General features: G+C 62.3%; 58 protein-coding genes and 1 pseudogene (1 of these 59 running past the window's edge). 27 read left to right on the forward strand and 32 right to left on the reverse strand.

Annotated features, from left to right (window positions below; translation table 11 throughout):
* The 5 genes and pseudogenes from NKJ67_RS08705 to NKJ67_RS08725 form a co-directional block, all read left to right on the forward strand.
* A partial coding sequence (locus NKJ67_RS08705; protein WP_352581088.1) for a cation diffusion facilitator family transporter occupies positions 1 to 995 on the forward strand: 995 nt, incomplete at its 5' end.
* 24 nt (positions 996 to 1019) lie between these two features.
* Positions 1020 to 1454, forward strand: a complete 435-nt coding sequence (locus NKJ67_RS08710; RefSeq protein WP_127292005.1) for a YqaA family protein — start codon at positions 1020 to 1022, stop codon at positions 1452 to 1454.
* 93 nt (positions 1455 to 1547) lie between these two features.
* A complete protein-coding gene (locus NKJ67_RS08715; protein WP_502895378.1) occupies positions 1548 to 2192 on the forward strand; it encodes a DUF1007 family protein in 645 nt (214 codons plus the stop codon).
* A gap of 21 nt (positions 2193 to 2213) precedes the next feature.
* The gene (locus NKJ67_RS08720) at positions 2214 to 2927 is read left to right on the forward strand and encodes a HoxN/HupN/NixA family nickel/cobalt transporter (RefSeq protein ID WP_352581241.1); all 714 of its coding nucleotides are present in this window, start codon (positions 2214 to 2216) and stop codon (positions 2925 to 2927) included.
* 129 nt (positions 2928 to 3056) lie between these two features.
* A pseudogene (locus NKJ67_RS08725) lies at positions 3057 to 3792 on the forward strand (CNNM domain-containing protein); the annotation flags it as partial.
* Between the two features lie 942 nt (positions 3793 to 4734).
* Here NKJ67_RS08725 and NKJ67_RS08735 read toward each other — a convergent pair.
* From NKJ67_RS08735 to NKJ67_RS08765, 7 genes are all read right to left on the reverse strand, one after another.
* Complete coding sequence (locus tag NKJ67_RS08735) at positions 4735 to 6111, reverse strand: MmgE/PrpD family protein (protein ID WP_352581089.1); 1377 nt, start codon at positions 6109 to 6111, stop codon at positions 4735 to 4737.
* A gap of 25 nt (positions 6112 to 6136) precedes the next feature.
* Positions 6137 to 6949: an HpcH/HpaI aldolase/citrate lyase family protein gene (locus NKJ67_RS08740; protein WP_352581090.1), complete on the reverse strand. Its 813-nt coding sequence runs from the start codon at positions 6947 to 6949 to the stop codon at positions 6137 to 6139.
* A complete protein-coding gene (locus NKJ67_RS08745; RefSeq protein WP_352581091.1) occupies positions 6943 to 7785 on the reverse strand; it encodes an HTD2 family dehydratase in 843 nt (280 codons plus the stop codon). Before NKJ67_RS08745 ends, NKJ67_RS08740 begins: the two co-directional genes overlap by 7 nt.
* Positions 7786 to 7795: 10 nt before the next feature.
* On the reverse strand, positions 7796 to 8926 hold the full coding sequence (locus tag NKJ67_RS08750) for a CaiB/BaiF CoA transferase family protein (RefSeq protein WP_127380226.1): 1131 nt from the start codon (positions 8924 to 8926) through the stop codon (positions 7796 to 7798).
* Positions 8919 to 9659, reverse strand: a complete 741-nt coding sequence (locus NKJ67_RS08755; RefSeq protein ID WP_127318279.1) for an NAD(P)H-dependent oxidoreductase — start codon at positions 9657 to 9659, stop codon at positions 8919 to 8921. Before NKJ67_RS08755 ends, NKJ67_RS08750 begins: the two co-directional genes overlap by 8 nt.
* A gap of 9 nt (positions 9660 to 9668) precedes the next feature.
* Positions 9669 to 10817 carry an acyl-CoA dehydrogenase family protein gene (locus tag NKJ67_RS08760; protein WP_127267892.1) on the reverse strand — a complete coding sequence of 383 codons (1149 nt, stop codon included), beginning with the start codon at positions 10815 to 10817 and terminating at the stop codon, positions 9669 to 9671.
* 105 nt (positions 10818 to 10922) lie between these two features.
* Complete coding sequence (locus tag NKJ67_RS08765) at positions 10923 to 11858, reverse strand: LysR family transcriptional regulator (protein ID WP_127267891.1); 936 nt, start codon at positions 11856 to 11858, stop codon at positions 10923 to 10925.
* A 161-nt stretch (positions 11859 to 12019) separates the two neighbouring features.
* On the opposite strand from NKJ67_RS08765, the gene NKJ67_RS08770 reads away from it, so the two are divergent.
* The 5 genes from NKJ67_RS08770 to NKJ67_RS08790 all read left to right on the forward strand — a co-directional run bounded on the left by NKJ67_RS08770 (position 12020) and on the right by NKJ67_RS08790 (position 15940).
* Positions 12020 to 12532, forward strand: a complete 513-nt coding sequence (locus NKJ67_RS08770) for a thiamine pyrophosphate-binding protein (RefSeq protein ID WP_164748823.1) — start codon at positions 12020 to 12022, stop codon at positions 12530 to 12532.
* Positions 12533 to 12537: 5 nt separating this feature from the next.
* Positions 12538 to 13125, forward strand: coding sequence for a thiamine pyrophosphate-dependent enzyme (locus NKJ67_RS08775; protein ID WP_352581242.1), 588 nt, complete (start codon positions 12538 to 12540; stop codon positions 13123 to 13125).
* Positions 13126 to 13133: 8 nt separating this feature from the next.
* Entirely contained in the window at positions 13134 to 14612 is a 1479-nt protein-coding gene (locus NKJ67_RS08780; protein ID WP_352581092.1) for an aldehyde dehydrogenase, read from the forward strand.
* 94 nt (positions 14613 to 14706) lie between these two features.
* Positions 14707 to 15486, forward strand: coding sequence for an SDR family NAD(P)-dependent oxidoreductase (locus NKJ67_RS08785; RefSeq protein WP_352581093.1), 780 nt, complete (start codon positions 14707 to 14709; stop codon positions 15484 to 15486).
* Between the two features lie 4 nt (positions 15487 to 15490).
* Complete coding sequence (locus NKJ67_RS08790) at positions 15491 to 15940, forward strand: VOC family protein (RefSeq protein WP_352581094.1); 450 nt, start codon at positions 15491 to 15493, stop codon at positions 15938 to 15940.
* 46 nt (positions 15941 to 15986) lie between these two features.
* Here the strand turns inward: NKJ67_RS08790 and NKJ67_RS08795 are convergent, their stop codons facing one another.
* Positions 15987 to 16640, reverse strand: coding sequence for a GntR family transcriptional regulator (locus NKJ67_RS08795; RefSeq protein WP_023809526.1), 654 nt, complete (start codon positions 16638 to 16640; stop codon positions 15987 to 15989).
* 106 nt (positions 16641 to 16746) lie between these two features.
* Positions 16747 to 17925 carry an NAD(P)/FAD-dependent oxidoreductase gene (locus NKJ67_RS08800; protein WP_352581095.1) on the reverse strand — a complete coding sequence of 393 codons (1179 nt, stop codon included), beginning with the start codon at positions 17923 to 17925 and terminating at the stop codon, positions 16747 to 16749.
* Positions 17926 to 18129: 204 nt separating this feature from the next.
* On the opposite strand from NKJ67_RS08800, the gene NKJ67_RS08805 reads away from it, so the two are divergent.
* Genes NKJ67_RS08805 through NKJ67_RS08825 form a run of 5 tightly spaced genes read left to right on the forward strand, consistent with a single transcriptional unit; the run spans position 18130 to position 22369 of the window.
* A complete protein-coding gene (locus NKJ67_RS08805) occupies positions 18130 to 19332 on the forward strand; it encodes a pyridoxal phosphate-dependent aminotransferase (protein WP_352581096.1) in 1203 nt (400 codons plus the stop codon).
* 8 nt (positions 19333 to 19340) lie between these two features.
* Positions 19341 to 19796 (forward strand): acetyl-CoA carboxylase biotin carboxyl carrier protein, encoded by a 456-nt coding sequence (locus tag NKJ67_RS08810; protein WP_352581097.1) that lies wholly within the window; start codon positions 19341 to 19343, stop codon positions 19794 to 19796.
* Positions 19797 to 19801: 5 nt separating this feature from the next.
* Positions 19802 to 21175 (forward strand): acetyl-CoA carboxylase biotin carboxylase subunit, encoded by a 1374-nt coding sequence (gene accC, locus NKJ67_RS08815; protein ID WP_352581098.1) that lies wholly within the window; start codon positions 19802 to 19804, stop codon positions 21173 to 21175.
* Positions 21165 to 21557 carry an acetyl-CoA carboxylase biotin carboxyl carrier protein gene (locus NKJ67_RS08820; protein WP_352581099.1) on the forward strand — a complete coding sequence of 131 codons (393 nt, stop codon included), beginning with the start codon at positions 21165 to 21167 and terminating at the stop codon, positions 21555 to 21557. The genes accC and NKJ67_RS08820 overlap by 11 nt, the downstream gene beginning before the upstream one ends.
* Positions 21558 to 21595: 38 nt before the next feature.
* Positions 21596 to 22369, forward strand: a complete 774-nt coding sequence (locus NKJ67_RS08825) for a LamB/YcsF family protein (RefSeq protein WP_352581100.1) — start codon at positions 21596 to 21598, stop codon at positions 22367 to 22369.
* Positions 22370 to 22386: 17 nt separating this feature from the next.
* On the opposite strand, the gene NKJ67_RS08830 is transcribed toward NKJ67_RS08825, so the two are convergent.
* From NKJ67_RS08830 to NKJ67_RS08855, 6 genes are read right to left on the reverse strand one after another with little or no spacing between them, the layout of a single operon-like run.
* Entirely contained in the window at positions 22387 to 23412 is a 1026-nt protein-coding gene (locus NKJ67_RS08830; RefSeq protein ID WP_352581102.1) for a proline racemase family protein, read from the reverse strand.
* Positions 23413 to 23464: 52 nt separating this feature from the next.
* Entirely contained in the window at positions 23465 to 24496 is a 1032-nt protein-coding gene (locus tag NKJ67_RS08835) for an Ldh family oxidoreductase (protein ID WP_352581243.1), read from the reverse strand.
* A 38-nt stretch (positions 24497 to 24534) separates the two neighbouring features.
* Positions 24535 to 25698: an epoxide hydrolase family protein gene (locus NKJ67_RS08840; protein WP_352581104.1), complete on the reverse strand. Its 1164-nt coding sequence runs from the start codon at positions 25696 to 25698 to the stop codon at positions 24535 to 24537.
* Positions 25695 to 26675: a 5-oxoprolinase subunit C family protein gene (locus NKJ67_RS08845; protein WP_352581106.1), complete on the reverse strand. Its 981-nt coding sequence runs from the start codon at positions 26673 to 26675 to the stop codon at positions 25695 to 25697. Before NKJ67_RS08845 ends, NKJ67_RS08840 begins: the two co-directional genes overlap by 4 nt.
* Positions 26672 to 27334, reverse strand: coding sequence for a 5-oxoprolinase subunit PxpB (gene pxpB, locus NKJ67_RS08850; protein WP_352581108.1), 663 nt, complete (start codon positions 27332 to 27334; stop codon positions 26672 to 26674). Before pxpB ends, NKJ67_RS08845 begins: the two co-directional genes overlap by 4 nt.
* 6 nt (positions 27335 to 27340) lie before the next feature.
* Positions 27341 to 28117, reverse strand: a complete 777-nt coding sequence (locus NKJ67_RS08855; RefSeq protein ID WP_352581110.1) for an SDR family NAD(P)-dependent oxidoreductase — start codon at positions 28115 to 28117, stop codon at positions 27341 to 27343.
* Between the two features lie 237 nt (positions 28118 to 28354).
* Between NKJ67_RS08855 and NKJ67_RS08860 the strand changes: the two genes are divergently transcribed.
* The 8 genes from NKJ67_RS08860 to NKJ67_RS08895 all read left to right on the forward strand — a co-directional run bounded on the left by NKJ67_RS08860 (position 28355) and on the right by NKJ67_RS08895 (position 35112).
* Entirely contained in the window at positions 28355 to 28990 is a 636-nt protein-coding gene (locus NKJ67_RS08860) for an RraA family protein (protein ID WP_352581112.1), read from the forward strand.
* Positions 28991 to 29138: 148 nt separating this feature from the next.
* Entirely contained in the window at positions 29139 to 30245 is a 1107-nt protein-coding gene (locus NKJ67_RS08865) for a branched-chain amino acid ABC transporter substrate-binding protein (RefSeq protein WP_245270300.1), read from the forward strand.
* Between the two features lie 118 nt (positions 30246 to 30363).
* Positions 30364 to 31275: a branched-chain amino acid ABC transporter permease gene (locus NKJ67_RS08870; RefSeq protein WP_023809510.1), complete on the forward strand. Its 912-nt coding sequence runs from the start codon at positions 30364 to 30366 to the stop codon at positions 31273 to 31275.
* On the forward strand, positions 31275 to 32234 hold the full coding sequence (locus NKJ67_RS08875) for a branched-chain amino acid ABC transporter permease (protein WP_352581113.1): 960 nt from the start codon (positions 31275 to 31277) through the stop codon (positions 32232 to 32234). The genes NKJ67_RS08870 and NKJ67_RS08875 overlap by 1 nt, the downstream gene beginning before the upstream one ends.
* A gap of 2 nt (positions 32235 to 32236) precedes the next feature.
* Positions 32237 to 33001, forward strand: a complete 765-nt coding sequence (locus NKJ67_RS08880; RefSeq protein ID WP_027036527.1) for an ABC transporter ATP-binding protein — start codon at positions 32237 to 32239, stop codon at positions 32999 to 33001.
* On the forward strand, positions 33001 to 33729 hold the full coding sequence (locus NKJ67_RS08885; RefSeq protein ID WP_027036526.1) for an ABC transporter ATP-binding protein: 729 nt from the start codon (positions 33001 to 33003) through the stop codon (positions 33727 to 33729). Before NKJ67_RS08880 ends, NKJ67_RS08885 begins: the two co-directional genes overlap by 1 nt.
* Before the next feature lie 396 nt (positions 33730 to 34125).
* The gene (locus NKJ67_RS08890; protein WP_127326428.1) at positions 34126 to 34329 is read left to right on the forward strand and encodes a CsbD family protein; all 204 of its coding nucleotides are present in this window, start codon (positions 34126 to 34128) and stop codon (positions 34327 to 34329) included.
* A gap of 357 nt (positions 34330 to 34686) precedes the next feature.
* Positions 34687 to 35112, forward strand: coding sequence for a c-type cytochrome (locus NKJ67_RS08895; protein ID WP_352581114.1), 426 nt, complete (start codon positions 34687 to 34689; stop codon positions 35110 to 35112).
* Here NKJ67_RS08895 and NKJ67_RS08900 read toward each other — a convergent pair.
* The 8 genes from NKJ67_RS08900 to NKJ67_RS08935 form a co-directional block, all read right to left on the reverse strand.
* Positions 35084 to 36538, reverse strand: coding sequence for a c-type cytochrome (locus NKJ67_RS08900; RefSeq protein ID WP_352581115.1), 1455 nt, complete (start codon positions 36536 to 36538; stop codon positions 35084 to 35086). The genes NKJ67_RS08895 and NKJ67_RS08900 overlap by 29 nt on opposite strands.
* Before the next feature lie 17 nt (positions 36539 to 36555).
* Entirely contained in the window at positions 36556 to 36897 is a 342-nt protein-coding gene (locus tag NKJ67_RS08905; RefSeq protein ID WP_127266688.1) for a hypothetical protein, read from the reverse strand.
* A gap of 1 nt (position 36898) precedes the next feature.
* Positions 36899 to 37501, reverse strand: coding sequence for a cytochrome c oxidase subunit 3 (locus NKJ67_RS08910; protein ID WP_128288175.1), 603 nt, complete (start codon positions 37499 to 37501; stop codon positions 36899 to 36901).
* Positions 37498 to 39438, reverse strand: coding sequence for a cytochrome c oxidase subunit I (gene ctaD / locus NKJ67_RS08915; RefSeq protein ID WP_352581116.1), 1941 nt, complete (start codon positions 39436 to 39438; stop codon positions 37498 to 37500). Before ctaD ends, NKJ67_RS08910 begins: the two co-directional genes overlap by 4 nt.
* Positions 39435 to 40511, reverse strand: a complete 1077-nt coding sequence (gene coxB, locus NKJ67_RS08920; protein WP_352581117.1) for a cytochrome c oxidase subunit II — start codon at positions 40509 to 40511, stop codon at positions 39435 to 39437. Before coxB ends, ctaD begins: the two co-directional genes overlap by 4 nt.
* A 151-nt stretch (positions 40512 to 40662) precedes the next feature.
* On the reverse strand, positions 40663 to 41571 hold the full coding sequence (locus NKJ67_RS08925) for a cytochrome c oxidase assembly protein (RefSeq protein ID WP_352581118.1): 909 nt from the start codon (positions 41569 to 41571) through the stop codon (positions 40663 to 40665).
* Between the two features lie 67 nt (positions 41572 to 41638).
* Entirely contained in the window at positions 41639 to 43393 is a 1755-nt protein-coding gene (locus NKJ67_RS08930; RefSeq protein ID WP_352581119.1) for a thiamine pyrophosphate-dependent enzyme, read from the reverse strand.
* A gap of 106 nt (positions 43394 to 43499) precedes the next feature.
* Positions 43500 to 44510 (reverse strand): ATP-dependent DNA ligase, encoded by a 1011-nt coding sequence (locus NKJ67_RS08935; RefSeq protein ID WP_352581120.1) that lies wholly within the window; start codon positions 44508 to 44510, stop codon positions 43500 to 43502.
* Positions 44511 to 44734: 224 nt separating this feature from the next.
* On the opposite strand from NKJ67_RS08935, the gene NKJ67_RS08940 reads away from it, so the two are divergent.
* From NKJ67_RS08940 to NKJ67_RS08950, 3 genes are all read left to right on the forward strand, one after another.
* Positions 44735 to 45325, forward strand: a complete 591-nt coding sequence (locus NKJ67_RS08940) for a LysE family translocator (protein ID WP_128303877.1) — start codon at positions 44735 to 44737, stop codon at positions 45323 to 45325.
* 161 nt (positions 45326 to 45486) lie between these two features.
* Entirely contained in the window at positions 45487 to 46938 is a 1452-nt protein-coding gene (locus tag NKJ67_RS08945; RefSeq protein ID WP_352581121.1) for an Nramp family divalent metal transporter, read from the forward strand.
* A gap of 87 nt (positions 46939 to 47025) precedes the next feature.
* Positions 47026 to 47520: a hypothetical protein gene (locus NKJ67_RS08950; protein ID WP_023809493.1), complete on the forward strand. Its 495-nt coding sequence runs from the start codon at positions 47026 to 47028 to the stop codon at positions 47518 to 47520.
* Between the two features lie 72 nt (positions 47521 to 47592).
* On the opposite strand, the gene katE is transcribed toward NKJ67_RS08950, so the two are convergent.
* Positions 47593 to 49704, reverse strand: a complete 2112-nt coding sequence (gene katE / locus NKJ67_RS08955) for a catalase (protein ID WP_352581122.1) — start codon at positions 49702 to 49704, stop codon at positions 47593 to 47595.
* 291 nt (positions 49705 to 49995) lie between these two features.
* On the opposite strand from katE, the gene NKJ67_RS08960 reads away from it, so the two are divergent.
* Positions 49996 to 50559, forward strand: coding sequence for a sigma-70 family RNA polymerase sigma factor (locus NKJ67_RS08960; protein ID WP_023809491.1), 564 nt, complete (start codon positions 49996 to 49998; stop codon positions 50557 to 50559).
* Here NKJ67_RS08960 and NKJ67_RS08965 read toward each other — a convergent pair whose 3' ends face one another.
* The 8 genes from NKJ67_RS08965 to NKJ67_RS09000 form a co-directional block, all read right to left on the reverse strand.
* Complete coding sequence (locus NKJ67_RS08965) at positions 50560 to 50736, reverse strand: hypothetical protein (RefSeq protein WP_023809490.1); 177 nt, start codon at positions 50734 to 50736, stop codon at positions 50560 to 50562.
* Between the two features lie 161 nt (positions 50737 to 50897).
* Positions 50898 to 51224: a hypothetical protein gene (locus tag NKJ67_RS08970; RefSeq protein WP_352581123.1), complete on the reverse strand. Its 327-nt coding sequence runs from the start codon at positions 51222 to 51224 to the stop codon at positions 50898 to 50900.
* Entirely contained in the window at positions 51196 to 52110 is a 915-nt protein-coding gene (locus tag NKJ67_RS08975) for a class I SAM-dependent methyltransferase (RefSeq protein WP_352581124.1), read from the reverse strand. Before NKJ67_RS08975 ends, NKJ67_RS08970 begins: the two co-directional genes overlap by 29 nt.
* A 3-nt stretch (positions 52111 to 52113) precedes the next feature.
* Positions 52114 to 53100 carry a GNAT family N-acetyltransferase gene (locus NKJ67_RS08980; RefSeq protein WP_031212592.1) on the reverse strand — a complete coding sequence of 329 codons (987 nt, stop codon included), beginning with the start codon at positions 53098 to 53100 and terminating at the stop codon, positions 52114 to 52116.
* Entirely contained in the window at positions 53097 to 54245 is a 1149-nt protein-coding gene (locus tag NKJ67_RS08985; protein ID WP_032908815.1) for a glycosyltransferase family 4 protein, read from the reverse strand. The genes NKJ67_RS08980 and NKJ67_RS08985 overlap by 4 nt, the downstream gene beginning before the upstream one ends.
* Positions 54246 to 54251: 6 nt before the next feature.
* Positions 54252 to 55184 carry a glycoside hydrolase 5 family protein gene (locus NKJ67_RS08990; RefSeq protein ID WP_023809485.1) on the reverse strand — a complete coding sequence of 311 codons (933 nt, stop codon included), beginning with the start codon at positions 55182 to 55184 and terminating at the stop codon, positions 54252 to 54254.
* Positions 55177 to 55938 carry a TIGR04290 family methyltransferase gene (locus tag NKJ67_RS08995; RefSeq protein ID WP_352581125.1) on the reverse strand — a complete coding sequence of 254 codons (762 nt, stop codon included), beginning with the start codon at positions 55936 to 55938 and terminating at the stop codon, positions 55177 to 55179. The genes NKJ67_RS08990 and NKJ67_RS08995 overlap by 8 nt, the downstream gene beginning before the upstream one ends.
* A gap of 2 nt (positions 55939 to 55940) precedes the next feature.
* A protein-coding gene (locus NKJ67_RS09000; protein ID WP_352581126.1) for a sugar phosphate nucleotidyltransferase crosses the window boundary here: on the reverse strand, positions 55941 to 55961 show its end. Its footprint extends 783 nt past the window's final position; 21 of the gene's 804 nt are visible here — the last part of the coding sequence; the start codon falls outside the window, past its right edge; the stop codon is at positions 55941 to 55943.

The raw sequence follows: 55961 nt of genomic DNA on the forward strand, positions 1-55961 counted from the left end.
GCCTGGGCCGGGTCGAGGATCTGGCCGGGATCGTCATCGTTCTGATCATCCTCTTCAGCGCCCTCGTCGCCGGCTATGAGGCGATCGACCGGTTGATCAATCCGAAGCCCATCACATTTCTTGGCTGGGTCGCCATCGCCGGCATCATAGGCTTCATCGGCAACGAGGCCGTCGCCGTGTTTCGTATCCGTGTCGGCCGCGAGATCAACAGCGCGGCACTGATCGCCGACGGCTATCATGCCCGCACCGACGGCTTTACCAGTCTGGCGGTCGTGCTTGGCGCCATTGGCGTGTGGCTGGGCTTTCCGCTTGCCGATCCGATCATCGGACTGTTGATCACGCTGGCGATCTTCGCCATCGTATGGCAGTCGTCGAAAGCCGTGTTGACCCGCATGCTCGACGGCGTCGAGCCTGGCATCGTCGATGAAATCCATCATGCCGCCAAGCATGTATCCGGCATCGAGCGTGTCCAAAGCGTGCAGGCGCGCTGGATCGGCCACCGCCTGCATGCCGACGTGGCCATCAGTGTTCCGGAGATGGCGACGGCCAACGACGTGCTGGGTGTAACTGAAGCCCTCAAAGAGGAGCTGTTCGCCCACTTGCCGGCGTTGGCCGAAGCCAACGTTCGCTTGGTGAGCCCGGCCGTCACTGGCGCGGAAACCTCTCATGCTCACCATCATGCGCCGGAGCCCTTCAAGGTCGCCTGTGATCTGGCTGAAGGGACATTGGAAATCGTCGATACACCGGCTGGCGAGCGGATGCGTCTGACGATCGACCGGCATGCCGACGATTTGACGGCGACGGTGATCATCGACCGGCCAGAGGGGCCGGAGACGTTGCACCTCGATCCTGTCGCCGACAATCATCATCGCCTTGAGAGCACAGTCACCCCTGCCGAGCCGCATGAATTCGAGGCAAGACTGGTCCTGAAGGCCAAGGATCGCGAACAGGTGCTACCGTTCAAGATGGTCGAACCCGAAGGTCACCATCATTAGGTCGACAGACAGATACGCTGTTCAATGACCGATCTCGCAGCCTACGCTGGTCTTTTCCTGGCAGCCTTCATCGCCGCGACGATCTTGCCGATGCAATCGGAAGCGGTGCTGATCGGGCTCTTGCTTGCGGATTATTCGCCCTGGTTGCTAGTCGGAGTCGCGAGCGTCGGCAACGTGCTTGGGTCGGTGATTAACTGGTTGCTCGGCCGAGGCATTGAGCGCTTTCGGGACCGGCGGTGGTTTCCGGCGAACCAAACGCAACTAAACCGCGCACAAGTGTGGTATCGCCGTTACGGGAAGTGGTCGCTTCTGCTGAGTTGGCTGCCAATTGTCGGTGATCCGCTGACCGTCGTCGCGGGCGTCCTGCGCGAGCCTTTTCGGGTTTTCCTCTTGCTGGTCACTGCGGCCAAGGTCGGCCGTTATCTTGTTCTTGCCGCCATGACGCTGAGCGTGATTTGATCTTGAGGGCCCACCTTAACCGCATGTCCCATTTCGGCCTGCTTGCAATGCCAGACGTGCTGCCTGACCGGAAACGATGAAGTGCGAGTGAAAATGCGACTGACGGGCATGGTATCAGGCGTCGCGCTGTTGCTCGCTTCCGCCGCGGCGGCGAGTGCCCATCCCCATGTCTTTGCCGAAGCGAAGCTGGACATGACCGTCGGTCAAGACCGCACGGTCAAATCACTTCGGCATCTCTGGCGTTTCGACGACCTCTTTTCCAGCACTGTGCTGATGGAATTCGACAAGAATTCCGACCTTGTTCTTGATACAAAAGAACTCGATGAGGTTGCTCTCACCGTCCATGCGTCGCTGGCCGGGTACAACTACTTTCAGATGGTGACCTTGAACGGCAAGGACGTGACGATGGCGCCGCCACCGAAGTTCAGCGTCAGCTTTGAGAATGATCAGCTCGTTGTCCAGTTCGAAACGCAGCCGAAGGACCCGTTGGCTCTTGCTGGAAAAGTCAGCATCGGCGTATATGACCCGACCTTCTACACGGCGATCGATTTTACCGACGACGACAAGATTGCTGTGGCTGGCCTGCCTGTAGGCTGCTCACGCGCGGTCGTCCGTCCAGATCCGGACACGGCCATCGCACAGAACCAGAAAAGCCTGACAGACGCGTTCTTCAGTGACCCAACAGGGACCGATCTCGGCAAGATTTTCGCGACACGCCTCGAATTGACCTGCGGCTGACCCGGAGCCGGTTCGATGGCCATGTTCCAGACGCTGGTCGACTTCCAACGCACGATCTACCTGGCGCTGGCCGAGCAGATCAAACTGCTTTCGGCCGGCGGCGATTGGCTGGCCTTCACGGCCTTTCTGCCGATGGGCGTGTTATTCGGTGCAGCGCATGCGCTGACGCCGGGTCACAGCAAAGCCCTACTGGCCACGTATTTGGCCGGTTCGGACGCAAAGGTTTCGCGCGGTCTTCGGGTATCACTGACACTTTCCTTCACGCATGTGACGATTGCCGTGCTGATCGCGGCGCTCTCGCTACCGTTGGTGTCTATTGCCCTGGGCAGTGTTGGCCGCGCGCCGCTACTAGAAGACGTCAGTCGCGGGCTGCTTGGACTCATAGGCGTCTGGATGCTCTGGCGCGCATTGAGCCACGGCCATCACCACAAGCATGAGGGCGAGGCCGTCGGCGTCATGGCCGGCTTGATCCCATGCCCGCTGACGCTTTTCGTGATGACCTTCGCAATATCCAGAGGCGTTCCGCTCGCCGGTATCCTGTTTGCAATCACCATGATGGCCGGCGTGGCGCTGACGCTGTCTTGCCTTGCGGTGTTGTCGATCCTGTTTCGGGAGCGCCTAGTGCATTTCTTCGACAGCCGGCCACGCCTGTTCGATGCCATTTCGCGGACGATCGAAGGCGCTGCCGGAATTGTTCTAGCCGGCGTAGCGGTCTGGCAAATCACTTCTTCCTAACGCTGTCCAAAGCCAGAGTCCCCGCGTCGGGGCAGCAGCTCCGCGTGATAATTCTGAGCCCAATGCGGTTGCGCAATAGCGCCAAATACGCTTCACAGATCCCGCCAGTCAGATCCAGCAGAGGATATCATGCCGGCGGACGATGGTAGTCTACGCGACATTCTTGGAATTCTGTTGGTTCTAGTACTCGTTGGCGCAAATGGCTTCTTTGTCGCTGCGGAATTTGCCTTGATGGCGGTCAGGCGGAGCCGAGTCGACGAACTTGCTACCGCTGGACGCTTGAATGCCGGGCTGCTTCAAAGAGCCTTGGCGAATCTCGATGCCAATCTTGCCGCGACCCAGCTGGGTATCACCATTTCGTCGCTGGCGCTTGGCTGGGTTGGCGAACCTGCACTCGCCCATCTGATCGAGCCACTGCTGGTCGGAGCGATGGGGTCTCTTGCCACCGCCGGATCCCATATAATCGCCGTAGCAATTGCTTTTATTATCATCACTGCTCTCCACATCGTTCTGGGCGAGTTGGCGCCGAAAAGCCTGGCGCTTCAGCGTAGCGAGGGCACGGCACTCTGGGTGGTGCGGCCGCTAGGCCTGTTCCTGTTCCTGCTCAGGCCGGCGATCCTCGCTTTGAACGGTCTTGGCAATCTGGTGTTGCGTCTCTGAGGATTGCGGCTAGGGACGGGCGAGGAGTCCCTGCATTCGCTTAGAGCTGAAGCTGCTTGTCGCGGCGAGCCAGGAGGCAGGGCTGCTTCACCAGACCCAGCAGGAGCTCGTCGAGCGCGTCTTCAACATTGGCGATCGGCGCATCGCCGATATCATGACGCCGCGGCGCGATATCGACTGGATCGGCGTGTCGTCCGCAAACAGCCCGGAAGGTAAAGACCTGTTTCGCAAGGCACAGCTCACCTCGAACCTGCAACTCAATTGGGCCGACGGGATGCAGGGCGCTGGCCCACCGTCTGAGCAGGTCGTTTGCAATGCGTTGCTAGCCCCACAGGGTCTTTGGCGGTGGCGGATCACCCTCAGGATTATCCAAATCGTCTGGGTCGGGAAAGAGATTTTGCTCGCGCAGGTTCGAAGTCAGCACATCAAGTTGGTTCTGCGCTTCGATGTGAGCCAGCCGCTGTTTGGCCCATTCGATCAATAGCCGCGGCCGGGAACGGGTATCTGATAGCGAGCACAAGTCTTCGCCAGCCCTCGTCCGATATATCGAACCGCTCAGCAAGCGTGACGATAGGGGTCGACCAAACGAGGTCATACAATTCTTGGCGGGTGAAGGTGTGCGGCATTTTTGGCTTGGGGACGGATTCGGTGGGTGAGACAACCCAGTCGCTAGGCCGCTCAAAGTCAAGCAAGCGATGCGCATTTCCCGCGCCTGACGCACGTGGCGTTTCCCTGTTGGACTACTTTCATTTCCCTGTTAGGGCGAATAGGGAATTCCTGGACAACGCGTTGAAACTACTGTGAGATTTCAGGCCGGAATTGGCTCGGCCGCTCAAAATCGCCAGAAATTCGCTGTTTTTCGGGCTCTAATAGGGAAAATCAGACAGAGACTGGTTCGCCAATGACTGCCTGCACCACCATTATCGCTATTTATCAATAAGTTGTCGTGTTTTATTTGCCTCGGTTAGCCAAATCAGGTTGGCGAATCTCCGTCGATCTCGTTGAATTCATTGATTTATAATGGGCTCCCGAGGACTGCCGATCAAACTGCTTTACAACATAGGGCGGCGCGAAAGGAATCGAACTGCCCGCAATGCGCTCGTTCCATCCGTTTCGGGCGGGTGCAGTCCTTCGGCGCGACAGCGGGCTAACTCTCAGCAAATATTTCCGCCGTGCTCCCGGGCTGATCGAGTTTCCAGACACGGGCTATGCAGCGGCGCATCTCGTCAGCCGTGGCCCCGCCTCGAAATTCGGCAAGACGTATGGCTTTGGCTTCCAGTTCCTGTTTCGCAAGCGTGTTGCCGGGATCGCCCTTGGGCTCGTCGACGCGGGCATTGAGCTTGCGGCCGTCAACGGTCGTGACGCTTACCTTGCCGACCCATTGCTTGGGATAGAGGGTGTCGACCTCGGCGTCGAGTTCCATACGCACCTTCGCGCGGAAGCGTGCGACGCGGGCGTCGGCAAGCGCGTGGTGTTCGAACGCGTCGAGGTCGGCGACGCCGTGAACAGCGATCAGCCCCAAAACCGTGCCCATGGAGAACTTCGCCTGGTGGACGGTTTGCGGAGTGACCACTGCGCCCAGGACATCGATGGCTCCCTGATGGACATGGGTCACCACGCCGGTGATGTCGTCCGGACCGAGCCCTTCGCGGCGCATGAGAGACTGCAGCGCGTCGGCGGCCGGATGAGTGTGCCGGCAGGCTGCGTGCCATTTGAAGGAGGTCTCCTCGGTTGCCCAACGGCTGCCGAGCCCGTCCGTCAGGCGGGCCGGATCGGCGTCGCTGGACATGCCGGCAGCCATTCCTTGCTGGCCTTCGAGGACCCGCGCGGCGCCCTTGAAGCCATCGCGCGCCAGATAGGCAGCGAACAGACCGTTGGCGGCCGCTCGCGCGGTATGGAGTTGCTTGGAATCGGCAGCGTCACGCAGAAATTCCCAGAGACCTGCCGCCTGCGTACCGGCCGAGCCGACAGCATGGTTGAGCCCGGCTGCGTCCAACCCGATCAATCTGCCGACCGCCGCGGCTGCTGCCACTGCGCCAGCCGTGCCGGTGGTGTGGAATATCTCGTAGTGCGAGCGTCCGAGGAATTCTCCCACGCGGATGCCCACTTCATAGCCGGCGATGCAGGCAGTCAGGACTTCGCGGCCGGTCTTCCCCTCAGCCTCCGCAACCGCCAAAACGGCCGGAAAGATCACCGCCGCCGGGTGAAAGACCGAGCCGTTGTGAACGTCGTCCTGTTCCACGACATGGGAGGCCGCCGCATTGACCATCGCTGCGAAGTAGGGGCTTGTGCGCCGCCGCGTCGGGATGATGGTGCTTGGGCCGTCCGCCGGCCCCATGGCACGCGCAAAGCCGTCGATCATCTCGACCTGGTGCGCGCCCTTGCCGGCCAGCGCCGAGCCGAGCCAGTCGATCATCAATCCTTGCGCGAAATGAACGACGCGCGGCGGGATCTGTTCGAAGTCGAGTTCGGCAATGAAGGCGCAGAGCCTGGCGGTTGGCCAATCGGCGGTGTCCAGGCTCATCCGTTGCTCCTCCCCTGCATGCCCTTTAGACCAAAGCGGCCCGGCGCAGGACCTGCCTTGCGCGCTCGATGACCGGCCGATCCACCATTTCGCCGTTCACCTGGCTAGCTTCGCCGGACGAGGCTGCGCCGACGATGTCTCGTGCCCATGTGATGTCATTATCGCTCGGGCGAAAGCCACTGCGAATCGGCTCGATCTGCCTCGGGTGGATGGCCATCTTGCCGCCAAAACCCATCTTCATGGCGTGGCGGGCCTCATCCTCGGTGATTTCGGGACTGTTCAGGTCGGTCGTTACGCCGTCAATCGGCGCGGCCCGGCCAGCGGCGCGCGAACGCCAGACGATTTCGTTACGAGCCGCAAGCAGGATCAGCCGATCATGCGCGCAACCGAGATCGAGCGAGAAGTCGACCGAGCCGAAGGCGACGGCAACGACGTTGGGCATGGCCAATATGTCCGGCAAGTTGGCGAGACCGACGGCGCTCTCGACCAGCGCGATGACGGAAACGCTGCGTGCCATGTGCCTGGCCATATCGGCAATGTCTTCCGGACGTTCGGCCTTGGGCAGCATGACGGAGACGCCGTCAAGGCGCCGCACGGCAGCGATGTCCGCCTGGTGCCAAAATGTGCCGGCGGCATTGATGCGGACCACGACCGCGGATTTCAGCGCGGCTGCATGAGCAACGACCGCTTCCCGAGCGCGGTCCTTGTCGCCAGGGGCGACAGCATCCTCGAGGTCTAGAACGACTGCGTCCGCGCCGCTGCTGTCGGCTTTGGCAAACCGCTCAGGACGTGAGCCCGGCACGAATAGCGGCACGACAGGCGTGACGAAGCTCACCATTGCGCCGTGGCTTTCACCGTCACATGGCCGTCGGACGACCGTGCCTCGAGAGCCATGCCGTCCTGGCCTGGGGATGTTGCGCTCAGAAGCAGGCGCTGTGGGCCGCTCGCCGGATGGACGCCGCGGAATGAGAAACGGCGCGGCGACTGACCGACAATGGCGGCGGCGAAGTTCATCAGCAGCGTCGCCTGCAGCGGGCCATGGATGACGAGCCCGGGATAGTGCTCGACCCCCGTGGCATAGGGCGTGTCGTAGTGGATGCGATGCCCGTTGAACGTCAGCGCGGAATATCGAAAGAGCAGCACGGGATCGATGTCGATCGTGCGCTCGTGCAATGCGGCCAGGGGCGAATTGGCCGGCGGGGCAGGGGACGCAGCAGCGGCTTCGGCGCCGCGATAGACGATGATCTGGTCCTCCTCGATGACCGGACCGGAATCGTTGGCGATGTCGTGCCGGACCGTGACGAAGGCGAGCGGCCCGGTGCGGCCCTGTTTCTCCTCTATGGCGGTCAATGTCGAACTGCGGCGGATGCGGTCGCCAGACCGGATCGCCGCCATGAAACGCACGTCGCTGGCAGCCCACATGCGACGCGGAAGCGGCACCGGCGGCAGGAAGCCGCCTTTGGCCGGGTGCCCGTCAGGTCCGAGTTCTCGCATTTCGGCAATATCGGGCGCCAGGCACCAATGCAGTCCGGGCGCGGCCGCGCCCTCGGCAGTCTGCGCCGCGTGGTCCCCAAGCGTGGCGCCAAAGCTGGCCAGCAGGCGCGGGGTCACAACATCCTCGACCTCGTGCGTGCGTCCAACCCATTCCTGCAGTGTGCTTGTGTCCAGGCTCATGAGGTCCTCGTCAGGCGGCGAATTCGGACCGGATCCGGTCCGTATCGGCGCCAAGCGCGGGGACGCTTGGAACCGTTGCAAATCCCTCCGGCCGCCCTGCCGGCTTGGGTACTGCGATGCGCTTGCCGTCCGGCAGTGCCACCTCCGTCCGGCGGAGCGCCTTGTGGTGCGGCAGGTCGCGCATTGCACTCACCCGGCCCCAGGCGATCTGCGCCTCGTCGAGACGGTCTATGGCCTCGTCGCAGTCGATTGCCGCGAAGATCGGTTCGATCTCGGCGTCGAGCGCCGTGCGGTTGGCAACCCGCCAGGTATTGGTGGCGAAGCGTTCGTCGGCGAACAGATCCTGCCTTTGCAGCACGAGCGTGCAGAAGCGCTTCCATTCATTGTTCTGCTGGATGGACACGACCACGCTGCCATCCCGACAGGCATAAGGTCGATAGGGGTAGATCGAAGCATGCGCCAGGCCATATCTCTGCGTCTCGCGGCCCGCATATTCGTAGTGCAGCAGCGGCACGGTCATCCAATCGGCCATGGCGTCGAACATGGCAATCTCGACAATGCGGCCGCGCCCGGTTTTCTGGCGCGCCAACAGGGCTTCGAGGATCGCCGCATGGGCATTCATGCCGGTGGCGATGTCGGCGGCGGAAACCCCGATTTTGCTTGGCGTGTCCGGCGTGCCGGTAACGGCGCAGATGCCGCTTTCGGCCTGCACCAGCATGTCGTAGGCGCGCATGGCCGCGTAGGGCGTGTCCTGCCCGTAGCCGACGATGTTGATGGCTATCAGCCGAGGAAACTCTTTCGCAATTGTATCGGCCGAGAGGCCGAGCCTGTCGATGGCGCCCGGCACGAGATTCTGCACGAGGACGTCGGCGCGCGCGACCATCCGGTGCAGGAGAGCCAGGTCGTGCTCACTCTTCAGGTCGAGCACCGCGCTCTCCTTGCCGCGGTTGAGCCAGACGAAGTAAGCCGACATGCCTTCCACTGCGGAATCGTAATGACGCGCGGTTTCGCCTTCCGGACGCTCGATCTTCACGACGCGTGCGCCGGCATCGGCAAGGCGGACCGTGCAGAGCGGAGCGGCGACGGCCTGCTCGATCGAAACGACAAACAGGCCCTCCAGTGGGCGGGCGCCGTCAGACATTGCGCTGCACTCCCGAGCGCGCCAGCACACCAGGCTTCAGCCGCTCGTTCTTGCCGTAGTCCTCGGCGGCGTGGAAGAACAGATGCGGCGTGCCATCAATGTCCTCGAGCCTCTTGCGGTAGGCGTCCAGATAGGCCTTGCGGCCATCGTCGCCGACGCGGCCCGGCATGTAGGCGACGAAGGGCGGCAGCACGTCGAAGCCGGAATAGCGCAGCAGACCATTGTGGATCGGCCACAGCACGGTGAGGATGTCGCCATCGATGCCGTCGGGCGCGTAGGTGTCGGCCGACGTGCCCGTGGTGGCGGCCACCATGGCGAGCTTTCCCCTGAACATGCCGGTGTCGTATTTGCGGCCCGGCAGATAGGCGAAACCGCGCGCGAAGACGCGATCGGCCCAGCCCTTGAGCATTGCTGGCATTCCGAACCACCAGACCGGGAACTGGAACAGCACGAAGTCCGCCCGCTTCACCTTTTCGATCTCTGCACTGATATCGGCCGACAGTGCGCCGGCCTCGTAGGCGGCGGTCTGTTCGCGCGGCAGGCTGAAGAAGTCCGGATCGTTACGCTCGCCCGATACGTCGCCCGGCCCTGCGACAGGATTGAAGCCCATCGCATAGAGGTCGCTGACGACCACATCGTGGCCTGCGCGGGTCAAGGTTTCCACGGCCAGATCCTTCATGGCGCCGTTGAAGGATTTTGCTTCCGGGTGTGCATAGACGATGAGGACGTTCACGGACGACTCCTAGTAGGAACGCGGCAGTCCAAGCACGTGCTCGGAAAGGTATGACAGGATGAGGTTGGTCGAGATCGGCGCGACTTGATAAAGACGCGTCTCGCGGAACTTGCGCTCGACATCGTACTCTTCCGCGAAACCGAACCCGCCATAAGTCTGGATGCAGACATTGGCTGCTTCGTTCGAAGCGTCGGCCGCCAGCATCTTGGCCATGTTCGCTTCGGATCCGGGGTTCTTGCCGGCCTCGTAGAGGCTCAGCGCCTCGCGCACCATCAGTTCGGCCGCGCGCATGTTGGCGTAGGCCCTTGCGATCGGAAACTGGATGCCCTGGTTCTGGCCGATCGCCCGGCCAAACACATGCCGCTCCTTTGCGTAGGTGCTGGCCTTTTCGATGAACCATTTCGCATCGCCGATGCATTCGGCTGATATCAGGATGCGCTCGGCGTTCATGCCCGAGAGGATGTAGCGGAATCCCTTCCCCTCTTCGCCGATCAGGTTTTCGGCGGGTACGCGCAGATCGTCGAAGAAGACCTCGGTGGTGGCATGGTTCATCATGGTGCGGATCGGCCGGATTGTGAGGCCGTTGCCGACGGCTTCGCGCATGTCGACGATGAGGACGGAGAGGCCGTCGGTCTTTTTCATGCCGTCCTTCAGCGGTGTGGTCCGCGCCAGCAGCAGCATCAGATCCGAATGCTCGGCGCGGCTGGTCCAGATCTTCTGGCCCTTGACCACGAAATGATCGCCATCGAGGCGAGCAGTGGTCTTGAGCGCCCCCGTGTCGGTCCCGCTGCTCGGTTCGGTGACGCCGAATGCCTGCAGGCGCAATTCTCCCGCGGCGATCTTCGGCAGGTATCGCTGCTTCTGGGCTTCCGAGCCGTGGCGAAGAAGCGTGCCCATCGTGTACATCTGGGCATGGCAGGCGCCACCATTGCAGCCGGCGCGCTGGATTTCCTCCAGCACGGCAGCGGCGGCCGAAAGCGGCAGGCCCGAGCCACCATATGCCTCCGGGATCAGGATCGAGAGCCAACCGGCCTGCGTCAACGCTGCGACGAAGTCGCCGGGATAGGCCATGTCCCTGTCGAGTGCGCGCCAGTATTCTCCGGGAAAGCGCGTGCACAGCCTGGCGACGGCATCGCGAATGTCCTGATAGGCTTCCATGAGGTTTGTCCGGGTTTTCGTCTTGCTGCGGGCCTCACTATCGCGCCTCCGTGCCCTGTCAGCAATGCAGAGCGGACGTGAGCAGATATAACGGAATTCGAATGCTTATGGTGGAGGGCCGAGAAGTTGGCCGACCCAGACGGCCCGCCCGACAAGATCCTTGGCGATGTCCTCTATCGCTTGTCCGGCAAACCGCGCGAGCCGCGAGGCAGGCCGGTCCGCCGGGTAGGCAAGGATCAGGCGGCGCACGGGCACCGGATCGATCAATGGCGCGGCGGTGAGCAGCCCGGCAGTCACGTCGGCATGGATGGGAGCGAGCGGCAGGATCGTCCAGCCATGGCCGTTGCGCACCAGGTCCTTCAGCGCCGAATAGGAGTCCGCTTCGATGCCGACATCGAGCGTGATGCCGGCATCCGTGGCGCAGCGTTCGACGATGATGCGCAGCCCGTGCTTGATGCTGGGCAGTAGCAGGCGCTTGCCCGCGAGCGAGGCGAACGATACGGCGCGCACGGTTGAAAATCCCGCATCCGGCGGTCCGATCAGGAACAGGTTTTCCAGGAGCAGCGGGCGCGAGCGCAGCGAACGCGCCATGCGCGGGTCGTAGAGTACCGCAACGTCCACCTCGCCGCGGTGCATCCAGTCCAGCAGATAGCCGGTGTAGGCGCTGACAAGTCTGAGCTTCGCCTTGGGATGGGCCTTGCCGAAGGCGGCCGCCAGCGGCAGCGAAATAATGTCGGCAACGGTGGGCGGCAGGCCGATGGCCACTTCGCCGGTCAGCGGCGCATCGGCGGGCGTGGCCGTGGCGCGGATCTCGTCGATCTCGGCCATCACGCGCATGGCGTGCGCCAGCACCTCCTTGCCCTGCTCGGACAGCACCATGCCGCGTCCATGGCGCAGGAAAAGGGCAAAGCCCAATTCCTCCTCCAGCATGCGCACCTGCCGGCTGAGCGCCGGCTGCGCAATGTGCAGCCGGTCGGCGGCCTTGCTGAGGCTGCCGAGTTCGGCGACGTGGATGAGGGTGCGTAGCTGCGATAACTCCATGAGCTATCGAGTACCATTATATCTGATCACGAGAAAGAGACGAAGATTGCATCGGTCAAGCGCGCTAGTCTGATGCCAGTCCAATATCTCGGAGATGCAAGGTGACGGCGAGCATACAAGCAAAACCTCCGGAAGCAGCAGCGCTTGCCGCCGCTCCGACCGTGTCTGAAAGGCAGTGGCCGGATCAGGTCTATGAGGTGCTCAAGGCTGCCGGCATCAGCCACATGTCCTATGTGCCGGATGCCGGTCATACCACATTGATCCGCCTTTTCAGTGAGGATCCCGAAGTCGTCACCAATGTGCTGACGACGGAGGAGGAGGGCATCGCCATCGCAGCAGGCTCCTGGCTCGGTGGCAAGCGGAGCGTCGTGCTCATGCAATCCTCCGGTGTCGGCAATTGCATCAACATGCTGTCGCTTCCCGTGCAGGCGCGCTTCCCCTTGCTCGTCCTGGTGACGATGCGGGGCGAATGGGCCGAGTTCAACCCGTGGCAGGTGCCGATGGGGCAGGCGACGGAGGCGTCGCTGAAGGCGATCGGGCTCAGGGTGCTGCGCGCCGAAACCGGTCCCGACCTGGTGGAGACGGTGGCGCAGGCAGCCTTGATGGCTTTCGACGCCGACCAGCAGATTGCCGTGCTGATCGGGCAGCGGCTGCTCGGCAAGAAGAAGTGGTGAGCGACATGAATTTGCCGACGATGGACCGCCGGGTTGCGGTGAAGAAGCTGCTTGACGCCCGTGACGGAGCCCTGGTCGTGACCGGTCTCGGCTCGCCGAGCTACGACGTGCATGCCGCCGGCGACCGCAACGACAACTACTATCTCTGGGGCGCCATGGGCGGTGCTGCGCTGATCGGCCTCGGGCTTGCCCAGGCCCAGCCCGACAAGCGGGTCATGGTGATCACCGGAGATGGCGAACAGCTGATGGCGTTCGGTTCGCTGGCGACGATCTCGGTGGCGCGGCCGAAAAATCTCGACCTGATCGTGCTCGACAATCAGCATTTCGGCGAGACCGGCATGCAGTCCAGCCATACCGGCAAGGGCATTGGTTTCGACAAGGTCGCGGCCGCTTGCGGTTTTTCGAAGACCGCCGAGCTGCGTACGCTGGAGGAGGTCGACATGCTCTGTGGAGAACTTCGGCGCCCGGCCGACGGTCCGCGCCTTTTCGTGCTGAAAATCGCCGCCGAGAACCTGCCGCGCTCGCTGCCGCCGCGCGACGCGGTCGAGGTCAAGAACCGCTTTCGCGCCCATCTGGGCTTTGCCACCTGTTGAGGACCGATATGGCGCTGGTTAGTTTCCAGAACACGGTCGGCGGTCGGTTGCAATCGACAGCCGATACATTCGAGAGCCATGATCCGTTCACCGGCAGGCCCTGGGCGCTGATCCCGCGTGGAGGAGTGAGCCAGGTGGACGCCGCCGTGGCGTCCGCGAAGGCAGCATTCCGGTCGAAGGAATGGGCCGGCATCACGCCGACCGCGCGGGGCAAGCTGCTCGTGCGGCTGGCCGATCTGATCGACGAGAACGCAGATCGTATTGCCGCCATCGAGACGCGCGACAATGGTAAGCTGCTCACCGAAATGACGGCACAGCTGCGCTATATCCCGGAATGGTTCCGCTATTTCGGCGGTCTTGCCGACAAGATCGAAGGGTCGGTGCTGCCGATCGACAAGGCTGGCATGTTCGCTTTCACCCGCCACGAGCCGCTGGGTGTCATTGCAGCGATCGTGCCCTGGAATTCGCCGCTTTTACTTCTGACATGGAAGCTCGCGCCGCTGCTGGCGGCAGGCAACACTGTCGTCATCAAACCGTCGGAACACGCCTCGGCCTCGACGTTGGAGTTCGTGAAACTGTTTGCGCGGGCAGGCTTCCCGCCCGGCGTGGTCAACACCGTTACCGGCATGCCGCTTGATGTCGGCGCGCCACTCGTCTCTCATCCCGACGTCGCCAAGATCGCCTTCACCGGTGGTGAGCCTGGCGGGATCGCGGTCTATCGGGCGGCTGCCGAACAGCTAAAGACCGTCACGCTGGAGCTCGGCGGCAAATCGGCCAACATCGTCTTCGACGACGCCGATATCGAGAGCGCGGTCAACGGCGCGATCTCAGGCATCTTCGCGGCCAGCGGCCAGACCTGCATCGCGGGTTCGCGGCTGCTGGTGCATCGCAAAATCCACGACCGGTTCGTGGAAGGCGTCATAACGCTGGCGTCCAGCGCTCGATTGGGCAATCCGGCGCTGCAAGAGACGCAGGTCGGGCCGATCACCACGCAAGCCCAGCGCGAGAAGGTGCTGTCCTATCTCGGCATCGCGCGCCGCGAGGGTGCGCTTTGCGTGCTGGGCGGCGGCAAGCCGGCCTCGGGTGAATTGGCCGAGGGCTGGTTCGTCGAGCCCACCATCTTCACCGGCGTGAACAACACCATGCGGATCGCGCGTGAGGAGGTGTTCGGGCCGATCCTGTCCGTCATCCCCTTTGACGACGAGGACGAGGCCTTCGCCATTGCCAATGACAGCCCCTATGGGCTGGCGGCGGGAATATGGACCAGCGACATGGGCAGGGCGCTGCGCGGCGCGGCCGCGATGGAAGCGGGGATGGTCTGGATCAACTCATACCGTGCCGTCTCCTACATGGCGCCCTTCGGCGGCTACAAGAGGAGCGGTATCGGGCGCGAAAGCGGGCAGGATGCCATCAATACCTATCTGCAGACCAAGACGGTGTGGATAGACACCGCCGGCAAGACCGCCAATCCCTTCGTTATCCGCTAGGCTAGGCTTCGGTGGGAGAAACCCCATTCCTAGCCAAGCTCGGCCCATGCTCCCTGAGACGGTGGCCGACTTACAAATGATCGAAGGATTGGACATGAGACAGGCAGGCAAGGTGGCGGTTGTCACAGGCGCGGCGCGCGGCATCGGACGCGCTTGCGCGGAACGCTTTTTGGCCGAAGGCGCGAAGCTCGTGCTCGGCGACATCGATGCCGTGGAGTTAAAAAAATGTGCCGCTGAAATCGGTACCACCGACAGCGTCCTGGCGGTCGTCACGGATGTCAGCAAGAAGGACCAGGTCGATGGGCTGATTGCAGCGGCGGTGGCGAAGTTCGGCCGTGTCGACATCATGGTCAACAATGCCGGCATCGCTCCGGTCCAGGACTTTCTCGACATCAGCGAGGCGGACTACGACAGGGTTCTCGCCGTCAATCTCAAAGGTGCGTTCATGGGCACCCAGGCCGCAGCCCGCCAGATGATCGCGCAAGGTGGAGGTGGCGTCATCATCAACATGTCGTCGATCAATTCGGGCCTCGCCAACCCACGTGTCGCCACCTACGCGATCTCCAAGGGCGGCATGAACCAGGTCACCAGCACCGCGGCCGTCGCCTTCGCCCCCCACGGCATCCGCGTGGTCGGTGTCGGGCCGGGCACCATCGCCACGGACATGGTCATGGACGGGACATTCATCGACTCGGAAGAAATGCGGCGGGCGGTCCTTTCGCGCACACCGCTCGGGCGCCTCGGCACGGCAGCCGAGATCGCTTCGGTCGTGGCGTTCCTGGCCAGCGACGACGCTTCCTACATCACCGGCGAGACGATCTACCCCGACGGAGGGCGCCGGGTGCTGAACTATACGGTTCCGATCAAGGAGTAGGAAAATGGGTAATTTCGACAAGCTGCATCACATCTGCATCGTCGTGCACGATATCGACAAGGCGCAGGCCTACTATGACTCCATACGCATCGGGCCATGGGAGTCCTATCCGCCGCTGACCGAATACGAAGAATTGCAGGTCCCAAGCCCCGAGGGTTTCAAGGCGATGCAATACCGGATTTGCAACTTGCCGAACGTTCAGCTGCAGCTGTGCCAGCCGAACGGCGATCCTTCACCGCAGCGAATTCATCTCGACAGCAAGGGTGAGGGCGTCTTCCATATCGGCTTCGAGGTTCGTGATGCGGACGCAGCCGAAACCAAGGCGAAAACCGACGGACTTGCCGTGCTGATGCGCGGGCGCCGGGAAAACCGCACCGGCTTCACTTATTACGACACAGCCGACAAGGCAGGCGTGATCCTGCTGACCCGGGCAACCAATCTGCCCGGCAAATGATCTTCGCGCGAAGGATTGGGGCTGGGCAAGGAGACGGGGCGACTGATCAGCTGCCCCGCAATTCCTCAAGCCGGTCGACCAGGAATTTGCCGCTGGTGATGATATGCATTTCCAAAAGGCCGACGGCGCGCAGCGTATCCTTGGCTTCGCACAGGTCGATGAGCTGCCAGTGGTCGCGGTCGGACTGTGCCTGGATCTCGGTGAGCGTCACCATCATGCGCGTGTAGCGTTCCAGCTGCTGGTAGATGCGCCCGACCAGTTCGATCGTCGCCTTGCGGCCGGACGGTGCGTAGAGCGCGGCGTGGAAGTTCCAGTTGAGCTGGTTCGAATACTCGCCGGTCTTGCCCTGCTCCTGGTGCTGCTTTGCACGCTCCCGGGCCAGAGCGAGGTCGGCCTCCGTCATCCTTGGAATGGCTAGGGCCAGTAGCCATGTTTCGATTCGGGCCCGCAATTCGTAGAGCTCGAGGATCTCGTCCAGGGAAATGGAGGTGACGACGGCGCCCTTGTGGGAAACCAGCGTGACGAAGCCTTCCGAATGAAGCTGATGCAGCGCCTCTCGCACCGGAATTCGGCTGACGCCGAACTCGGTGGCCAGATGCTCCTGCCGCAGCTGAAAGTTGGCCTCGTATTCGCCGATCAGGATCTTCTGCCTGATGGCATCGGCGACCTGGGTCGAGATGGTTTTCTTCTGTACGAGCATGAATCAGCCTGAGGCGGCCGCCGTGTTTGTCGACTGGCGCCGTTTTGATTGAAGAAGTGGACGCATAGCACCGTTGTCACTGCGATGCCATGTCGCCCGTTTCGCTTCAGTAGACATGTTCCTCGATGGGTTGATTGCCGGCGATCCGTTCGTAGCTGAAGGCCGACAGGTCGACAGATCGGTACTCGCCATAGGCAATGAGATCACTGACCCCCGACCCGGTCGCCGCTGCATGCATCATGCCGTGGCCGCTGAAGCCGGTGGCCAGGACAAAGTTCGAAACCTCGGGATGCCGGCCGATGATGCCGCTGTGGTCGAAGGTGTTGTATTCGTAGAGCCCCGCCCAGGCGCGCAGCATCCGCAATTGCTCAAACCCGGGCACACGATGGGCGAGCGCCGGCCAGATCAACTCGTCGAACAGGTCGTAATCCACATCCAGGCCAAAATCGTCCGGCTCGTTCTCGCGCACCGGCGGAATACCGCACAGGAAGAGCTGGCCTTCCGGCCGCAGCCAGAAGCCGCTCGTGTCGAAGACGAAGGGGCAGTTTTCGATCCTTGCCGGCGTTTCGAAGACGAAGACGCAGCGCTTGCTTGGGACAACCGGCAGTTCGGCGCCAGCCATCCTGGCAATGCCCGCGCTCCATGGTCCGGCCGCGTTGATCACCGTGCCGGCGGCAAGCCGGTCGCCATTGTCGAGCACCACTTCGCCGACTTTTTGGGGAGACGCCATGGTCAGTCCGGTCACCGTCGCGGCAAGATAATCCACGCCCTGCGTGCGCGCCTTTCGGCGGAAGGCCTGCATCAGGCCGGGGCCGTCGAACCAGCCTTCGCTGCCAAGGCCGAGCGAGCCAAGGGCGAGATCGTCCGTGTTGAGCCACGGGAAGCGTCGTGCCAGATCAACCTGCTCGATCAGTTCGGCGTCGACGCCCATGCCGCGCTGAACGCGGTTCTTGGCACGTTGCGCGTCTGCCCGCTCGGGCGTCGCCAGCACGAGGTAACCGGGCTCATGCAGGCCGATGTCGGCCAACTCGTCGCCGATGGCAAGCCGCGTCTTTACCTGGCGCAGGAAGTCGATGCTGAACTTCGACATGGCGATGTTCGGCGCCGTGCCGAACTGCTGGCGGATGGCGCTGGTCGACAAGGAAGACGAGGAGGCCGTGTAGTAGGGGTCCCGCTCGATGACCGCAATACTGCCATCGAAATCCGGATTGGCTGACAGGAAATAGGCGACCGAGCTGCCGACAACGCCGCCGCCGACGATCACCACATCATAGTTTGTGCCCATTCCGATCGTGTTCCCTATCTCGAATATCATCCGTGGCGACGAAGGATTGGATACTTTCCTCTATCGGCCCACCACTAAAACAAGACATAACCCGGTCTTCGATGCAGAAAAAGGGGTTTGACGCGAAAATCAGAATACATTATCCAATTTCCACCAGATATCACCTGCCCGGCAACGTCGCGGCAGCCATGACGAGGATTTCCCGTGGGCCTCATCGCTCCCCGTCTCGACGTCATCAAGCCAAGCCCCAGCATGGCGGTCACCGCGCGGGCAATCGAAATGCGCTCGGCCGGCATCGACGTCATCAGCCTGAGCGCCGGCGAGCCGGATTTTCCAACGCCTCCGCACATCGTCGAGGCGGCCTACGAGGCGATGCGCAGGGGTGAAACGCGCTATACGGCGGTCGACGGCACCGCCGCGCTGAAGAAGGCGGTGGCCGGGAAATTCCGGCGCGAGAACGGCCTCGACTACAAGCCTTCGCAAATCAGCGTCGCGGGTGGCGCAAAGCAGATCATCTACAACGCCCTGCTGGCAACGCTGGCCCCCGGCGACGAGGTGGTCGTCCCCGCGCCCTATTGGGTTTCCTACACCGACATCGTCCTGCTCGGCGAAGGCAAGCCCGTGGTCGTTCCCTGCACGGAGGCGCAGGGCTTCAAACTGACACCGCAAGCCCTGCGAGCCGCGATCACTGGGCGCACCAAATGGCTGCTGCTCAACACGCCTTCCAATCCGACTGGCGCCGTCTACAGCCCCGACGAACTTGCCGGCCTGGCCGGGGTGTTGCTCGATCACCCGCATGTGCACGTTCTGACCGACGACATCTACGAGCATATCCTGTTCGATGGACGTACCTTCCACACCATCGCCGGCGTCGAGCCGAGGCTGAAGGACCGTACGCTGACAGTGAACGGGGTGTCGAAGGCTTATGCCATGACCGGCTGGCGGATCGGCTATGCCGGCGGGCCGGAAGAGCTGATCCGCGCCATGGCGACCGTGCAGAGCCAAAGCACGTCGAACCCGTCATCCATCTCACAGGCCGCGACCATCGCCGCACTTGAAGGCACTCAGGACTTTCTTCGCCCGCGGGCGCTCGAATTCCAGGCCCGGCGCGACCGCGCGCTGGAGCTGCTGCGCGCCATTCCCGGTCTCACCTGCCAGACGCCCGAGGCCGCCTTCTATCTCTATCCCAATTGCTCGGCCCTGATCGGCCGTCGCCGCCCGGACGGTACTACTATCGGCAGCGACGACGACTTCTCGCTTTACCTGCACGATCAGGCGCGGGTCGCGGTGGTGCAGGGCTCAGCCTACGGCCTGTCGCCGCATTTCCGCATTTCCATAGCCACGTCGATGGACCTGATCGAAAAAGCGATCGGGCGCATCGCCGAGGCCGTCGAAGCGCTGCGATAGGGCCGACGATGGATCTCGACTTCGTCCAGAAGCTGATCGAATTTGTCTCGCGTTCGCCGATTGCCGAACTGGAGATCGAGCGCGACGGCGTTCGCATCCGCATGTCCAGGCACACGGCGCCGGCCCAATCCGCGTCGCAGACGCAGCCTTCGCCGCAGCCGGGGCCAGCCGCCGGCATCGCCGTCTCCTCAAATCCGGCTTTGACAGCTCCGCCCATCGCGCGGCATTCGATCCGCGCGCCGCTCACCGGCGTGTTCTACCGTTCCGGCACCGAAGGCGAACCGCCGCTCGCTTCGGTTGGCGATGTGGTCATGGAAGGGCAGAAGGTCGGCGTCCTCGAAGCCATGAAGACGTTCAATGCCGTCGAATCCGATCGCCCCGGGCGGATCGTCCAGATCGCTTTCGACGACCATGCCGCCGTGCAGTCCGGCGACGTGCTGTTCGTTCTCGAAGATTTGGGCTGAGGGCGATGTTCGATACCGTCCTTATCGCCAACCGCGGTGAAATCGCGCTGCGCATCCTGCGCGCCTGCCGCGATCTCGGATTGAAAACGGTGGCAGCGCACTCGGATGCTGATGCGAGCCTTCGCCATGTCGCGCTGGCGGACAGGGCGATCTGCATCGGGCCGGCTGCCGCGACGGAGAGCTATCTCAACATCGCCGAGATCATCACCGCCGCGCAACTTACCGGCGCGGGCGCGATCCATCCGGGCTATGGGTTCCTCTCGGAAAATGCGGCCTTCGCCGAGGCCGTCGAAAACGCCGGCCTTGCCTTCATCGGGCCGTCCGCGGCGGCGATCCGCACCATGGGCGACAAGGTCTCCGCCAAGCGCACGATGATCGCCGCCGGCGTTCCCTGCGTTGCGGGGTCGGAGGGGGCGCTGCCGCAGGACGAGCAGGCAGTGCGCGCCATTGCCGAGGCCATCGGCTATCCGGTCATCGTCAAGGCGGCGGGCGGCGGCGGCGGGCGCGGCATGCGCATCGTGCGCGAGCAGCACGCCCTGATGGAAGCCGTTTCGATGGCGGTGAAAGAGGCGGACCGGGCCTTCGGCAACCCGCATGTCTATCTGGAGAAATTCCTCGAGCACCCGCGCCACATCGAGATCCAGATTCTGGCGGACAAGCATGGCAAGGCGGTGTGGTTGGGCGAGCGGGATTGCTCCATGCAGCGCCGCCACCAGAAGATCATCGAGGAGGCGCCGGCGCCCGGAATCGCCCGCGAGGCGATTGCCGAAATCGGCGAGCTGTGTGCCCGCGCATGCCTGACCATCGGCTATACCGGCGCCGGCACATTCGAATTCCTCTACGAGGATGGGCGCTTCTCTTTCATCGAGATGAACACCCGCGTGCAGGTGGAGCATCCCGTCACCGAACTCGTCACCGGCATCGATATCGTGCGCGAGCAGATCCGCATCGCCCGGGGCGAAGCCCTGTCATTCAGCCAGGAAGACATCCGCATCCAGGGCCACGCCGTCGAATGCCGCATCAACGCTGAAGATCCATATAGCTTTCGCCCGCATCCGGGCCGGGTCGAGCGCTGGACGCCGCCCGGCGGCCCGGGAATCCGCGTCGAATCGCATCTCTACTCCGGCTACACAGTGCCGCCGCACTACGATTCCCTGGTGGCCAAGCTGCTGGCGCATGGCGCGACGCGGGCCGAGGCGATCCGGCGCATGAGCGGGGCGCTGGGCGAGATGGAGGCTGTCGGCATCGCCACCAACGCGCCGCTCCATGGCCTCCTGATGGAGGAGCCCGGCTTCGCTGTCGGCGGCTTCGATATCCATCATCTTGAACGTCTCATTGAAGGTGGTCTGCTCGAGGAACGAGGCGGCGATGACGATTGAGGAGATCGAAAGGCTGGCCGCCTGGTGCGCTAGCGCCGGCATCGGCGAGATCGAAATGTCGGAGGCCGGCTTTTCGCTGCGCCTGCATATGCGGGCCGTTGTTGCCGAAACACCCATGGCTGCAGTCGCGCCGAAGGCCGAAACGGTCTTCAAGGGCGTGCGTGCGCCCGGCGTCGGTGTGTTCTGTCTCGATCATCCAACGACCGGTCGGCCGATTGCCGGACCTGGCCAGGTGGTTCGCAAGGGCGAGACGGTCGGCGTCCTGCAGGTCGGCCCATGCCTGAGGGCCGTACTCGCGCCGGTAGACGGCGTGCTGGGTGCCGCGCTGATCGAGGACGGAGCGGTCGTCGGCTACGGCACGCCGCTCTACGAGCTGGCGTGAAGGCAAAGGCGATGGTTCGAACCACTGAGGAAAGCGCCATGGCGGCCCAAGGATTGCAGGTCGATATCAATTCCGACATGGGCGAGGGTTTTGGAGCCTACAGGCTCGGCGACGATGCGGCGATCCTCGACATCGTCAGTTCCGCCAATGTGGCCTGCGGCTTTCACGCCGGCGACCCGGAGATCATGGCGGCCACGTTCTCGATGGCGCGCGACAAGGGCGTTGCCGTTGGCGCGCATCCGAGCTTCGCCGATCTGTGGGGATTCGGACGCCGCATCATTCCGCATTCCATGGATGAGATCGAAAGGCTGGTCGCCTACCAGATCGGCGCGGCGCAGGCGCTTTCCGCCTATGCCGGCCACCCGATCCGCTATGTGAAGGCGCATGGCGCGCTAGGCAATCTTACCCAGACCGACCGTGGCGTCGCCGAAGCGGTGACGCGCGCGATCAAGGCCGTCGATCCCGCCCTGATCTGCCTGGCCATTGCGCTTGGCTTCCAGGACAGGATCGCGCGCGACGCGGGCCTGACGGTCAGATCCGAAATCTTTGCCGACCGCGCCTATACGGAGGAAGGCTTTCTTGTCTCGCGCAAGCTGGAAGGCGCTGTTATCCACGACGCCGAGAAGGCGGCCAAACGGGTCGTGCGGATGGTCAAGCAAGGTGCCATCGAGACGCTTTCCGGACAGATGCTGCAGACGCCGATCGATTCGATCTGCGTCCACAGCGACACGCCGGCAGCCGTCGCCATCGCCGCGCGCGTCCGGCGACGGCTGGAGGCGAGCGGCGTCAGGGTCAGAGCGTTCGCGGCCTGAGCACGGTCGGGTCCGTTTCAGAACCAGACATCGCTGAGGCGATGTCCGCGCGGATAGGGATCTGTCGGGTCGAGACCATATTGGCCGATGCTGGTAATCCAGGCCTGTCCGGCGATGGTGACCACGACAGCGTCGCGATCGCCAACACGCGCATTGGCGATCACGCGGGAATCGAAATGGGTCCCGATGATCGACCTGTTGCGGAACAGCTCGCCCTTGGCGATCTGCCCCTTTGCCGACATCACCGCAAGCCGCCCGGTGGTGCCGGTGCCGGTCGGCGAGCGGTCTAGCCTGCCATGCAGGCACACCGTACCGTTGATGCTATCCACGCGGCCGTCGATGCGCTCGATAGGGCCTTCGAAAATCACGTTGGAAACGTCGCGGATCTTCGGGTTCTCCGGGTGCACGACCTTGAGCTGTTCGTTGACCGCCTTCTTGATGCGTTGGCCCATCAGCGACATCTGGTGGGCCTCGTCGGGTGTTATGGAAAAGCCCAGTGCACGCGCGTTCACATGGGCGAAAGTCATGCCGCCATAGGAGGTGTCGACGGTGATCGTGCCGAGCCCCTCGACTTCGACAGGTATGTCGAGGTGGAACGCGAAAGCCGGCACATTGGTGAACTCCACCTGCTTCACCTTGCCGTTCTCGCAGAGGCAGCGCACCTCGATCATGCCGGCCGGCGCTTCCATGCGCAGCAATGTCTCAGGCTCCTTCATCGGCACCATGCCCGTTTCCAGCGCCACGGTGGCGACGCAGATGGTGTTGGAGCCCGACATGGGCGGGTATTCCGTGCTTTCAATTATGACGTAGCCGAGATCCGCCGAGGGATCGCAAGGCGGCAGGATGATGTTGCCGTTGACGTAGGGCGCACCGCGCGGCTCGAACAAGAGCAGCCCACGAATGTCGTCCATATGCTCTTCGAGATACTCTTTCTTTTCGAACATGGTCTTGCCCGGAACGTCCTTGACGCCTCCGGTGATCACATTTCCGACTTCGCCCTCGGCATGGCAGCCGACGACCGTGAATGTTTTCGTCCAGCGCATTTTTCTCCCTTTCCCCTTGATGCATAAACCTGAGTGAGGCGGACAGATCACCTCAAACGCCGCCGAGTCCTTCTTCAAGAAATCGATCGAGCTGTTCGATCTCCTGGGCTGAGAGGCTGATGCCGTCTCTCTCCGATGTCGCACGAGCAAGGAACCGCCGCTGAGAGGGCAGGCGCGCGCCCTGGTCAAGGATCGCCTCGAACAGCGCTTCAGCACGGCCCAGCGGATTGCCGGGCCGGCCGGCGGCGAAGGCGTTCGGCGAGAAAGCGATGACCAACTCTCCATGCGATGGATAGAGCGTCGTGGTGCCGAGCACATTGAGCGCCTCGGGGCTGGTCAGATCACCGATCATGATCCCGGCGAGCAGCTCGATCATCGTCGCGATGGCGGAGCCCTTGTGCCCGCCGAACGGAAGCATGGCGCCCGCCAGGGCGGCTTCGGGATCGGTCGTTGGCCTGCCGTCCGAATCCATGGCCCAGCCTTCCGGCAGCTTCTTGCCTGCCCGGCGGTGGAGCTCGATCTCGCCGCGCGCGGCAACCGAGGTCGCGAAGTCGAAAACGTAGGGAGGCTGCGCTTCACGCGGCCAGCCAAAGGCAAAAGGATTGGTGCCCAGCAACGGTCCGTTGCCACCGGTCGGAGCGACGGTGGCATAGCTCGGGCACATGGCCAGGCCGGCAAGGCCTGCCTGCGTCAAAGCTTCGACCTCCACCCAAAGGGCGGAAAAATGCACCGCATCGTTGATCGCGAGCGCGGCGATGCCGCACGAGCGTGCCCGCTCGACCAGGACAGGCAGACCAAGTTCGAAGGCCGGGTTGGCGAAGCCGTGCTTCGCATCCACTTTGACGATGGCCGGTGCGTCTTGCGGCAATAACTCGGGCACCGCGTGTGGGCTCACCTTTCCCGCCTTGATCGTCCGCAGGGCGCCTTCGATCCGGTAGATGCCATGTGACTTGCAGGCATCGCCTTCCGCCGCGACGATGACCCTTGTGATGGCGCTGGCCTGAATGGGGTTCAGTCCGGCCTTGCGGAAAATTGCATCGACGCGCTCATGCAGGGCATCGATGGTGATCGTGGTTTTGTTCATTTCTGGCCTTCGGGTTTGGCTGCGCGCCAACGCTGCCTTTAAAAATCCAGACCACCGGCAAAGGCTCTTAGATCCTGTGCAAGCAAAGCGGGCTGCTCGAGGGCTGCGAAATGACCACCGCGCGGCATCGCTGTCCACTGGCGGATGTCCTTGAAGACGCGCTCGACCCAACTCCTTGGGGGCATCGGCAGCTCTTTGGGAAACAAAGCCACTGCAAGCGGGACGTTGATCGACGTGCCGGACGCGAATGCAAGCGGACGGGCGCGCGTTTCCCAATAGAGCCGCATCGACGAAGCGACGGTCCGGGTGAACCAGTAAAGCGAGATGTTGGCGAGCATGTCGTCGCGCGAAAAAGCGGCGTTGGCCAGTTCGCCATCGCAATCGCTCCAGTCGCGGAATTTTTCGATCATCCAGGCTGCCAGCCCGACCGGCGAATCCGTCAGTCCATAGGCAAGCGTTTGGGGGCGCGTCGCTTGAATATGGGCATAGGCGCCGTCAAGATCCGCCCATCCGGCCTTCCGTTTCAGGAAGGTGCGTTCTTCCGGCGTCAAGTCGCCGTCCGGGCTTGCATCGTGAGGCGGTGAGAATGAGCCGGGGATGAAATTCAGATGCACGCCAGCGAGACTGCCTGGATGCGCGTGCGCCAGACAGGTCGACACGCTGGCGCCCAGATCCCCGCCCTGGGCGAGATATCGCTCATAGCCTAGACGGCTCATCAACTCGGCCCAAAGATCGGCGACGGTGAACAGGTTGAGGCCAGGCCTGGTCGGCCGGCTTGAAAAGCCATAGCCGGGAATCGACGGGGCCACGACGTTGAAGGCATCTTCCTGCCTTCCGCCATGCGAAAGCGGGTCTGTCAGAAGCGGGATCAGTTCATGAAATTCGAAGACGCTGCCTGGCCAGCCATGGGTGAGTATGACCGTTCTGTTGGTCGCCACAGCGGCGCGCGCATGGATGAAATGGATGGTTTGGCCGCCGATATCCACCTGGTAGTGCGGATGGATGTTCCAGGCGGCTTCTTGCTTGCGCCAGTCGAAGCCGGTGCGCCAGTGCTGCATAAGCCGGCTCAGTTCTTCGTATTGCGTTCCCTGCGCCCAGCCTATTGCCTGCAGCTGGTCCGGCTCGCGCCAGTTCGAGATGCGCTTTTTCAAATCGTCGATTTCAGACTGGGCAATCTCGATGGTGAAGGGGCGAATTTTCATGGAGCCCTCTGCTCGCCGGCCATGAGGTTACGGGCGGCGATAAAGTCGCGACGTTGCTGCCGGTTCGCGCGAAGCGCTTCCGTCGACGCTTCTATCGAGACCGGCGAGAATCGCAGGTGCGTGCCGACCGGCGCTTGCGCCAGCCGCCAGAGGTCGGCTTCGATCACCGTAGCGATCTTCGGATAGCCGCCGCACGTGTTGGCATCGGCCAGTTGGATGATCGGTTGGCCGGACGGCGGCACCTGGACTGTGCCTGGTACGATGCCGTGCGAGAGCAATTCGAGCGGTGAGAGGAGCGAAAGCGTCTCTCCAGCAAGGCGATATCCCATGCGGTTGGCGTCGTTGGTGATGCGCCATTCGCTGCCGGCGAAGGCCGCCTGGGCCTCCGGCGTGAAGGCGTCGAACTCGGCGGCCGGCAGAACCCGCAATTCGATTGCCGAGGCCGCGCCGTCCGCCGCGCCCCGTCGCTCCTCCAGCGCTGCGCCGATGCCGCCCGCGGGAAGCCGGCATTGCGCAGGGTTGAGCGCAAGCCGGTCGCCGCGCGACAGGCCGCGTCCGGCGAGGCCGCCGAAACCGCCTTTCACATCTGTGGCGCGCGAGCCCATGACGGGCGGCAGATCGAGCCCACCGGCGAAGGCGATATAGGAACGCGCACCGATGCGCGGGGCTTCGAGGACAAGGGTCTCGCCGGCGCGGATCGTCATGGCCCACCAGGGCGGGCAGGGCCGATCGCCGACATTGACGGTGCAATCCGCACCGGTGATGGCGACGGCGGTGTCGATGTGCGCGCGCAGCCGGAACGGATGAAGCGCGACCTCGATCCCGGCAGCCGAGGGGTCATTGCCCAGCATGAGATTGGCGATCGCCAGCGCCTGCCTGTCCATGGCGCCGCCATGGCTGACCCCCAGCGCCAGATGACCGGGCCGGCCGAGATCCTGGATCGTGTTCGGCAGACCGGTGGTGAGGATCTCGATCATGCCTCGATCCCTGCGATTGCGAATCGGATTTTGTCTCCGGGCCTGAGCAGCACGGGCAATTCCGCTTCGGCCTTGAACAGCTTCACGTCGGTATGGCCGATGATGTGCCAGCCGGACGGCGCAGTCATCGGCATGATACCCGCCTGCGCGCCACCAATGATGACGGCGCCCTCGGCGACTTTGAGGCGAGGCGTGCTGCGCCTTGCCCAGGCAAGCCGCGGGTCGAGACCGGACAGATAGGGAAAGCCCGGCATGGCGCCGATGGCGGCGACGGTATAGGTGGCCGCCGCGTGGTGCCTGACGGTCTCGTCGACAGACAGGCCGCAATGCGTGGCCCAGCCGGCGAGATCCTCGCCACGCGCGCCGCCATAGTGAACGGGAATGGTATGATGCGTGCCGGCAACCGCGTGGGCGTCTGTGCTGGCCCATAGCGACTTCAGCTGCTCGCCGAGGCTTGGTGCATCCGTGGCGAGCGGGTCGAATACTATGAGCAGGTTGTTCATGCCGGGAACGGCCTCGCACACCCCTTCGAGGGTCAACGCGGCGTTCGCTACCGCCCAGACCAGTTCCTGGGTGGTATCATTAAAGGCCCCCTGCGCGCCATCGAGCAGCAGCGCGCCCGATCCCGCAAGGCTGATGTGGGGGGTGCCGACAACCATAGGCGGTCAGTCCTTCACCGGCACCGTATAGTTCAGGATCAGGCGACCGCCATCGGGATAGATGGTCTGGCCGACGATGTAGGAAGCGTCGTCGCTGGCCAGGAAGGATGCGACGCTGGCGATCTCCGAAGGTTCGCCACAGCGGCCGCTCGGCGTGCGCGACAGGATGGTCTGGCGCTGCGCTTCGCTGGCCATGACCGAACTCTTGACCATGTCGGTCAGGATGGTGCCGGGGCCGATGGCGTTGACGCGGATGTTATGCGGGATCAATCCGACGGCCATCACCGCCGTCAATTGCTTGATGCCACCCTTGGACACGGCATAGGCGACGGAATTGGGAATGGCCAGGATGGCGTTGATCGACGACATGTTGATAATCGAGCCACCGCGTCCCTGCGCGATCATGGCCCTTGCCGCGGCCTGTCCGAGTAGGAAGGGAGCCTTGAGATTGACGCGCTGAACCAGGTCGAAGGCTTCCTCGGGGAAGTCGACGAAATCGTCCAGATGGATGATGCCGGCATTGTTGATGAGTACGTCGATACCGCCGAAGCTTTGCATGGCCTTGGCAATGATGCCGTCGGCCATGTCCCTGTTGATTTCGGAAAGGTCGGCGGATAGCCAGACGGCGCGCTCGCCAAGGCGTTCGGCATGCTCGCGCCCGCGATCGGCCTGCACGTCGACAAGCACAACCTTGGCGCCATCGGCATGAAAGCGCTCGGCGCAGGCAAGGCCCAGCCCTTGTGCCGCCCCGGTGACGATCACGACTTTTCCTGCGTGCTTCACAGCCAATTCCTTTTTGCAATCATGGCATCTATGGATATGTTATCCAATCTATCTTGAACTTTGCCGACATTGCAAGCCCAGACGATCGGGGCTTTGGGGCCATGTTCGCCCAAGGAACGGCATTTATGAGCCGCTTTGGCTTTTTTCTGTCAACCAGCGCAAGCCGGTTGACTCCACTGAATTAATTGTGATTGGATACTATATTCATAAAAGTGCCGACGACGGGGAGTGCAGACGATGGCGGATGGATCACAGGAAAGCGAACTGATCGACGCGTTCCGCGCTCTGGCTACGCCGTTGATCAGCGACAATCTCGCCCGTGTCCCGGGGGCTGTCGGGTTGCGGCCATTTCACCAGGTGGGCGGCGTCATGGCGGGGAGGGCGCTGACGGTCAGGACCCGCCCCGGCGACAACCAGTTCATCCATCGTGCGCTCGATCTGTTGCAGCCCGGCGACGTCATCGTCGTCGATGGCGGCGGGTATGAAGGACGCGCGCTGGTCGGCGAGATCATGACAAGTGTCGCGGCGTCGCGCGGCGCCGCTGGCATTGTCATCGACGGCGCCATTCGCGATGCCGGTGCCATCGGCCGCAGTCCGTTTCCATGCTTCGCGCGGTCGGCCATCCATCTCGGACCCTACAAGGATGGTCCGGGAGCCATCAATGTTCCCGTCTGCATAGGCGGCATGGTCGTCGGTCCAGGCGACATCGTCGTCGGCGACGAGGATGGCGTCGTGGCATTTCCAATCGACGGTGCTGCGGCCTTGCTGGCCGCCGTCCGGGCGCAGGAAGCCCGTGAGGCCGAGATCATGCAGAGCATCCAGGAGAACCGTTATCAGGGAGCCTATGCCCGGGCTTCAAGCGGCAGTCACTGATCTGCCGGGTCGGTCCTTGCCGGTGACAACCGCTTGGCCGGCTGGCGATCTTGCTCAACATAACCGCTCCGCAGCTAACCGAGGGGCGAAACAATGCATTTCGGGCGCACCGCCTGGATGCACCAACAGGGGAAAATGGAGAGAATTGATGGTTGTTTCCTTCAAGAGGCTAGCTTGCGCCACCGCCCTTGCCGGGCTGGCTCTGACCACGATGGCCGCGGCTGCCGACATCAAGATCGGCATCGTGGCCCCCATGACTGGCCAACTGGCCAGTGAAGGGCAGGATATGGAGAACGCCGTGAAGATGGCGATCGATGCCGTCAACGCCAAGGGCGGCGTCAACGGCGACAAGATCACCACCACCACCGCCGACGACGCCTGCGATCCGCAACAGGCGGTGACCGCAGGCAGCAAGCTTGTCTCGGAAGGCGTGACCGCCATCGTCGGCGGCTACTGCTCGGGCGCCGTCTTGCCGACATTGAAGATCTATGGTGACGCCGGCATTCCGTTCGTCATCATCGGAGCGAACTCGACCAAGCTGGTCGCCGCCAATCAGGGCAATGCCTTCCTCGCCAATTCGACCGGCGACATGCAGGCGACGACAGCCGTCGAACTCTTCAAGAAGAACGGCTACAAGAAGATCGCGGTCGTGGACGAAGGCGATGCCTATTCGTCCGACCTGGCCAAGCTGACCGCCGAAGCTTTCAAGAGCGCTGGCGGCGAAATTGCCGCCAAGGAGACCACCACCGCCGGCGAGCAGGACTATTCGGCGGTCGTCACCAAGATCAAGTCGAGCGGCGCCGATGCTGTCTTCTGGACCGCCTACCATGCCGGTGGCGCTCTGCTCACCAAGCAGCTTCGGCAGGCCGGGTTCCAGGGCGGCATTGTGCTGGGCGACGGCAACAATTCGCCGGAATATCTGGAGATCGCCGGTTCGGCCGGTGAGGGCGTGTATCTGTTGTCTCCGCCCACCGTCGACCTCTTGTCCGGCGCCGCCGACTTCAAGGCCAAGTACAAGGAAACCTATGGCCGCGACGCCGGCGCCTATGCGGCGCTCTCCCATGATGTGGGCGGCCTGATCGCCGATGCGATCACGCGGGCCAAGTCGGCGGATCAGAAGGCAATCATCGAGGCGCTCAAGGCGAGCGACTTCAAGGGCCTTGCCGGTGAAATCAAGTTCACCGACAAGAACACGCTCCAGACCTCGAACTTCCGCCCGGTGATCGCCAAGGGCGGCAAGTGGGTAGCCGAATAAAGGCTAGCAGGATTGACGCCGAGGCAGGCCTTGTGGCGGCCTCGGCGTCACCGCCGATTGTCTGGCGCGCTGACGCTGCGCCCAGCCAAGACTTTTTCAATTCTGCCCTGGAGCATCAATGACGCTCGACCTGCTTATTCAGCAACTGGTGAACGGTCTTATCGTCGGCTCGTTCTATGCCCTGATCGCGCTTGGCTACAGTATGGTCTTCGGCGTCATCAAGCTCCTGAATTTCGCCCATGGCGACATCTACATGAACGGCGCCTTCGTCGGCCTCATCGTGTTTTCCTTCGTCGGCATATGGGTCGGCAATGGCTGGCTGGGCGTGGTCTGCGCCCTGCTTGTGTCGATGCTGGCAGTCGGCCTGCTCGGCGTTATCATCGAACGTTTCGCCTATCGGCCGATGCGCAACGCGCCGCGCCTCTCCATCCTCATCACGGCGCTCGGTGCGTCGATGGTGCTGAACGGCACGGCACTCGCGCTGACCGGCGGGCGGCATTACGCCTTCAACACGGACCTCGGTTTTGCCGGTGTCGACATTTCCACCGTTCACATCACCTACACGCAGATGGTGCTGGTGGCCGCCTCCATCGCTCTTATGGCAGGCATGCAGGCCTTTGTCTCACGCACCATGTACGGCAAGGCGATGCGCGCCGTGTCCATCGACATGGGGGCGAGCCGCCTGATGGGCATCGATGTCGACCGGGTGATCGCGTTGACCTTTTTCATGGGCTCGGCGCTCGCCGCCGGCGGCGGGGTCATGGCCGGCGCCTATTATGGCAGTGTCCATTTCTTCATGGGCTTCATCATGGGGCTCAAGGCCTTCACCGCCGCTGTCATCGGCGGGATCGGCAGCGTGCCTGGCGCCATGCTCGGCGGCTTGCTGCTCGGTCTGCTCGAGGCCTTCGGCTCGTCCTTGCCCTTCGTCGGATCGGAGTGGCGTGACGTCTTCGTGTTCGGAACCCTGATCCTGTTCCTTGTTTTCAAGCCGACCGGCCTTCTTGGCCGCTCGGTCGTGGAGCGGGTGTGATGACCCACGAAGTCAGAGCCATGCCGGCAGCCGTGCAACAGCAATTGATGCGCTGGTCCGTCGTGCTGCCCGGCCTGGCGGCGCTCGCCGTCGCGCTGGTGTTGCCGCAATTCGCCAACGCCTATGTGACGGAGGTGGCAACCACGGCGCTGCTTTATGTCGTTCTGTGCCTCGGCCTCAACATTGTTGTCGGCTATGCGGGCCTGCTCGATCTCGGCTACGCCGCCTTCTTCGCGGTAGGCGCTTACACATCAGGCATCCTGACCGCGGAATTCGGTTTCAATTTCTGGCTCACCATCCCGGTCGCCATGGTGGCGGCCTGCGTGGCCGGCATCATCATAGGGGCTCCGACGCTGAGGCTGCGCAGCGACTATCTGGCGATCGTGACGCTGGGCTTCGGCGAGATCGTGCGCATCATCGCCCGTAACCTCGAGATCACCGGTGGCGCCAGCGGACTCATCGGCATCGAGCGGCCGGAGATCTTCGGCTTCAAGCTGATGCAGGTGCAGCATTTCTACTATGCGTTCCTGGTGCTCGCGCTGCTCACCGCCTTCGTCTGCCTGAGCGTCGAGCGATCGCGAATGGGACGAGCCTGGTTCTACGTTCGCTATGACGAGGACGCCGCCGCCGGTATCGGCATCAACCGTGTCACGGCCAAGCTGCAGGCCTATATGATGGGCGCTGTGATCGCTTCGGTGGCCGGATGCCTCTACGCGGCCAAGATGACGGCCATCTCGCCGGAGAGTTTCACCTTCAACCAATCGCTGCTCATCCTTCTCGGCGTCGTCCTGGGCGGCATGGGCCGCATTCCCGGCGTTGTGCTCGGTGCTGTTCTCGTGGCCCTGCTTCCTGAGGTGCTGCGCGGCGCGGGCACCTATCGTCCCCTGGTGACCGCGGTTGCGTTGCTGGCAATCATGCTCTTCAGGCCGAACGGGCTGTGGCCGGACAAGCGAGTTTGAACATGGCCTTGCTGGAAGTCCGCGATCTGCGCCTCAGTTTCGGAGGACTGAAAGTCCTGCACGACATTTCGTTTTCGGTTGAGAAAGGCGCCATCAACAGTCTTATCGGGCCGAACGGGGCCGGCAAGACATCACTCTTCAATTGCCTGACCGGCTTCTACAAGCCGAAGGGCGGCTCGATCAGCCTGGGCGGCCGGCCGATCACCGGCTTGCCGCCGCATCGCATCACCGCGCTCGGCCTCGCCCGCACGTTCCAGAACATCCGGCTGTTCAAGGAAATGACCGTTCTGGAAAACGCCATGTCCGGCCAGCATTGCCGCAGCCGCCACGGCATCATGTCGGCGATCCTGCACTTGCCGGCACAGCGACGCGAGGAGGAGACGATCCGCACGGCTGGCATGCGCTGGCTCGATTTTGTCGGCATCGAGCAGCATGCGCATCGCCGTGCCGGCGGCCTTTCCTATGGCGATCAACGGCGGCTCGAACTCGCAAGAGCCCTGGCGTCGGCGCCCGAGCTCATCCTGCTGGACGAGCCTGCCGCCGGCCTGAACGAGCGCGAGAAGCTGGACCTTGTTGACCTGATCCGCCGCATCCGTGATGAAACCGGTGTCACGGTCCTGCTGATCGAGCACGACATGGGCCTGGTCATGCAAGTGTCGGAGAAGATCGTGGTGTTCGACTACGGTCAGAAGATCGCCGACGGGCCGCCGGAGGCCGTGCGAGCAGACCCCCGGGTCATCGAAGCCTATCTCGGTACGGAGGAATGATGGACGCCGAAATCGTTCTTTCCGCGGACCGCATCGTCGCGCGCTATGACGGCATCGAAGCCCTTCATGGCGTCAGCCTTTCGGTCAAACGTGGCCAGATCGTCGCCCTGCTTGGCGCGAATGGTGCGGGCAAGAGCACCACGCTACGCACGCTGTCCGGCCTTGTTGCCGCATCCTCCGGAAGTGTCCGCTTCCTGGGCGAGGACATAACCAAGGTCCCTGCCCACCGCCTGCCGCATCGCGGGCTCGTCCACGTTCCGGAGGGAAGGCGTATTTTCGGCGACATGACGATCAGGGAGAACCTTGACCTGGGCTCGTTTACGCTTGCCGACGACGTCGAGCGCCGCCGGCGGCTGGACCACGTTTTTGAGCTCTTCCCCATCCTGGCGCGCAGACAGAATGGCGATGCAAGGAACCTCTCGGGAGGTGAGCAGCAGATGCTGGCGATCGGCAGAGCCCTCATGGCCGCGCCCAAGGTGCTGTTGCTCGATGAGCCTTCCATGGGTCTGGCGCCGCAACTGATCAAGGAAGTCATGAACATCGTGCAGCGCCTCAATCGTGAAGGCGTGACCATCCTGCTTGTGGAGCAGAATAGCAAAGTCGCCTTGAAATTCGCCGACTATGGCTATGTGCTCAAGGCTGGGCGCGTTGTGCTTGAGGGACCAGGCAGCGATCTTGCGAGCAACGAAGCGGTCATCAGCGCCTATTTAGGTGGCGTCGCTGCTTAGTTGGCAAAGCTGCCAACTCCCGGATTTTTACAAAATGAGGCCGCCACTCCAGTCCAGCCCCTAACATATTGATTTGTGCAGGAAGCACTGACCCTCAGAGACAGACTACGCTGGCTTAAGATGACTGTGCCTCTAGACGGACGGCGGCGACAGGATGAAAAGCGCTTGCCCCTGCTTGGTGGCGGAACTGTTGCGGAAGGTGTGGAGGCGTCTTGGGTCGAAGGTCGTGGCGTCGCCTTCGAGCAGGACGGCCTCAATTGATGGCGCAGGCTGAGCGTAAAGGAATGGGTCGCGGCCTGTGAGAGCAAGACGAGCGTCGAGTTCCAGGAACATCCGTCGTTGATTTGCGTTTGCTCTCCGAGGTTAGACGTTTTCAAACCGAAGGAGAACGGTGTCATGGACTGGAACCGCGTGGAAGGAAACTGGAAACAGGTGAAAGGCAAGGTCAAGGAGCAGTGGGGTAAGCTCACGGATGACGACCTTGACCGCATCGCCGGCAAGCGCGATCAACTCGAAGGCAAGATCCAGGAGCGTTATGGCCTCGAAAAGGACCGTGTGCGGCGCGATATCGATGACTGGTACGGTCAGCAGGGCTGGTAAGCGCGTGAGCCCCGGGCCGCGGCCAATTCCAAGACGCGGCCCAACAGTCCGGCAGGTCCGGCTCATGCAGATGCCGAGCCTTATCGTCAGTTGAATTTTGCAGCAAGGATTTCGTACTGTGTCAGAAGATATCTCTCGCAAGCAAGAGCAACGGGGGACAAGAAGGATCGTCATGTGGGCGACCGCAGTTATCGCTGTGATTTTCCTTGTTCTGCTGGCTACATTCGTGTTCGGCCCGCTGGTATGATTTTCATCGCCGATGATTGAGTTGTTTCCAGCGAGATCCGGGGATGATCGGGCTTTTGAGGGCGCTTGCAGCGGCCACCGGGCCGCGTCTTGCGGCGGCAGCAGGCGCGGATGAGCCGACAACCCGTCAGGCTGATGCCATCCGCGCTGCCCTGGGTGGCAGGCGTATCCGCGGCAATCGCCATTATTCCGGTAGTTTGCGCCATCAACTTGGTCCGCGGCGACAATCTCCGGGAAACCACCATTGCACAGGCCATCGGGGGCGACCCTGACCGGGCCGTCCCGGCAATGATCCGCAACGGCTGTGGCGGATGTCACGAAATCCCGGGAGTACCCGGCGCCCGTGGCACCGTCGGTCCGTCCCTGCAAGGCGTCGTCGAAAGAGGATATACCGGGCCGTCGCGAGCCACCCCGGATGCGATGATGCGCTGGATCAGCAGGGCGCGGGACGTTGACCCGAAGACGGCCATGCCCAATACAAATCTGTCGCCTCAAGAGGCGCGCGACATTACCGCCTATCTCTATGCGCGAACATGAGGCGCGCTGAAGTCGCCCCACGGCGCAGGCGTCTTGCCAGCAAAAGCAGCAGGCCAAGCATCAACACGGCGGCGCCCGCTACAAGTGATTGAGCCGCCAGAATCATGATCGTCTGGCTGGTTGTCGTTCTTGCCCGCATCTGGCGTACATCGGCCGCGGTGACGCTGAGGTCGGGATTTCCGAACCGCACGGTGACGTAATTTGCAAGAGCTGCCACCTGGCCATCATCCAGCCAGCCGCCGAAGGCCGCCATCGATTGACGCCCGGCCACGTCACCAGCTTTGACGCCTTCAAGGATGGTCATGACGACATCCTCGGGCGTGGCCGCGCCGGGGGTGCTGTTACGGGTCAAGGACGGATAGGATCCGTCTGATGATCCGCCTCCGTTCGCCCCATGGCACGTCGAACAGAGCGATCGATAGAGATCATCGCCGGTTGCAGTTCCGCTGCCTTGCGTCATCCCTTCGGTTCCAGCAATGCCGTCGGCCGCGGCCGCGTTACCCCATGAGAAACGCGGCTGCTTCTCGTCCCCCGGTTGGGCGGGCACGTCCCTGAGATAGGCGACAATAGCCTGGATGTCGTCGTCGGAAAGATGCTGCAGGCTGTTCATGACCGTTTCCGCCATCGGCCCGCCCGCGTAGGCCTTCCCGGGCACGGCGCCGGTTTTGAGGAATCGAGACAGCTCTTCGTTGCTCCAGCCGCCGACGCCTGCGATCTTGTCGCTGGTGATGTTGAAGGCGTGCCAGATGCCGGCGGTGCCGCCGGCAAGCTTGTGGTCTTCATCCATGCCGAACGTCGCATTCCTTGGTGTGTGGCAAGCACCGCAGTGGCCGAGCACCTCGACAAGGTAGGCCCCCCTGTTCCATGCGGCGGTCCGGCTCCGATCAGGCGTGAAACTGCCGGTTTGGAGATTCGCGAGCTTCCACAGCGCAACCGTCCAGCGCTGGTTGAATGGAAAAGGCAGAATGTTTCGCGGTCGCGGCTGGGAAATCGGCGGCTGCGCAAGGAGATAGGCCCGAATCGCAAGCACGTCCTCGCGGCTCATTGCGGCGAAGCTGTCATAGGGCATGGCGGGGTAGAGATCGGCTCCGTCGCGCCTGATACCTTTCTGGACGGCTCGCACGAACTCGTCCGCGGAATAGCGTCCGATGCCCGTTTCGAGATCTGGTGTGATGTTGGTCGAGTATACATCGCCGAAGGGTGTCGGCACGCGATAGCCTCCAGCGAAGGGGCGGCTCGGATTGGACGTGTGGCAGCCGATGCAGTCGGCCGCTCGCGTGAGATATTCACCCCTCTGGATTTCGCTCGCCCGCAGCTCGGTGCAAAGCGCCAACGATGACAAGACGAGTACGACCGCCCGAGAAATGACAGCTGGGAATGGAATGCCCGTGGCAGGCCAAAGCGCGTACCGGCGGCGGATAGCCAATCTCCGCGTCTTTGTCGTCACAGTTCGCATCCGCTGAAGATCAGCCCTGCCACCACTTGCGCCAGCAAGATGAGCGTGAACAGCGCCCCGATGCCCACCGAAGTCCTGGCAAGGAACGCACGCGTGCGCGCCTTCCGGGGCGGGATCGTACCATGTCCGCGGTCATGAACGGCGTGCCACGACAGGAGCGTGCCTGCCAGGGCGACAGCGGCGCCTATCAATGAGAACAAGGCAGTGGGACGAAAGCCGGCATGGCACTGCCAGGATGCAATGGAGTAATCGAGCTGCAGGGCTATTGCCCATGCAACTGGCCCGCTGACCAGGCCTGCCCAGGAAACGCCGGTACGGATCGCCTGCATCTCACATCCTCGGAGCCCAATAAATAACAAGATAGAGCACGACCCATGAGACGACGACGAAGTCCCAGTAGAACGCATTGTCCGAGACGTCGCTGAAGCGGCGGCCCGCCTTGCCTTTTTGCGTGAACATGAGAACCGCCAGGACGATCGTGTCGCCGACATCGGTAAGAAGATGCGTGGTATGCAGTCCAAGCAGGAACCACACGATCGATCCGTAAGCGTTCTGATCCCAGGAAATCCGCAGCGCCGGAAATTCCCAGATGCGAACGATCAGCGGAAGAATCCCGACGACCGACATGACGACCATGCCAAGGCGAACTTTCGCGAGGTCCTGGCGACGCGCCCAAAACTCGATCAGGTGGTTGGGCACGACGCTCGCAACCAGAATAATCAACACTGCCGTGCCCGGCAGCAAATCTGGCGCCGGCGCTCCGATGGGCCAATGCCGGGCCAGCACGGCCAAATAGAAGTAGGTGCCTATCGCCAAGGCAAAACCTGTTGCCTCGAGAGCAATGAAGGCAAGGGTTCCCCACCACATCGGGCTCGCCGACCCGAAATCGTATGTGGGCAGGTGGCTGACGTCGGCAACGGGACGGTGCCTCATTCCTCGTCCTCCGGCTCGCCTTTCGGCCAGAACCAACAGATGAAGCCGATCGAAACCGGGATCGCTCCCCAGACCACCGCCCATGGCGTGTATATCGAACCGAGAAATGCACCGCCCACCGCAATGGCCGACAGAAGCGGCCAGATCGAGTTGTCAGCCGATGGCACCCTTAGTTGCGGCACCGCATCGGCGACCGTGCCGGCGAGCACCTCGCGTGCGTCGACACGCAGACCCTCGACCACGGGAAGCGTATCGGGCTCGGCCCAAAGCGGTTCGCGGTGAGTTATCACGGGCAGCCGCGAAAAATCGTAGGAGGGTGGCGGCGACGTCGTCGCCCATTCGAGCGTGCTCGCGCCCCAGGGATTGTCTCCGGCAATGCGGCCGTTGCGAAGGCTGAGCAGGAGGTTCAGGAAGGAAAGCGCAAAGCCGGCGAACACCACCAGTGAAGAGAGGCTGATGAAGAGGTTCATCTCGCCCCAGCCGCTCGCCGGCGGATACGTATAAACGCGGCGCGGCATGCCTTGCAGACCGAGAATATGCATGGGGAAGAAGGTGAGATTGAACCCGAGGAAGACGAGCCAGAAATTCCAGCGGCCGAGCCTCTCGGACAGCATGCGTCCGGTGATCTTGGGAAACCAGTAGTAAACGGCGCCGAGCAGGGGGAAGACGGCGCCCCCGACCAGCACATAATGGAAATGGGCAACCACGAAATAGGTGTCGTGTACCTGCAGGTCGAGCGGCACCGAGGCGACCATGACCCCGGTCAGGCCGCCGATCACAAAGGTGAAGATGAAGCCGAGCACGAAAAGCATGGGCGTGGCGAAGATCGGCCGGCCGCCCCAGATCGTCGCAATCCAGCAGAAGATCTGAATGCCGCTCGGAATGGCGATCATCATCGAGGAAGCGGTAAAGAAGCTTTCGCCGAGCTGCGGCAGGCCGGTAGCGAACATGTGGTGCACCCACAGGCCGAAGGAAAGAAAACCGATCGCGATCAACGACAGGACGATCCCGAGATAGCCAAAGATCGGGCGGCGAACGAAGGTCGGCAGGATCGCGGAGACGAAGCCGGTCGCCGGAATGAAGATGATGTAGACCTCGGGATGGCCGAAGAACCAGAATAGATGCTGCCACAGCAGTGCATCGCCGCCTGCAGCGGGATCGAAGAATTTCGTGCCGACCAGGCGGTCCAGGATCAGCATTGTGCTCGAGACCATCACGGCCGGCATGGCGAACAGGATGACGAAAGCCGTGACGAGGACGGACCAGACATAGAGCGGGATGCGGTCAAGCGACATGCCGGGAGCACGTTGTTTGAACACTGTCGCGATGATCTCGACCGCTACCGCGAGCGCGGACACTTCAGTGTAGGTCACCATCTGCGCCCAAAAATCGGGGCGCTTGCCGATGCCATATTCGGGTCCGGCGAGCGGTACGTAGGAAAACCAGCCGGCATCCGCACCGGTTTCGAAGGCGAAGGCGATCCAGATCATCAGCCCGCCGGAAAGATAGACCCAGTAGCTGAATGCATTGAGCCGCGGAAAGGCGACATTGCGAGTGCCGATCATCAGCGGCACCAGGTAAATGGCGAAAGCTTCCATCACCGGCACGGCGAACAGAAACATCATCGTCGTGCCATGCATGGTGAACAGCTGGTTGTAGAGATCGGGGCCGATGTGGCCGGCCTCCGGCTGGGCAAGCTGGAAACGCATGGCGAGCGCTGATAGACCCGCAAGGGCGAGAAACAGGAAAGCCGTCACGATATAGCGCCGTCCGATCAGCTTGTGATCGACCGTGACCAGCCAGCCGTAGAAGCCTTTCGGCGTTCGCCAGGCATGCGCCAGAAAGGCGCGCAGTCTCACCTCTTCGAGGCCGGTGTCACGGATGCCTTTCAGGCCCTCCTGGGTATGCTCGGCCGGCTTTCCCCCAATGCCGCTCATTCGAGGCTTCCGAGATAGGCGACGACCGCGTTGAGATCGTCGGCGCTAAGGGCAATGCGCGGCATCTTGGCGCCGGGCTTTATCGACTGTGGATCGGCAATCCAGGCGGCGAGCGCGCCAGGGGTCATGGCCAGCGTATCCGCGGCCAGTGCACGTCGGCTGGCGAGATGCGTAAGATCAGGACCGACCGTTCCGCTGGCAGGCGTGCCTCTTATCGTATGGCAGAGCGCACAGCCGGTGGAAAGAAATGCCTGTTGGCCGCGGCGTTCTTCCTCGCCGCCAGGCGCGGATGCGACGGCGTTTTGCCTGGATTGCCATGCTTCAAACGCTTCGCGGCTTTCCGCGATGACGGTGATGGCCATATGGGCGTGCTGATAGCCGCAGAATTCGGCACACTGGCCACGATAGATGCCGGGCTTATCGGCGATGAGGGTAAGCTGGCTTAGCCGGCCCGGAATGAGATCGCGCTTACCGGCAAGGTTCGGCACCCAGAAGCTATGAATGACATCGAGCGAATCGAGTTCGACCTTGACCGGTTCGCCAACCGGGACATGGATTTCATTTGCCGTGACGATCGATTGCGAGGGATCATTACCGGCATACCGGACCTCCCACCACCATTGGTGCCCCGTGATCCGCACGGCAAGCGTTTCCGTTCCGCTCAGCGAAGCAATGGATTTGCCGGCGAAAAAACTCGCTATCGTCATCATGACGAGCACCAGAACGGTCAACGCAATGGCGCTGCCGACAGCGCGGGTAAATCGGCGCTCCTGATGTGAATCGATCTCGAGCGGCGAGCGCGTTGTCTCGGACAGGCGGCGATGCAAAAGCGCTGCCGCCAAGACCAGCATGACAAGCAGCCACGTGGCCACCGCGACTGCGCTGAAAGACCAGATCAGATCAAGGATTCTCCGGGCGTTCGCACCGTGTGCATGGAGGGCCGACTGCCGATCGCCGCATCCTGCCAATACCAACATCGGCGCTGCGCTGACCCACCTCAAACGCTGTTGCGCGGCCTTTCCCGGAACAATGTCAGTCAGGATTTGCGTTGGACATGTAAAGGCAAGCGACATTCGCGGTCGTGTCCGCCTGCGAGAGCCGGCCAACGGACTCATGCACCTCGCCATGAAGGATCCACCATCGTTGCCAAGGCCATAACGCAGCTGACTGTAAAAGGATGCTTGGCAACACCGCCCCGGCGAAACCGACGTGAAGCGGTGCGGGTTAGACGATGCGCAACTCCTGGGGAGCCTGATGCCGCCGACTGCTCGTTTGAATCCAGAAAGCGACCAAGAGCAGTGCGGCTCCGCCATAGATCAGGCCAGCGGGAATCCACATGATCAAGCCTGCAAGTTGCTGGTCCTCGAGCGGGCTGAGCCCCCACAGATCCGAGCCGACGGCGTTGGCCGGATACCACAGCTTTGGCGAGACAACGAGCAAAGCCCCGAGCAGCCCGGTGTGGAGCGAGGTGAAGAAGAGATGCATCACCGCATTGCCGCGAGCGTGCTCGCGGCCAGGGCGAGGCAGCAGCACCCACCAGAACAAAAGCCCGGTGCCGAGGAAGCTCGCGTGCTGGGCATAGTGCAGGAAACCCTGCTGGAGGGCAGCCTCGAACAGCGCCGGGAGATGCCAAATCCATATCGCGGCTCCGTGCAGGACGGTCGCGACCACAGGGCGGCTGATGAACGCCCAGATCGCCCGAAGCGTATTTGCATGTCCGGCCGCTCCGAATATCTGGCGCAGTTGTACCGGCAGTGCCCACATCATCGCCGCTGTCGGGCGGGAGGTAACCAGCAGAGGCGCTGCGACCACCATCAGCAATTCATGCTCGATCATGTGCGCCGCAAACACATGTTCGCCCAACGCATGGATCGGGCTTACAAGGGCGAACGCCAGGACGGCCCAGCCGGCAGCAAACTGGAAGGCCTGCCGTGATCGCAAGCGACGTCCGCGTCCGCTCCGTCGCCACAGTCGGTTGGCGCCGGCAACATACGGCAAAGGATTGCCGCCAGTGGCAATGTGATGGGGAGCGCCAGAGTCCAACCGGCCTGCGGAGCGCCGTTGCCGTAGCAGATGGAGGTCGAAAAAAGCGCGTCGAAGCTCATGATCCGCATCCGTCACCCGGAAGAGCACCGGTTCATCTGGAAAGATCCAGAATGAAGCCAAGGAGGCGCGCTGTTCCCACCTCCTTGCGCCGCCTCTAGGCGTCCATCATCGATTTCGCCGGCTCCCGGGCGATATTTTCTTCTATGCGTTCGTGTCCCGGTGTTCGCGGCAGGGCCTGGCGGAAGTTCTTGGCATAGTCTGCCGGCATTTTGGGCGGCATCAGCGGCTCATAGGCATCGACCAGCGCTTCGATCACGACAGGGCCTTCCGTGGCGAAAGCCTGGTCGAGAACCGTCTCGATCTGATCGGTCCGCTCGATGCGAAAACCCTTGGCGCCCATTGCTTCCGCCGCCATGGCAAAATCGATCGGCTGCAATTCGCAGCCGAATTGCGGATTCCCCAGAAACATCATCTGCTCCCAGGCGATCTGATTGAGCATGTTGTTCTTGATCACCAGAACCTTCAGCGGGATCTTGTAGCGCACCGCCGTCGAGAATTCGCCGAGCTGCATGGCAAAGCCGCCATCGCCGACGATGGCGGCAATCGGGCGACCGGGGAATGCTATGCCGGCAGCGATGGCGTAGGCGAGACCGCAAGCCATCGACGCCAGCGATCCGGACACCCCAAATGCCTGGCCGCTGCGAAGATCGACATGGCGGGCGGCCAGTTCCGTGTTCTGACCGGAATCCGTGGCCAGCACCGTGTCGTCGGCCAACCGTTGTCCGAACGCCCGGGCAATCGCCTGTGGCTTCAAGGGTTGCGCCTGCATGTCTTCCGACTGCCGCATCATCTCGCGCCATTTTCTCATGGTCTCTTGGGAACGGTGCAGGAACTCATCGGAGGGCTTCTGCGTCAGACGTTGGTTGAGCGCGCGCAATGTCTCGGCCGCGTCGCCGACAAGGCCGGCTTCGACTGGAAAGCGCAAGCCGATCCGCTGCGCATCGCAGTCGATCTGGACGCCACGGGCCTGCCCGGGCTGCGGGTAGTATTCGATATAGGGAAAGGTCGAACCGACAATCAGCACCGCGTCACAGCTCTCCATCGCCTCTTGCGAAGCCAGGGTTCCAAGAATGCCGATCCCGCCGGTGGTGTAGGGATGGTCGTCCGGCAGCACCGCCTTGCCCAGCAAGGCCTTCGCGACAGGCGCCTGCAGCAGGCGCGCCGTGTGTTCGAGTTCGGCGGCCGCGCCGATGGCGCCGCGTCCGGCCAGGATCGCAACCCGCGAAGCGTCATTGAGAATGTCGGCGGCTTTGTCGAGCTCAACGTCCAGCGGTACGCTGTGAGCGGCGAACATATCCTGCGGCGTGTGCGCCGGGCGATTGCGCTTGGAGCGCTTCGACGGATCGCGCTTCTGCTCCTGGATGTCGCTGGCAATCGAAAGATGTGCGACGCCCTTGCGCGCCAGCGCGGTTCGGCAGGCAAGGCTGGCGACGTTTTCCATATGCGCGGCATCGGCAACATGGGCGTTATAAACGGAGACATCATTGAACACGCGCGTCAGATCGACATCCTGTTGCGTGAACGTCTCGATCAGATCGTGGAACTGCATGCCCGTAATCGCCAGCACCGGAGCCTGGTCGAGCTTGGCGTCATAGAGGCCGGTCAGAAGATGTGTTCCGCCGGGACCGGACGTCGCAAGGCACACGCCCAGCTTACCTGTCCACTTGGCATACGCACATGCCATGAAGGCAGCCGATTCTTCATGCCGGACCTGAACGAAGGCAATCTTGTCGCGCCGCGTCCGCAACGCTTCCATGACGCCGTTTATGCCGTCTCCCGGCAAGCCGAACACCACCTCCACGTCCCAGGCGACGAGCGTATCGATGAGAATTTCTGCTGCATTTGGCATGTCAGGGTAGCTCCGGCGGATGGTGTCCGAACCGGTGAATCCCGAGTTGGTTCCTTCGTCACAATAAATCGTGACAGGTTTCTGGAAGCGATCTCCCCGGAGCGGTCTATTCGATCTGCTCGAACGTGCATTGCCGTGGCGCCTTGTCGGGGCGCCAGCGCAGCAGTTTGGTGCCGTGGCGAAACCGATTGCCGGTAACGTGGTCGAAGCGGACCTCCACCACCAGTTCAGGTTCCAGGGGTTCCCATTGTCCGCTGCGCTCCGTGCTCCAGCGGCTCGGGCCGCCGGGCGCCTTGCCGGTGAATCCGGGCTCTGACCGCAGCCCTTCCAGCCGGCGCGTGAGCGCTCCTCTGTCGGTCCTGGCGATGGTCGACGTGAAGCCGACGTGATCGAGCTTGCCGTCGTCATTGTAGAGGCCGAGGAGCAGCGAGCCGACCTCACGACTGTCCGCGAGATAGCGGAAACCGCCGACAACGCAATCGGCGGTGCGCCTCGGCTTTACCTTCACCATCGCACGTTCGCCGCAGAGATAATGCTCATCGAGCACTTTGGCCACGATGCCGTCGGTCGATGCATGGCCAGCGCCGTTTAGCCATCGAGCCGCCGTGGCTGTATCATAAGCGCACTTCGACAGGCGAAGATCTGGACTGTTCGAGGAGGTCACGAAGTCCTCGATCGCTCGCCGCCTTTCCACAAGTGGCTTGCCCGTGATGACCTCGCCGCCCGGCCTGGCAAGCATGTCGAAGAGGATCAGACTGGCAGGCGTCTGCGAACTCAGTTTGCGGATTCTGCTTTGTGCTGGGTGAAGGCGCATCTGCAGCGCTTCGAAGGAAAGCTCACCGTTAACCTCAATGACAATCTCGCCGTCGATGACGAAGTGCCCGCGCTTGAGGTCACGCAAAATCTCCGTGATTTCTGGAAAATAGCGGCCGAGCGGCTTGCCGGATTTGGCGCGCAGGTCAACGGCGTTGTCGCTCTTGAAAGCCAGGCAGCGAAATCCGTCCCATTTGGGCTCGTACTGCCAGCGGTTCCCGTCCCTGGGGATTTCATCGGCAAGCCTGGCCTCCATCGGAGGAGTGTCCAGCGGGAGCGGGAAGGCGTTTATCGGTTCATGCACGGGTCAGGCCTCCAAAACCGGTTCAGGAACGGCTCCGGCTTTTCAACTTCCAGGACTGGCACCGCGTTCCATCTGACGGTTCTGCCTGGTTCTTCGCGATGGGACATTTTCATTTGCCGCGGAACCCGGATGACGGCTGGTCGCTTTGATGTCATCGGCAACGCGAGCGGAGATGTCCCATCGATCCCTCATTGTGGATAGCTTTTGTCGGAACCGTCATTCTGATGCAGATGCCGCCAGGCCCCGACAGCATGCTGGTGATGGCACGCGGCATCGGGCAGGGGCGCGACGTGGCGCTGTTCACGGTGCTCGGCATGACGCTGGGCGCCGGACTTGTGCAGCTTCCGCTGATTGCATTCGGCCTGTCCTCGCTTGTCCACGCCTCGCCCCTGGCGTTCAATCTGCTTCGATGGGCCGGGGCGGCCTACATCGTCTGGCTGGGTGTCCGGCTGCTGCTTTCATCCTCGGCAACCATTCCCACGGGTGACCTCAAGGCCCTGCGGCCGCTCGCCGCCGCCCGGGAAGGAATGATCGCCAATCTGAGCAATCCCTGGCCTTTGATGTTCATGGTTGCGTTCCTGCCGCAATTTGTCGATCCGCATAGGGGCTCCGTCACGTTGCAGCTGGTGCTGCTTGGCGCAACACAGAAGATAACCGGTGTGCTGGTGCTGGGAGCCTACGCCTTGGCATCGGGCGCGGCCGGCGCATGGGTCATGCGGCACCCTCGCGCAAGGCTTTGGCAGCAGCGGCTCGCCGGCTGTCTCATCATCGGCCTCGGCGTGCGGATGGTGATCGGCGGCGGTACGAGCCGCTGACGAAGCGGATGAACAGCCGGGCCCCACACTCGACTTTGGCGCCGCTGGACATTCCTTCAAAGAAGTCGCCTGAATGACAGGCTTCGAGACAAGCATTCTCTTCTTCAGGGGAACGGAGCATTCGCTTCGATGTTCGGCTCCGCCGAAAGAACCCGCATGGGATGAATCGCCGTCGCGGACCGGGACTGTGTCCAGGAACAAAAAGCCTGACCAGAGGTTCGAACTCGATCTCAATGCAGCTTGAAACGGCTGCTTCATCGGCATCCGATTGGAATGTTCGTCATGATTTCTTGCGTGGCCCCGGTAAAGACGCGCCTTCAATGAACAAGCCACCTGAAGAGGGCCAAAGGGCAAGAGAGCCAAAAAAAGGCGGCGTCGTTCGGGCTCTCGGGCTTGGTCTGATCACCGGCGCGGCCGATGACGACTGCTCGGCTATCGGTACCTACGCGAGCGCCGGAGCGCGGTTCGGGCCCGACCTGCTGTGGACGGCACCTGTCACGCTGCCGATGATGTATCTCGTCGTCTATCTTTCATCCAAACTTGGCCAGGTTTCGGGTCGCGGGCTTTTCAAGGTCATATCGGACTTCTATCCGCGTTGGCTGCTATGGTCTGTGCTGGTGGGCGTACTGATTGGCAACACGATCGAGGCAGCCGCCGACCTTGGCGCCATGTCGGCGGCCATTGTGCTGTTTGTTCCGCTGCCTGCTCCGTTGGTCGTCATTGTCGTCGCGATCGTCATTTTTGCCCTGCAGGTGTTCGGATCGTATAAATTGATCCGAAATGTGTTCCGGTGGCTGGCTCTGGCTCTGCTTGCCTATGTGGTCTCCGCGGTGCTTGCCAAACCGGATGCCGCCTCCGTTCTGCGTGGCACGCTGTTGCCAAAAATCGAGTTCAGCCGCGAATACCTGTCCATCCTCGTCGCCATCGTCGGGACCACGCTCTCCGCATACCTTTACACGTGGCAGTCCAATCAGGAGGTGGAGGAGGAGATCGCCAAGGGTCGAACGAGCCTCGAAGAGCGCAAAGGAGCCACCGAGGGCGAGCTGCGCCGATCCCGCCGCGATATCCTGATCGGCATGACGTTTTCCAATCTGATCATGTATTTCATCATCCTTTCGACAGGGTCGACGCTCTACAAGGCCGGGCAGACGCAGATCGAGACAGCGGCACAGGCGGCCGAAGCGCTGCGGCCGCTTGCCGGCGACGCTGCCGGCATTCTCTTTGCGGCCGGTGTAATTGGCGTCGGCTTTCTGGCCGTGCCGATCATGACCGCTGGCGCTGCTTTCGATTTCGCTCAGGCGATGGGATGGAAGAATAGCTTGCATGCCAAACCCCGGCAGGCTCCCAAATTCTACATCGTGATCGGGGTCATAACGCTGGTGGCGGTGGGCCTCAATTTCTTCGGCTTCAACCCGATGAAAGCTCTGGTCTGGTCCGGCATCGTGCAAGGATTTTCAACGCCGCCGCTGCTGCTTCTCCTTCTCATCATGACCAACAACCGCAAGATCATGGGTGACAAGGTCAACAGCACAAGCACGAACATCCTGGGTGGGGTGACGATCCTGGCGATTCTTGCGGCGTCGGCGGGGTTGGTAGCAAGCTGGTTCCTGTAGCTCGCCGGGTGGGAAGGATGTTCAGGCATGGTGGAACATCGGCGGTCAAATGTCGTTGAGACGTTTGTGGGAGAAATGAGGTTGTCCATGTCAAAGTTGCAGGCCGCCACTCCGGATCGTTTAAGGCAACTCAGGCTTGAAGCTTCAGCACATTTCGCTCCGTTGATGCTGAACGAGGCCTTGTTGCGCCTTTCCCATGCCTGCGGAGCCGACAGCCTCGACCGCTTCGAGAAAGCCATGGTTGATCAAATTGAGGCAGCAAAGGACGATCGGGCCGATTTCGAATCGATCAAGGAATTCGCGATCGAGCAGCTTTACGCCCTGGTCCGGAACGCCAACGATTCGCCAAAAAAGAAACAGGCACTTGAGAAGATAGACACGCGCAGAACGCCCGGCCGTTCCGAAGAACCACAGACGCTCGAGGACCAACTGCAGGCGGGGTTGGAGGATTCCTTTCCGGCGAGCGATCCACCCTCGGTGGTGTCCACGACCATTTCAGGCGGAGCAAAGAAGCTGGTCGGGACCGACGAGGTCCTGGAAAAGCAGCGGCAACAAGCGTCCAGCAAGGAAGGCCGCTCGTAGATTGCGGTGCCGGCTGGTTTGGCGGCAACCAAGGCTTGCGGACACGCCAACGGAACAGCTGGCGCCATCGCATCAAAGCTTGACAGCCGCCTCCCGCGCCCAGAGCCGCAGTTTGCGGCATGACTGCACAAACGCAGTTACCGAAGCTGCGGAATCCAGCCGCGTCAGCCCCTCGTCGGCATCGGGAGCGACGCCTGCTTTGATCAGGAGCGGCTCGGCCCCTGTGGTGAAGCCGATGAACTTGCAATGCGCAAACGCATCAGACACGAAATCCTTCGCAGCGGCCTCCTTGACCAGCAGCTCGGCGCCCGCCTCGGAGAGGAGCAGCACCACCGCGTCGAACAATACGGATGGACCACCGTCGATCATGTGCCTTGCCTCGATGTGAGTACCGTCGGCGGCTTCGACGCCGCCCACCTTGGGCGCAATCACCTCCATCACCGCGCCTTCCGCTTCGATGGCGGAACGAAGTTCCTCGAACAGCGCGACATCGGCTCCATCGCTGAGCATGACACCGACTTTGCGGCCTTCGAAACTGTCGGGCCCGTTTTGGATGATGCTGAGCGCCGGCGACGGCGGCAAGTCGTCGCGCGGCGGAACGGCGGCTTCGGCAGGTTCGGGCATGTCACGGATGCCGAGCTTGTCGGCTACGGTGGTCGCCAGCGTTTCATCGATGTTCAACAAATGCGAAACCATCCGCTCGCGGATCGCCGGTGCCTGGACCTTGCTCAGTTCAAAGGTCAGCGCCATCGCGATGTGACGCTGCTCCGGTGGTGTCTGGCTGTTGAAGAATTGCCGGGCCTGGCTGTAGTGATCGGCGAAGCTCTCCGCGCGCAGACGTACTTTCTGCCCTTCTTCGGCATCGGCGAAAGAACGGAAGCCCCGCTGCGGATCCTCGCGCGGTCCCAGTCCCCATGAGTTCGGCTCATAATTGGCGCGACCGGCCGGGTTGCGCATGGCCATGTGCCCGTCCTGTTGAAAATGGGCGAACGGGCACTTCGGCGCATTGATCGGCAGATGGGTAAAGTTCGGGCTGCCCAGCCGTTTCAATTGGGTATCGAGATAAGAGAAGTTGCGGCCTTGCAGAAGCGGATCGTTGGAGAAATCGATTCCGGGCGGCACATTCTGCGTCATGAACGCCACCTGCTCGGTCTCGGCGAAGAAATTATCCGGCATCCGGTCGAGCACCAGCCGACCGACCGGAATTGGTTCGAGGACCTCTTCGGGAATGATCTTCGTTGCATCCAGGATATCGAAGTCGAAACTGTCGGCAAACGCCTGATCGAACAGTTGCACCGTCAACTCCCATTCCGGGAAATTGCCGGCCTGTATGGCCTCCCACAGATCGCGGCGATGGAAGTCGGGATCGGCGCCATTGATCTTGACCGCCTCGTTCCAGACCACCGATTGCATGCCGAGCTTGGGTTTCCAGATGAACTTGACGAAGGTGGATTCGTCCTTCGCGTTGACGAGGCGGAACGTGTGCACACCAAAGCCTTGCATGAAGCGGAAGGAACGCGGGATCGCGCGATCCGACATGATCCACATCACCATGTGCATCGATTCCGGCATCAGGCTGATAAAGTCCCAGAAATTGTCGTGCGCCGTCTGTGCCTGCGGAAAGGCACGGTCGGGCTCCTGTTTGGCAGCGTGGATCAGATCGGGAAACTTGATGGCGTCCTGGATGAAGAAGACCGGGATGTTGTTGCCGACCAGGTCCCAATTGCCTTCCTTGGTGTAGAGCTTGACCGCGAAGCCGCGCACGTCGCGGGCGAGATCGAACGAGCCCTTGTTGCCGGCAACCGTCGAGAAACGAACGAATGCCGGCGTCTTCTCACCAACTCGCTGGAAAATGTCGGCACGTGTGTATTTGGCAAGTGACTCGTAGGTCTCGAAAAAACCATGCGCACCGTAGCCGCGGGCATGAACGACCCTTTCCGGGATGCGTTCGTGGTCGAAGTGGAAAATCTTCTCGCGAAAGTGAAAGTCCTCGATCAGCGATGGTCCGCGCTCACCGATCCGCAATGTGTTTTGGTCGTCGGAGACAGGCGTTCCGAGCGCCGTCGTAAGGGCAGGCGTTTCGTCCCCCGCGATCTGGTGCAACTCGCCGCCATTTCCGCGCGCGCTATTCTGATCCAGTCCACTTGCCGATTGGCGAGCGGAGGGGCGAGCGGATTTGGCCATGACAGGTCCTCGATCGATACCGGAAGGTTGAAGTGGTCAAGCCATCAAACTGCCGGTGAGCGGCTTTGTTCCCGTAAAAAATGGACGCTGGAGACACCGCTGTCGGAGGAGCCGTGACTGCTGCGGCGATGGTGCGCGCCGATCGGATGACAGATATCTCCGCCTGCGCAGAATTTATGAAGAGTTGTTTCCAGCACGAGGAACGAACCAAACTTCCATGCATTTAGCTGGGGCTGCGTTCACACACTCTTTCTTCTGGGAGCTGGACCATTGTCATCCGGAGGCTGCCTTTTGGCCGACCAGGAAACCAGTGAAGTTTCCATCGTTGACCTGATACCTGCCCTACGGGCATTCGCGCGCACCTTCTGCCGCGTCCCCGACGACGCCGACGATCTCGTGCAGGAGACACTGACCAAGGGTCTCGCCAACATCGACAAGTTCGAACCCGGTACGCGCATGAAGTCGTGGCTCTTCACCATCATGCGCAACACTTATTACACCCGGGTCAAGATCGCTGCCCGGGAGGCGCCCGGCCTGCTCGATTGCGCGTCTTCGAGGCCAATTTCGGAAGCTACCCAGGAATGGACGGTTCAGAGCAGGGAAGTTCACGGCGCCATTCAAAGGCTGCCTGAACACCAACGCGAGGTCCTGATGCTGATCGGCGTTTTGGGAGTGAGCTACGAGGAAACCGCCGACATATGCGGTTGCGCGGTCGGGACGGTCAAAAGCCGCCTGAACCGTGCGCGCGCCAACATCCTTGAATTCCTGGGGGAGAGTTCGTTGCAGACATTGATGGAAAGACGAAACCAGCTGTCGGATGGTCAGCTCGATGTCGAGGTCGACGGCCGCAGATAGTCAGTTCTTCACGTCGCGTCGACGTTTCTCGACGAGCGCGTTTTGCAATTCGATCGCCAGCTCGGTCAGGCGATCTGGAATTTTTTCCTGCTCTATGGCGGCCAGCAGGGAAGCAATCTCCTGATCCACAGCCATCTCGACATGCGGATCCGCGGTATCGTCGCTCGAACGAGACATCACATTCTCTTGATAGCGGTCCCTTGATCCTAGTGTGGTGGTAAGCGCCTTGCATTACAAGGCGGTGTCACCGCCAAGAAGCTCACCAGCGGCCCCTTGCACAGGTTTATTTCCTTGCCGCTCCTTCGTCGCCGCGGGCCATGGACGCGCTGCGGTGGCGTTCAGTCCTTAGGCAATCGGTCAGCGGCGCGACCCGGATATTGATCGGACTTGATCCGATTGCCGTCCTGCCCGCGCTCCTGGCCATGCTGCTTCTTGTCGCGATTCGACAAGACCGCGTTTTCTTCGATCTCGTCCTTCTCCGGGGAGGTCACCGCGCCGGCGTCGGCACTCTTCCTGGCTGCTGCGGCCGAAATGTTTTTTACCGCCGGATGCCATGATATCCTCCTTCGAATCGGGGACACTCGTCGGTGCCCGTTGTTCGACGTCCGAACTGGCATCGCGCTGTAATGTTCCGCTTCACCCAGCGAGCAGAAAGGCGTCGCCATCCCACGACCGAAACGGCTTCTCGCCGTCGATGAGGACCCACAATTGATGAGCTTGCGCCAGACGGCCGATGTCATCGCGGTCTGAGAGAAGTGATCCGCGATAGGAATAGTTCAGCAAGGCGAGCCAGCCCGGCCGTTTCAGAACGCGCGCAATTTCGTCGAAATGCCGATCAGCCATGCCGGCCAGAACCAGATAGGGAAAGCTGTCCACCGCCAGCACGCAATCGAAACTGGCATCGGCGAATTCGGACAGATCGAGACCGGAGGTTTGTCGCAACTCGACATTGCCGAGCGCGGCGCATTGCTCGGAGGCGATGGAGATCATCCGCGGCGATATGTCGATGCCGACCATCCGCTTGAAGGATTTGCACAGCGCACGCTCGAAACGGCCGATGCCGCAACCGATGTCGAGGATGCTCCGTTCCCTTCCGGTGAATTCTCGCGATTCCAGCCATGCAACGATTTCGTTGGTCGTGGCTGTGAGCCTTGCCTCATCGCCGAGGGATGCCAGTTGGACACTCGCGGCTCCCGAAATCGCTGCCGCGGCATCGAAGCTGGAGGCCAGCCGCCTGACGACAGCGACATTCGTCTCATCCTCATCGCGCTCATGCCGAACGGCGCCACCCGTTGCCTGCAACATGGCGAAGACGTCTGGCTTGCAGCGCAGCAGTCCGGCGACCTTTCGCAGCCTTGCTGCGTCGCCGGCATCCGCCGGCTGGACCTTCAGCACGACCTCCGCCAATTCCGCCGCTCCAATTGTGGGCGGCAGGTGGAGCGCCAGTCTGACGAGAACGCCTTCGGCGCAAATGCCATCGGCCACGCAGTCTTCAACCGCCAGCCTGACCGATGTCGGGCGCTGGGCGGCTTTCGGTGCGGTTACACTCATGCATCAACTCCGCGTCCAGATCCTGCGCGTCGTCCACCTGTCGACGGCGCCCCAGCCATATTTATAGGCCTCCTGGCCGCGCAGGAAATCGAACTCGCGCGCATCTTCGCGGATCGCTTCCGCGATTGCGTGGCCAATCAGGATCGCGCCTGGGCTCTCCTCGGCATAAGCAGGGTCGAAGCCACCGAGGTAAGCATAGGCACGGCCGCGGTGGTGAAATCCGTAATAGGCGCCGACGGTCCCGCCATCGATCGCGAACAGCCAGCATCGCACCAGACCGTGAGCATCGAGCACGGGAAGTGAGAGCCGATGGAATTGCTCGACGGCGGCGTTGGCCAACACACCGCCTCCTTGTTCGGCCCAGCGCATATTGTGCAGGCGGATCAATTGATCGAGGAAGGTTTGCGGACTGCCGCTCGCCGACGACAGCGCGATCCGGCCGCATCTTGATGCGGCTTGACGCGCCCGACGCAACTGGCGTCTGCGTCTTGCGGGGACGCAGCCTGCAAGCGTTTCGTCGCCGGCGAGGGCGAGCACGGGGCAGGCGGCATGGGCGGTCGGCCAATCCATCTCGGGATGCGTCATCGCAAGGGCGACGCTGTCCTGCGGCAAGTCCGACAAGATCCATTGCACCCACCCGATCGAGAGGATCGACTCGGCGACAATGGCGACGACCTCGGCTTCGATCCCAGGGACAGCCAGAATGTCCAGGTAGTCGCTGAGCGAAATGCCGACCGGAAGCAGCTTCGAACCGGCGGTCCCATGCTCAAGATAGAGCGGCGCCAGCCCGACCAGATCGCCGCCGCGCCATACCGCGACCGTCGCCAGTTCACCGGGTGCGAATGCGTGCCACCATGGCACCAGCCAGGCGGGAGATTGAAACGGCGTCGCCGAGGGACTCTGCTGCCACAGTTTCCACCAGTGCGGCGTCAAGGCGTCGAATTGTGCGAGGTCACCGATGATTTCGCTGCGCAGCACAGCTTTACTCACGGCACCGCGGCGAAGCGCCGGCGACCACTGCCAAGCTGTGCCAGCGCCTGATAGGCGTCCATGTAAGACGAGATCATCCGTTCCAGCGAAAACCGCCGTCGCGCTTCGGCCCTGCATGTCTCGGCATCCAAGCTGGACGCCGCAAGAATGGCTTGGGCCATCTCATCGACCGTGTCGACGAGAAAGCCCGTCCTGCCGTGCTCTATGACATCGGGAAGCGCACCATTTGGAAAGGCGACTACCGGGGTACCGCAGGCGAGGGCCTCCATGGCCACAAGCGAGCTGGTCTCGGCTGCGAGGCTCGGAATGACCAGACAGCGCGCTGCGTTGAGAATGCGTCGCTTGGCGGTGAAGCCGAGCGGGCCAAGGAAGCGGCGGCGGCCATCGAGGCGAGATTGGACCTCATCGCGAAAGTACCGCGTATGCGTTTCATAGGGATAGACCTTGCCGCCGATGACCAGCGGCACATCTGCCTGTTTGGCTGCGTCGAGCGCCAGGTGGACGCCCTTTTCCGGGCAAACCCGGCTTAGAACAAGGGCAAAGTCGCGCTTCGGCTGCAGCAGGGTCAGTGCTTCGATGTCAACGCCGTTTGGAATCGGCGCCGCCAGCCTGGCGCCTGATGGCGCGGTTTTCTGCTGGCTGGTCGAGACCGCATGGAGCCAGAGGTCACCGCGCGTCGGGCGCAATGCCGCGGCCGGATACCAATCCAATGGCAGGTGGAGGGTCACCAAGGTCGGACCATCGTCGGGCAGATAAGCGTCGAAATCAATGCCGTGCAGATGAACCACGTCGATGGGCCATCGGGCGCGGGCAGCCGCGATCGCGTCGCGATGGGCCTGTTGGGCGCGGCTCTTCGCCGCCTCGTCGAGTACGCCGTTTTCGGCCGGTATTTCCACAAGCGTGCCGCTCGTTCTGGAGCCTCGGCAGCCAATGACGATAGATCGATGACCGGCCTGAACCAGTGCCCGATCGAGCATCGACAGAACCTGTTCGGCACCGCCGACAGCGTCGGGGCCGACGGGTGCGAGAGGGTAGGCGACATTGAGGACGGTGAGCGTCGCGGCCGGTCGCGTCTCGTTGCCCTGCGCCGCATCTCCACCTGTCAACGGCGTCGCGGAGCCCGGCATCTGATGCATGGGCACCATGACATTTCACGCGGCCGAGGCCCGCTGCGTGGGGAGCGAGGCGGATGTCATGCCAGGCGCATAGCGGCGGATCATGGTTGAACAGAATTCCGCGAACTCCTCCGGCACCAGGGGGGGGCTGGTGTGGTGGGGCATCATTCCGCGGTGCTGAGGTGTGAAGCAGAAGGTGACCGTCACATCGAAATCGGCGAGTGCTTCCATCTGCCGGTCGAACCAGTCCAGCGCATTCGGCCGAAAGCTGTCCGCCCAGGAAAGCCCGGTACGCATATTGGTGACACCCAGCCGCTTCATCCAGGCGACCGCATCGTCCAGCCGCGGGTCTTCGAAATGAAACCACTGCACCAGGCCCATTGCGGGTGCATGGCGCAGGAATTCCTCCAGCGCGGGCTTTGGCGTGCCGTCCTGGCGCAGCAGCCCCATATGGAAATGCCGGTAATAAGACGAGCCCTCGGCTTCGCGGTGCCGCGTCGTTGCTTCCCATTCACGCGGAAGATCATAGAGGCTGTACCACTGGATGCGTGGTGCATTGCCGAGCAGCAATTCAGCTGTGCGCTTGAGCCCCCAGACTTGGATTTCCTCGGCGCCGAAGGTCGATACGCCGACTTCGCTGACCCAGATGGGAAGGTCGGTGACGGTCGCGATCTCGCCGATCTTCTGCGGCCATTCCTGGATCTGCCACAGGTTCCAGTCGAGGGGAAAGCCGTGCACGGCGACGGCGTCGACATGGTCCAGCACGCCGAATTCCTTCATCCGGGTGATGAACCCCGGATCTATCGGCGAGATGCCGCCGAGCACTTTGGTCAAAGCCGGGTTTTCAGATGCGATTGCGTCCGCCGACAGGATCGCCATCCTGGCAAAGCGGCTCCAATCAGGGTCGAGTTCCGGGTCCCAATGCGATTTGTTGTTGGGCTCGTTCCAGATCATCGCGGCTTCAATCATGGCGCTGTCCTTTCGAGGGGTAGACGGGACCGCCACTGGCCGGGTCGCCGGCGGCGCGGCAGAAATAGACCTCCTGCTCCGGATGCAGGACGATTTCAAATCCGGCGCTGCGCAGCATCGCTTCGGTGCAGGCGCGGTTGGGAATCCACCAGTTGGTCGGGTCATCGGCATAGCGGTGCTCGATGAAATGGAGCTTGGGAAATTCCGGCCGGTCGAACAGGTCATGCGTCCAGAAATGATAGTTCTCTTCCATCTCGGGCAGATCTGTGCTGCCGCGCTGCATGGACTGGAAGATCATCAGATCACCGGCGACATGCTCACGGATAAGGTCGAGCGCGAGCAAGGGGTGGCGCAAGTGATAAAGCACCCCCATGAACAGCACGATATCGAATGTTTCGCGCAGGGCGCCGACGTCGTAGACCGAAAGTCTCTGGAATTCGATTTCGCAATTGGCGATCTCGGCGGCAAAGCGGGCCTGCGCCAGATAGGCCTCATCGAAATCGATGCCGAGGACACGGGCAGCACCTCGCCGTTTCATCTCGATGGAATAGAAACCGGCATTGCAGCCGATATCCAACACCGTCTTGCCTGTCAGATCCGCGGGAATGGCCTCGGCGAATTTGCGCCATTTGATCAGCGGATAATTGCCGAGAAAATGGTTGGGAGCGGTTTCGACACCCGCCAGTTCCATGTTGTGGAACCATGGGCCGAGAGCATCGATACGGCGGCGGATTTCGGCATGGGAATGCAGCATGATCAGGCTCCTTCGCCGGGAAC

It is taken from the genome of Mesorhizobium sp. M0088 (assembly GCF_040322895.1).
Classification (GTDB): domain Bacteria; phylum Pseudomonadota; class Alphaproteobacteria; order Rhizobiales; family Rhizobiaceae; genus Mesorhizobium.

Coding starts and splice junctions, on each gene's coding strand:
- NKJ67_RS08885 (WP_027036526.1), top strand. CDS start 33,001: ATGGACGCCGAAATCGTTCTTTCCGCGGACCGCATCGTCGCGCGCTAT.
- NKJ67_RS08910 (WP_128288175.1), bottom strand. CDS start 37,501: ATGAGGCACCGTCCCGTTGCCGACGTCAGCCACCTGCCCACATACGAT.
- NKJ67_RS08990 (WP_023809485.1), bottom strand. CDS start 55,184: ATGATTGAAGCCGCGATGATCTGGAACGAGCCCAACAACAAATCGCAT.
- NKJ67_RS08780 (WP_352581092.1), top strand. CDS start 13,134: ATGGCGCTGGTTAGTTTCCAGAACACGGTCGGCGGTCGGTTGCAATCG.
- NKJ67_RS08970 (WP_352581123.1), bottom strand. CDS start 51,224: ATGGCGACGCCTTTCTGCTCGCTGGGTGAAGCGGAACATTACAGCGCG.
- NKJ67_RS08735 (WP_352581089.1), bottom strand. CDS start 6,111: ATGAGCCTGGACACCGCCGATTGGCCAACCGCCAGGCTCTGCGCCTTC.
- NKJ67_RS08785 (WP_352581093.1), top strand. CDS start 14,707: ATGAGACAGGCAGGCAAGGTGGCGGTTGTCACAGGCGCGGCGCGCGGC.
- NKJ67_RS08800 (WP_352581095.1), bottom strand. CDS start 17,925: ATGGGCACAAACTATGATGTGGTGATCGTCGGCGGCGGCGTTGTCGGC.
- NKJ67_RS08890 (WP_127326428.1), top strand. CDS start 34,126: ATGGACTGGAACCGCGTGGAAGGAAACTGGAAACAGGTGAAAGGCAAG.
- NKJ67_RS08995 (WP_352581125.1), bottom strand. CDS start 55,938: ATGCTGCATTCCCATGCCGAAATCCGCCGCCGTATCGATGCTCTCGGC.
- NKJ67_RS08835 (WP_352581243.1), bottom strand. CDS start 24,496: ATGAACAAAACCACGATCACCATCGATGCCCTGCATGAGCGCGTCGAT.
- NKJ67_RS08940 (WP_128303877.1), top strand. CDS start 44,735: ATGCAGATGCCGCCAGGCCCCGACAGCATGCTGGTGATGGCACGCGGC.
- NKJ67_RS08840 (WP_352581104.1), bottom strand. CDS start 25,698: ATGAAAATTCGCCCCTTCACCATCGAGATTGCCCAGTCTGAAATCGAC.
- NKJ67_RS08795 (WP_023809526.1), bottom strand. CDS start 16,640: ATGCTCGTACAGAAGAAAACCATCTCGACCCAGGTCGCCGATGCCATC.
- NKJ67_RS08860 (WP_352581112.1), top strand. CDS start 28,355: ATGGCGGATGGATCACAGGAAAGCGAACTGATCGACGCGTTCCGCGCT.
- NKJ67_RS08985 (WP_032908815.1), bottom strand. CDS start 54,245: ATGGTGCCCATGCATCAGATGCCGGGCTCCGCGACGCCGTTGACAGGT.
- NKJ67_RS08820 (WP_352581099.1), top strand. CDS start 21,165: ATGACGATTGAGGAGATCGAAAGGCTGGCCGCCTGGTGCGCTAGCGCC.
- NKJ67_RS08975 (WP_352581124.1), bottom strand. CDS start 52,110: ATGAGTGTAACCGCACCGAAAGCCGCCCAGCGCCCGACATCGGTCAGG.
- NKJ67_RS08715 (WP_502895378.1), top strand. CDS start 1,548: ATGCGACTGACGGGCATGGTATCAGGCGTCGCGCTGTTGCTCGCTTCC.
- coxB (WP_352581117.1), bottom strand. CDS start 40,511: ATGTCGCTTGCCTTTACATGTCCAACGCAAATCCTGACTGACATTGTT.
- NKJ67_RS08750 (WP_127380226.1), bottom strand. CDS start 8,926: ATGTCTGACGGCGCCCGCCCACTGGAGGGCCTGTTTGTCGTTTCGATC.
- pxpB (WP_352581108.1), bottom strand. CDS start 27,334: ATGGTTGTCGGCACCCCCCACATCAGCCTTGCGGGATCGGGCGCGCTG.
- katE (WP_352581122.1), bottom strand. CDS start 49,704: ATGGCCAAATCCGCTCGCCCCTCCGCTCGCCAATCGGCAAGTGGACTG.
- NKJ67_RS08905 (WP_127266688.1), bottom strand. CDS start 36,897: ATGCAGGCGATCCGTACCGGCGTTTCCTGGGCAGGCCTGGTCAGCGGG.
- NKJ67_RS08895 (WP_352581114.1), top strand. CDS start 34,687: ATGAGCCGACAACCCGTCAGGCTGATGCCATCCGCGCTGCCCTGGGTG.
- NKJ67_RS08830 (WP_352581102.1), bottom strand. CDS start 23,412: ATGCGCTGGACGAAAACATTCACGGTCGTCGGCTGCCATGCCGAGGGC.
- NKJ67_RS08740 (WP_352581090.1), bottom strand. CDS start 6,949: ATGGTGAGCTTCGTCACGCCTGTCGTGCCGCTATTCGTGCCGGGCTCA.
- ctaD (WP_352581116.1), bottom strand. CDS start 39,438: ATGAGCGGCATTGGGGGAAAGCCGGCCGAGCATACCCAGGAGGGCCTG.
- NKJ67_RS08880 (WP_027036527.1), top strand. CDS start 32,237: ATGGCCTTGCTGGAAGTCCGCGATCTGCGCCTCAGTTTCGGAGGACTG.
- NKJ67_RS08710 (WP_127292005.1), top strand. CDS start 1,020: ATGACCGATCTCGCAGCCTACGCTGGTCTTTTCCTGGCAGCCTTCATC.
- accC (WP_352581098.1), top strand. CDS start 19,802: ATGTTCGATACCGTCCTTATCGCCAACCGCGGTGAAATCGCGCTGCGC.
- NKJ67_RS08825 (WP_352581100.1), top strand. CDS start 21,596: ATGGCGGCCCAAGGATTGCAGGTCGATATCAATTCCGACATGGGCGAG.
- NKJ67_RS08930 (WP_352581119.1), bottom strand. CDS start 43,393: ATGCCAAATGCAGCAGAAATTCTCATCGATACGCTCGTCGCCTGGGAC.
- NKJ67_RS08965 (WP_023809490.1), bottom strand. CDS start 50,736: ATGTCTCGTTCGAGCGACGATACCGCGGATCCGCATGTCGAGATGGCT.
- NKJ67_RS08875 (WP_352581113.1), top strand. CDS start 31,275: ATGACCCACGAAGTCAGAGCCATGCCGGCAGCCGTGCAACAGCAATTG.
- NKJ67_RS08870 (WP_023809510.1), top strand. CDS start 30,364: ATGACGCTCGACCTGCTTATTCAGCAACTGGTGAACGGTCTTATCGTC.
- NKJ67_RS08865 (WP_245270300.1), top strand. CDS start 29,139: ATGGTTGTTTCCTTCAAGAGGCTAGCTTGCGCCACCGCCCTTGCCGGG.
- NKJ67_RS08720 (WP_352581241.1), top strand. CDS start 2,214: ATGTTCCAGACGCTGGTCGACTTCCAACGCACGATCTACCTGGCGCTG.
- NKJ67_RS08775 (WP_352581242.1), top strand. CDS start 12,538: ATGAATTTGCCGACGATGGACCGCCGGGTTGCGGTGAAGAAGCTGCTT.
- NKJ67_RS08760 (WP_127267892.1), bottom strand. CDS start 10,817: ATGGAAGCCTATCAGGACATTCGCGATGCCGTCGCCAGGCTGTGCACG.
- NKJ67_RS08810 (WP_352581097.1), top strand. CDS start 19,341: ATGGATCTCGACTTCGTCCAGAAGCTGATCGAATTTGTCTCGCGTTCG.
- NKJ67_RS08950 (WP_023809493.1), top strand. CDS start 47,026: ATGTCAAAGTTGCAGGCCGCCACTCCGGATCGTTTAAGGCAACTCAGG.
- NKJ67_RS08790 (WP_352581094.1), top strand. CDS start 15,491: ATGGGTAATTTCGACAAGCTGCATCACATCTGCATCGTCGTGCACGAT.
- NKJ67_RS08765 (WP_127267891.1), bottom strand. CDS start 11,858: ATGGAGTTATCGCAGCTACGCACCCTCATCCACGTCGCCGAACTCGGC.
- NKJ67_RS08845 (WP_352581106.1), bottom strand. CDS start 26,675: ATGATCGAGATCCTCACCACCGGTCTGCCGAACACGATCCAGGATCTC.
- NKJ67_RS08745 (WP_352581091.1), bottom strand. CDS start 7,785: ATGAGCCTGGACACAAGCACACTGCAGGAATGGGTTGGACGCACGCAC.
- NKJ67_RS08945 (WP_352581121.1), top strand. CDS start 45,487: ATGAATCGCCGTCGCGGACCGGGACTGTGTCCAGGAACAAAAAGCCTG.